The following is a 55,624-nucleotide window of genomic DNA, read 5'->3' as shown; positions in this document are numbered from 1 at the left end:
GCCGCGCTGGTCTCGATCGGCGGGTCGGGCACGCAAGGCCCTGACATCGCAACGATCCCGGCCGTGGCGTTGAAAAGCGTCGAAGTCCTGCGGGACGGCGCCGCCGCGCAATACGGCTCCGACGCCATCGCCGGCGTCATCAACTTCATCCTGAAGGATTCCGCCGACGGCGTCACCCTGACGGCGCAGTCCGGCAAATATTACGAAGGCGACGGCCTGCAATACATCTTCGCCGGCAATGCCGGCTTCGGGCTTGGCGCTGACGGCTTCGTCAACGTGTCGATGGAGTATTCCCATTCCAACCAGACCTTCCGCAATGAACAATATTGCGAATCCTGGTTTTGCGTGCCGACTTATGCGGCCGCCAATCCCGACTTCGCCGCGGGCGTGGAAGACGCCTCGCTTTCGGAAGGCAGCGTGGTGCAGCCCTGGGGCCGCCCGAACGCCGAAGCGTTCCGCTCCTTCGTCAATATGGGCTACACCTTCTCCGATTCGCTCGAGTTCTACGCTTTCGGCAACTATTCCGACAGCACCTCGGACGGCAACTTCTTCTATCGTTATCCCGGCAACGGCACGATCGAGGATATTCGTCTTGAAGACGGGTCGGTTTATAATTTCCTCGATATCTATCCCGGCGGTTTCACCCCGCAGTTCCACGGCGACGTGACCGACTGGTCGACCGCCGGCGGTTTCCGCGGCGATCTCGGCGGCGGTCTCAGCTATGATCTCTCCGGGCGTCATGGCGTCAGCAAGATCGAGTATTTCATCGAAAACACGGTCAACCCGTCGCTCGGTCCCGATACGCCGACCGAGTTCTATCCGGGCGATCTCATCAACACGGAGACCCAGTTCCAGGGCGACTTCGCTTATCTCGTTGACGCCGGCCTTGCGAGCGAGGTGACCGTCGGTTTCGGCGGCACCTATATGAAGGAAAGCTATGAGCTGGTGGAAGGCGATCCCGCATCCTATGCGGACGGTCCGTTTGCGCTTCCCGATCCGTTTGATCTTTGCGACGGCATGACGGGCCCGACTGCGGCCGGCGCCGGCATCGCCGATCTTGACTGTACGAACCCGGATGACCCGGTCTTTACGGTCATCGGCGTCGGCTCCAACGGCTTTCCCGGCTATTCGCCGGAGTTCTCCGGCAAATATAAGCGCGACAGCTACGCCTTTTATGTCGATGTCAGCGCCGACGTGACCGACAAATGGTTCCTGGAAGCGGCCGGGCGGTTTGAGAACTACTCAGACTTCGACAGCCAGCTCGTTTATAAAGTCGCCACGCGCTATGAGCTGATGGACGGCCTTGCGCTGCGCGGCTCTTACGGCACCGGCTTCCGGGCGCCGACGCCGGGCCAGCAGGGCACGACCAACGTGTCGACGCGCCTGCCCAACGGTTTCCCGGTCGCGACGGGTCTCTTCCCGGCCGGGGGCGTCGTGGCCCAGGCGCTTGGCGCCGAACCGCTCAAGCCGGAAACATCGAAAAACCTCGCTGCGGGCTTCACCGCGGCGTTTGGCGGCATCGACCTTTCCGTCGATTTCTACCGCATCGCGCTTGAAGACCGCGTCAACGCCATCTCGACCCAGGACGTGTCGACCGATCCGATGGCTGGCGCCGCCTATGACAATTATCTGGCGCTTGTCGGCGCCGGCGTCGTCGGCGCCGAATCGATCGGCGGCGTGTTCTACTTCGCCAACGCCTTCGACACGGTGACCAAGGGCGTCGATATCGTCGCCACCACCGATTTCGACCTGGGCTCGGCCGGCAGAACGTCGGTCTCCCTGGCGGCGAACTATAACGACACCAAGTTCGACGGCGATGTGAATAGCCTGTTCAACGCAGAAGAACAGTTCGATTTGCTGAACGGCGATCCGAAATGGCGCGGCGTCTTCACTGCAATCCATAGCGTCGGCGATTTCACGGGTCTCGCGCGGGTCAGCTATTATGGCTCCTATGAGAATTCCGATGGATCGCCGATCACGGCTATTCAGGAATTCGGGTCCGAGTTCCTCGTGGATATGGAAGTCGGCTACACCTTCCTCGATCATTACAAGATCGCCTTCGGCGCCCGGAATGTCTTCGACAACTATCCCGACCGGGGCATGATCGGCGAGACCTGCTGCGGGCGCATCTACCGCTCCGACTCGATCGTCGACTGGCAGGGCGGCTATTATTACGGCAAGCTCGAGGTCTCGTTCTAACCCTCGCCGCAAGCAAGAATGCAGGAAGAGGCGAAGCGGGAAACCGCTTCGCCTTTTTCATTGCCGGGCTGCGGTGAAACCCGCTGTGTTGCGCTGGAAGATGGCGTCCCCGACAGGATTCGAACCTGTGGCCCTCAGATTAGGAATCTGATGCTCTATCCTGCTGAGCTACGGGGACAGCGCGGGCAACCTAGCCAATTTCGCGCTGCGGCAAAACCTGAATTCCCGGTCCGGCGCTGCCTAAATTTCCCGAAAATGTCTCTGAATCGTTTTGCTTTAGTTGATTAACCGCCATAATTGCGGGCGAAAATCCGCTGATAGAGGCTGGCTTTACCAGCCGGGCGGGACGCTAGGCGGGAGACGATATGTTTGCGCGCAGACAGGGTGTGTTGATGGCGGGCGGCCTTCTGGCGGCCTTCGCTTTGGGGATATTGCTGGGCCGGACCATCGCGCCCGATTCGGGCTCGCGCGACGCGCCGAACGGCCAGCCCGTGGTCTCCGCCGAGACCAAGGGCCAGACCCCGCGCCGTCCGTTTCAGGAACGCCGGGACGAAGACGCCGAGCGGCCCGAAGAAGACATCATCAAGGAATTCGCCTATCGTCGGCTGCGCCTCGACACAGGAACCGAGACGCCGAAAGCCTGCCTTCAGTTCACGCGAGAGCTCGATGACGGGGGCGACGTCAATTACGGCGATTTCGTCCGCGTAAGCCCGGCGGACGGCGCCGCCATCGAGGTCGACGGAACCTCGCTCTGCCTCTCCGGTCTGCAATTCGACAAGGATTACACCGTGCGCCTGCGCGCCGGTCTGCCGAGCGCCAAGGGCGAGCGCCTTGAACGCGCGGCGGAAGTGACGGTCGCCTTTGGCGACAAGCCGTCCTATGCGGGCTTCGCTGGGGACGGGGTGATCCTGCCGCGCCTCGAAGCGGACGGGATCGGCATCGAGACCGTCAATGTGGAAAAGGTCGAGGTCACAGTCTATCGCGTTTCGGACCGCTCGCTGGCGCGCAAGAACATCGTTGCGGGCGAGGCGAGCGAAGAGGGGCGTTACTCTTATGTCTGGGATCAGGAAGACGGCCAGGATGTCGGCGTAAAAGTCTTTGCGGGCGAACTTGCGACGCCGGGCGAGCGTAATGAAACGACGACGACGGTCTTTTCGCTCGGCGCGGCGCTCGGCGAGCTCAAGCCCGGCGCCTATTTCATCCGGCTGAAGGACGTCTCGCCGGGCGCTGACGAGAATCGCGCGGCGTCGGCCTGGCGCTGGATCGTTTTCACCGACATGGCGCTGACGACTTATTCCGGCGCCGACGGCGTCGACGTTTTCGTGCGCTCGATTTCGACGGCGCGGGCCATGGCCGGCGTCGAGCTGACGCTGATCGCCGCCAATAACGACATTCTCGCCACCGCCATCACCAATGGGGACGGGCGCGCGCGTTTCGAGGAGGAAGCCGTCAATGGCGATTACCCCTTAACCCCGCGCATGCTCATGGCCTACGGCCCGCAGGAGGATTACGCCGCGCTCGATCTTGCGCGCGCGCCGCTCGATCTTTCCGACCGCGATGTGGGTGGGCGCGCCGCGCCGCCGAAAGTCGACGCCTTCGTTTATCTCGACCGCGGCATCTACCGGCCGGGCGAGACGGTTCATGTGACCGGGCTTTTGCGCGACGATGCGGGCCGCGCCATTGAAGAGCGTCCGCTGACCGTGACGGTGTTTCGGCCCAACGGCACCGAGGCCGACAAGCGCCGCATCACCGACCTTCAGGTCGGCGGCTTTTCCTTCGACTATAACGTTCCCGATTCGGCTGCGCGCGGCATGTGGCGCATCTCGGTCGAGGCGGACGGCATCGACAACGCCGTCGGCGGCGAAAGCTTTTCCGTCGAGGATTTCGTGCCGCAGCGCCTTGAGGTGAAACTCGAAGGCGATGAGGAAACCCCGATCCGCCCCGGCGAAACGCGCGAGCTTTCCGTCGACAGCCGGTTTCTTTACGGCGCGCCGGCGTCAGGCCTTGCGGTGGAGGCGGAGGCGCGGCTTCGCCTCGACCCCAATCCGTTTCCGGATTTTTCCGCTTATCGTTTCGGGCCGGTGAACGGGCGTTTCGATGAGCGCTTTTTGAAACTTCCCAACACGACCACGGACGCGGACGGCAAGGCGAGCATCGCCGTCAACGCCGATTCCGCGCCGAAAAACTACGGCGCCCCCATGCGCGCCGATGTGGTGGTCGGGGTCGTCGAACCCGGCGGGCGCGTGGTGCGCGAATCGGCGCGCATCCCCGTGCGCCCTGACGATGCGTATGTGGGCCTGAAGCTCGCCAATGATTCCGGCAGCTTCGGCCAGGACGAGGAGGTCGCGGTCGACGCGGTGCTGCTCGACTGGGAAGGCCAGCCGGCGGAGGGCGAGCTTGAATGGCGCCTCGTCGAAGAGGATTACTGGTTCGACTGGTATCGCCAGGGCGGCGAATGGCGCTGGCGCCGCTCTTATCGCGACGTGCTCGTCGCGGAAGGGCGCGGCAAGACAGGCGCGGAAAGTTTCGCCAAGCTCGTCAATCAGCGCGTCGATCCCGGGACCTATCGCCTGACCGTCAGCCAGGCCGGCGGCAAGGCGAAAAGCGACATCCGCTTTTATGTGGGCTGGCGCTCTTATGCGGCGGGCGCCGACTCGCCGGACCAGGCGGCGATCACGCTGCAGAACGACAAGGTGACGCCGGGCTCGCGCGCGCGGTTTTTCCTGAACCCGCCCTATGAAGGCGAGGCCACCGTGGTGATCGCCACGGACAAGGTGCATCTCGTCCAGCGCATGAAAGTCGGCGCGGATGGGCGCGAGATCATCGTCAACACGGACCCGAGTTGGGGCGCGGGCTTTTATGTCATGGCGACGGTGGTGACGCCGCGCGATCCCGGCGAGCGGCCGGTGCCGCGCCGCGCCATGGCGGTGACGCATGTGCCGTTCGACATGTCGGCGCGAAAACTCGGCGTCGACATCGAGGATCCGGAAGTGTTCCGCCCGCGCCAGCAGCTCGACCTGCCGGTGACGGTGTCGAACGCCGCGCCGGGATCGACCGTGATGATGACCGTTGCGGCGGTGGACGAGGGCATCCTGCGCCTCACCAAGTTTAAATCGCCCCATCCGGTGGACTATTATTACGGCAAGAAGCGTTTGGGCGTTGCGGTCCGCGACGATTACGGCCGCATCCTTCACGCCAATCTCGGCGCGCCGGCGCGTTTCGGCGGCGACCAGCTCGGCGGCGAAGGGCTCACCGTGGTGCCGACGAAATCCGTGGCGCTCTTTACAGGACCCATCAAACTCGACGGATCCGGCAAGGCGTCGGTCCCCATCGAGGTGCCGGACTTCAATGGCGAATTGCGCCTGATGGCCGTCGCCTGGTCGAAGGATAAGCTGGGCTCTGCATCCGACCCCCTGACCGTGCGCGACGCGGTTCCGGCGGAGCTCGCTTTGCCGCGCTTCCTCGCCCCCGGCGACACGGCGACCGCAACGCTCCTCATCGACAATGTGGACGGCGCGGCGGGCGACTATAAAGTCTCGCTGACGGGCGAGGGCCCGGTGACGCTGTCGACGGATCGGACCTTCACCCTCGCGCAAGGCGAAAAGCAGACGGAGACCTTCTCTTTCGAAACCGGCGAAGTCGGCATCGGCGCTGTCAATCTCAGCGTCGAGGGGCCGGGCGGTTTTTCCGTCTCGCGCTCTTATCCGATCCAGTCGAGGACGCCTTATTTCCCGGTGACGGAAGTGCGGACCGCCGCGCTCGACCCCGGCGAGACCTTCCAGCTCACCGATGCGGTGACCGAACCTTATGTGGACGGCTCGGCGGACGTCACGGTCGCGTTCTCGCGGCTCGACGGGATCGAGCCGGGACCGCTTCTCGACGCGCTTTACCGCTATCCTTACGGCTGCTCCGAACAGCTGACGAGTTCGGCCATGCCGCTGCTCTTCGTCGACGTCTTGGGCGGGGAGATCGGCAAGGGGCCGGAACGGTCCGTGCGCCCGCGCGTCCAGAAAGCGGTGAACGAGCTTCTCAATCGTCAGTCTCCCGACGGCGCCTTCGGGCTCTGGCGGGTCGGCGACCGCTGGGCTTCGCCCTGGCTCGGCGCCTATGTGACGGACTTCCTCTATCGCGCCAAGGCGGAAGGCTATGGCGTGCCGCAGGCGGCGCTCGACCGCGCTTATGCGTCGCTCGCCGACATCGCCCGCGTCGACCGCTGGTATCTTGCAAGCTACCAGACGACGGTTCCCGAATATGAAGGCAATAACGATACACGCGATTATCTGCGCCGGCGCTCGGCGGCCTATGCGCTTTACGTGCTGGCGCGCGCGGGAAGGGCGGACCTCTCCGACCTTCGTTACTTCCATGACGCGCTCCTCGACGAGACGCCGAGCCCCCTGGCCCGCGCGCAGATCGGCGCGGCGCTCGCGATGATGGGCGACCGCGCCCGCGCCGAAAGCGCCTTCGACAAGGCGATGGAGGCGACAGGCTGGACCAATCGCGGCGATTATTATCAGAGCGCCCTGCGTGATGTTGCGGGGCTCGTGGCGCTTGCGGTGGAGACCGGCGAGAACGACCGTACCGAAGACCTCGTTGCGCAGCTTGAAACCTATATGAAAGATCCGAAAGCCATGCACACGCAGGAGAAAGCGTTCACGCTTCTTGCGGCGCAGGCGCTCTTGCGCACCTCGGAGGCGGTGGCGCTGTCGGTGAACGGCGAAAGTCTTGAAGACCTGCCGCCGGCGCCGTCTTTCAGTCCCGCCCTTGCGGCGATCGAAGACGGCGTTTCCTACCGCAATGACGGAGAGGGACAGATCTTCCGCTCCCTGACGGTCACGGGCTCGCCGTCTTCCGCGCCGCCCGCCGCCGCGCAGGGCTTCACCCTGACCAAACGCATCGCGACCCGCGACGGCCGGCCGGCGGACCTTTCGGCGGCGCGCCAGAACGACCGCTTCGTCGTCGTCATCAGCGGCGCGGCGACCGATCAGCGCCTGCATCCTGCGGTGATCGCCGATCTCCTGCCTGCGGGGCTCGAGATCGAGACCATCCTCAACCCGGACGACGCGGGCGGGCGCAATCATAACGGTCCCTATAAATGGATTGGCGAGCTTTCCTATCCGAAAGTCGCCGAGGCCCGCGACGACCGCTTCGTCGCCGCTATCGACGTCAATGGCGGCAACCGCTTCACGCTCGCTTACATCGTGCGCGCCGTGACGCCGGGCGAGTTCGTGATGCCCGGCGCGGTGATCGAGGATATGTACCGGCCGGGCGATTTCGCGCGCACCGAGACCGGCTCGGTCTCCATCGCCGCGGCTGAATGATGGCGGATCGTGCTTTTCCTTTTACTTCTCCCCGATGGGGAGAGGTCGGATTTTCGATAGAAAATCCGGGTGAGGGGGAAAGGATGCAGCTTTGAAGACCGTTTTCTTCCCCCTCATCCGGCGCTTCGCGCCATCTTCTCCCCGACGGGGAGAAGGAAAACGCGTTCCACGCAAGCTATTGATTTCCAGTCTGGCCGCTGTCGCTATCATCGCCGCGCTCGATCTTCTTTTTCCGCCGCCCTTGTCGCGCGCGGAAAATCTCTCGCCGCTGGTGACCGACCGCAACGGCGAATGGCTGCACGCTTTCGCGACGCCGGAAGGGCGCTGGCGCTTCAGGGCCGATCTAGAAACCATCGATCCGTCTTTTGTCGAGCGCGTCATCGCGGTGGAGGACAAGCGGTTTTACGCCCATCCCGGCGTCGATCCGCTGGCGGTGCTGCGCGCCGGATTTTCTTCCCTCGCGTCGGGCGAGATCACGTCCGGCGCGTCGACTATCACCATGCAGACGGCGCGCCTCCTCGAGCCGCGCAAGCGCACCATCGGCGCCAAGCTCGTCGAGATGATCCGCGCGTTGCAGATCGAGCGGCGGTTATCCAAGAAAGAAATTCTCGAACTTTACCTGATGCTCGCACCCTATGGCGGCAACATAGAAGGAGTGCGCGCCGCCTCGCGGCTTTATTTCGATAAGGAGCCGACGCGGCTCACCGATGCGGAGCAGGCGCTGCTGATTGCACTCCCCCAGGCGCCCGAAGCGCGCCGCCCCGACCTCAGACCGGAAGCGGCGAAGGCCGCGCGCAAGGAGATTTTGCGGAAACTCGCCGAGGCGGGCGCGATTAAGGAAAACCGCGCGGTGGAGGCCGCCGACGCGCGCCTGCCGTCCGCGCGTCATCCCCTGCCGCGCATGGCCTATCATGCGGCGCGCCGTCTTGCGTTCAGCGACAAGCCGGGCGTCGTCGCCTCGAGCCTTGACGCTTCGCTCCAGGCCCGCGCGGAAAAAATGCTCGCCGATTATGTGGGCCAGTTCGATGACGGCGCGACCGCCGCGTTGATCGTCATCGACAACAAAACCCGCGCCGTGCGCGCCAGCGTCGGCTCCTCGGGGCTCGACGCGCAAGGCGGCTGGATCGACCTCACCGCCGCGACGCGCTCGCCCGGCTCGACGTTAAAGCCGTTCATTTACGGGCTCGCCTTTGAAGCCGGCTACGCCTCGGCGGACACGGTCATCGACGACATGCCGCGCGCCTTCGGCGATTATGCGCCGGAAAATTTCGACCATACATTTCGCGGCGAGGTTCATGTGCGCGAGGCGTTGCAACATTCGCTGAACGTGCCGGCGGTGCGCGCGCTCGACCGCGTCGGCGCCGTGCGCTTTGCATCCGTCTTGCGGGCGGCGGGGATCGACTTGAAAACCCCGGCCCGCGCCGACAAGGCGCCGGGCTTGGCGCTGGCGCTGGGCGGCGCCGGGGTGACGGCGCAGGAAATCGCGGCGCTTTACGCGGGACTCGGCTCCGACGGCGAGGTCGCGCCGCTGGTCTGGAAAGCGGCGCAAGAAAAAACGCCGGAGGACGCCTATCGTCTGTTTTCGACGAAGACCGCCGCGCGCATTTCCTCGATTCTCGCCGGCGCGCCGGCGCTCGAAGGCCGCGCGCCGGCGGATCTGTCGCGCAGGGCCGTGCGCGTCGCCTTCAAGACCGGCACCTCTTACGGCTATCGCGACGCCTGGGCCGCGGGCCATGGCGGCGGATACACGGCTGTTGTCTGGGTCGGCCGGGCGGACGGCGCGCCGCGCCCCGGCGCCACGGGCCGCAAAACCGCCGCGCCCTTGTTGTTCGACGTGTTCGACATGCTTGCCGAAGAAGGCGTGACGCAAGGCAATATTGAAGATTTAGAGGGCGAGGCGCCGGCCATCGCGCTCGCCCGGTTCGAGCGCGCCGAAGACGCCGCGCCGCCGCAGATCATTTTCCCGCGCAACGGCGTCGAGATTTATCTCGATGCGGAGCGGCGCGGCTTTTCGCTGGCGGCGCGGGGCGGCGAGGGCGCGCGGCGCTGGTATGTCAATGGCGAGCCGGTGACGCCGGAGGGAACAGGCGGGCGCGCCGTCTGGCGGCCCGATCATGCGGGCTTTTACGACGTCACCGTGGTCGACGAGGCGGGCCGCGCGTCTGAAGCCAAAGTGCGCGTCGTCGCCGGATGAGGCGCCGCCTCTTTCTCGCCGGCGCGGCGGCGATGTTCGCGCGGGCTGATGCGCAGACTTTTGTCTCCAACGCGAAAGCGCTCTCCGGCGCGCGTTTCATGAGCGGCGAGACGGAGTTTCTCCTCGCCGACATCATCGCGCCGCCGCTTTACACGCTTGAAAAAGAACGTCCGCCGCATTTCGAAGTCTCGCGCCGCGCCTTGCAGGATTTGCTGACCGGCGCGCTCGATGTCGAGGATGTGCTGGCGCCGACCCGCTGGGGCGTCCGGCGCGTGCTCGCGAAACGCACGGGCGAAAGTGAAACGCTTCAGGAGAGGCTTGTTGCGGCGGGCGCTGCGCGCGTCAGGCCGCAGACGGAAGATCATGATTTGATCCGCCGCCTTCTCGCGCTGGAAGACGCGGCGCGGGCCGGACGCCGCGGGCTCTGGGCTTTGCCGGATTATCGCGTCTTCGATGCCGGGAAGGCATGGGGCGCCGTCGGCGCCTTTCACCTGGTCGAGGGAACGGTGCGCGAGGCCGGACAACATGGCTCGCGCTTTTATATGAATTTCGGCGAGGACTATCGCACGGATTTCACCGCAAGCGCGGCGAGCCGGCTTTACCGGCGCTGGAAGAAAGCGGGAACCGATCTTGTCGCGCTTGCCGGCGTCCCAGTCCGCGTGCGCGGCCTGGTTGAGGCGATCAACGGGCCGTCGATCGACCTCACCCATTTCTTGCAGGTCGAGCGGCTGGATTAGAGCGTCGGGCGAAAAAGCGGAGACCGGTTTTTCGCAAAACCGGCGCGACCACTGAAATTTAGATCATTGGGCGGTTCAAATACGCCGCCCGATGATCTAACTGGCATTGGCCGCCGCCGCGGCTGCGGCGGTTTTCTTCCTGAGGACGCCTTCGAGCTCTTCGATCGCCTTGCCGAGATCGACTTTGCGCACGGCGGCGACTTCGCGGGCCATGCGGTCGAGCGCGGCTTCGAAAAGCTGGCGTTCGGAATAGCTCTGCTCCGGCTGGTCTTCGCCGCGGTAAAGATCGCGCACGACTTCCGCCACGAGCTTGATGTCGCCGGAATTGATCTTGGCGTCATATTCCTGGGCGCGCCGGCTCCACATGGTGCGCTTGATCCGCGGGCGGCCTTTCAGCGTGCCGATGGCGTCTTTCACCGTCTTGTCGTCGGAGAGGGGACGCATGCCGGCGGCTTTGGCTTTGCCCGTGGGCACGCGCAGCTTCATCTTCTCCTGGTCGAAGTCGATGACGAAAAGCTCGATCGCAATGCCGGCGACCTGCTGCTTTTCAAGATTGATGATCTTGCCGACGCCATGGGCCGGATAGACGATCTTGTCGTTGACCTTGAAATCCTGCTTCGCCGTGCTCGACGCCTGGGTGTTCTCAGAGGCTTTGGCGTCCGCCTGGGGCGCGTCCTTGGGCGGGGTGGTGCTCGGCGTCGGGATCGAGGCGGCGAGCGTCGTCTTGCGCGGCGCCTGGCCGACATTCGCCGGCTTCGCCTTCGCGGGCGCCGGGGCCTTCTCGGCGGCCTTGGCCTTGGATGCGGCTTTGGAAGCGGCCTTGGCCGGCGCCGCTTTTTTCGCCGCAGGTTTGGCGGTCTTTTTGTCGGCTTTCGGGGCCGCGGGCTTGGCGGCCTTCTTCGCCGTTTTCGGGGCCGCGGCGGCGCTCTTCGCGGTCGTTGTCTTTTTCTTCGGCGCTGCCGTCTTCGTGGTTTTCGCCGCCGCCTTTTTCACCGTTTTCCGGGCGGGCGCGGACTTGGCGGCGGACTTTTTCTTCGCAGCTTTTTTGGCCGGGGCTTTCTTCGCTGCAGCAGTTTTTTTCGCCGCCGTGGTTTTCGCCGTCGCCTTTTTCTTCACCGTTTTTTTCGCTTTCTTAGGGGCCGCAGCCTTTTTGGCCGCCGTTTTCTTCTTGGCCGCCGGTTTCTTCGCAGGGGCCTTCTTGGCCGCTGCTTTCTTCTTCGTTGTTTTTGTCACCATGACTGACCTTGTCCAAACTTGAAGCCGGCGGAGCGGCCGGCGGCTTGAAATCGGGGATTCGTCTTTGCCGGGCTTGAAAGGCCGGGTCATGCCCGTTTGCCTGAGATTACGCTCGTCCCAATATGAAGCTAACCGGTTCTTTATGAGGAAAAGATCGGAAAGCTTAATATTTACAAAGAATTAAGCGATTTTTTGAAGGCTCCGGCTCAGCGCTTTCGCTGCAAAACGATCCAAGATTCATCCAGAATATTAGCACAAAACTTCAAGCCGCGCTACGGGCTTGATAGGCTTTGGCAAAGCGGGATCCGGGGCGCCGGGCGCGAAAGCGTACAAGGCGCTTAAGAGCCCTGGCCGGGTTTCTGGCTGAAATATTTCTCGAACTTGCCTTCCTCCTCGACGCAGTCGTCGGCGCCGGGCAGGGGATCGATTTTCTGCGTGATGTTCGGCCATTCCGAGGCGTATTTGGTGTTGACCTCCAGCCATTTGTCGGCGCCGCCTTCGGTGTCCGGGATGATGGCCTCGGCCGGGCATTCCGGCTCGCAGACGCCGCAGTCGATGCACTCGTCCGGGTGGATCACCAGCATGTTCTCGCCCTCATAAAAGCAGTCGACAGGGCACACCTCCACGCAGTCGGTGTATTTGCACTTGATGCATGCTTCGGTCACCACATAGGTCATGGAAAGGGATCTCCTAGTTTTGCGACGTTTTTTCGCCCTTCATACCTGCTCGCGGCCCGGACGCAAGCGAGCTTTCCTGACAGGCGCCTCATTTTCCCTTGAGACTGGCCGCCCGCAGGGGCCCGGGGCCGGGCGTTTAGTCAGCAATCGTTAACGATATCCGACAATTTTCGGTTAAGTTCCAGATGCTTGAATAGGCTATAGAAGACTGCGGAAAGCCGGGGGCAAGCGTATGAACGCCGCGGTCAGGAGACTGGCGCCGCAAGAGGCGCCGGGAAGGCCGAATGTCCCCCTCTTACTGGAAAACCCGGTCCTTAAGATACTGGATCGCCCTCGGCATGATTGTGGCGCTGGTTCCTCTCGTCCTGTCCTCGATCGCCGGGTACTGGTTCTTAAATCACGGCGTCATCGACGCGTTCCACGATGTCTCCATGCGCGAACGCAAGCAGGTCGCCGTCTCGCAGAATTTGCGCATCCTGATCTGGGATACGCTGGTGCCGGTGGACGAATATGTCGAAGAAGGGGATCCGGCCCTTGCGTCGTCCTATCGGGATTTCAGCAGCCGAATCGAAACGGATTTCGCCGTCTTGCACGAAAATTTGGGGGCCGATGAAGAAGCGCTGACGATGGCCGAACGGGCGCGGGCCGACTGGACCGTCGCTGACCGTCTCGCCCGGGATTTGCTTGCCGGGCGTCCTGACGCCGATCCGCTGACGCAGGAAAAGTTCGAGCGTTTCCATGCCGCAATCCAGGCGTCGTCGGACCGTCTCGGCGCCCTTTATGCGCGTGTCGCGGCGGCGATTGAAGCCGATCACCGCAGCGCCATGATCTATCGCGAACGGGTGATGTGGCTTATGGGAATCGCCGGGCTTTTGTCGTTAATCGCGATGGTCGGCGGCGTTTTTATCATTGGGCGGGTGATGTCGAACAGTGTCGACAGGCTGGTCGAAGGCGCCCAGCATTTCGCCGAAGGCGACCGCAATCACCGGATCAGTGTGAAAGTGCCGCCCGAATTGCGACGGGTGGCGTTGGAATTCAATCGCATGATCTTCCGCATCGATGAAACCGAAACGGCGCTCGCCGAACTTGCGCGCCGGGACGGGCTAACGAAGCTTCTCAATCGCCGCGCTTTCGACGAAGCGCTGGAGGAGGTTTACGCCCGCGTTCGCCGCGGCGAGGACGGCGCGCTGATGATGCTCGACATCGACCATTTCAAGCAAGTCAACGATGTGTATGGACATGGCGCCGGCGACGACGTGCTGCGCGCCGTGGCGCGGATCATGACGTCGACCGTTCGGCCTTTCGACCATGTTTACCGTGTCGGCGGCGAGGAGTTTTCCATCCTTCTGCCGGGCGTTTCGATGGCGGCGGCGGTGGAGACGGCGGAAAGACTGCGCGCCTCGGTCGCCGAAGAGCCTGTTGACGCAAAAGACGGCGAAGAGAAGCTAAGCATCACAGTCAGCATCGGCGTTGCGGAAATCTCGGCCGGCTTGGCGCCTGCAGAAAGCGTCGAAGCGGCGGACGCTGCGCTTTATCACGCCAAGGCAAGAGGACGGAACCGCGTCGTCTCCATCGACTCGGGCGGCATGACGGCGCCGGGCGAAGACTGCGAAACCATATCCTTTGCTAAAGCCAGGGACGCGCGCCGCTAATCGCCGAGCCGGGCCGCGACCCGGGCCCGCGCCGCGCCCGAATCCTGGTCGTCCACATAGATGAGGCCGCAGATCTGGCGGATCAGCGTCTCCTCGTAAGGATCGCGGGCGCCATCCGAAAGGGCGATCTCCCAGAGCTCCTCGAGGAGGTCGATCTTCTCCTCCCGGGTCATCGCCTTGGCGATCTTGGTGAAGCGCTGGATGTCCGTGGCCCCGGCCTGTTCGGCTTCGGCGCGGGCGCGCATGGCGGAGGCGTCGGCGTCTGAAAGGCCGAAGCGTTTTTTCAGGGCGCCGTCGATGATCGCGCGCTCGTCATCGCTGTACTCCTCGTCGATGCGCGCCGCCTCCACGAGGAGGGCGGCGAAGGCGAGTTCAAGCCGCGTATCCGCGCTTTCCTCCGGCGCTTCGCTTTTGAACCGGTCGAACAGTTTGTCGAACATCGTCATTCCTTCAATCTTCAGACCGGAGCGCGGCAAGCGCGCGGCGGTCTTTCTTCGTGGGCCGGCCGGCGCCTTTGTCGCGGGTGAAAGGCGTCCTGTGTTATTCTTCCTTCGGCGGCGGCGGAGAGCGGTCTTCGTAAAGCGTTTGCGCCTCGCTCGCGGGCCCGCGCCGTTCGGCGCAGGCGAGGATGTGAATGATCCGCAAACGCTCGTTGCGTGTAAAGACGATCACGTCGCCGGGCCTTACGCTCGCGCTTGGCTTGTCGAGGCGCGCCGTCGCATCGCCGCGACTCACGCGCACATTGCCGTCGCTGACGAATTTCGCGGCGATGGTGCGGGTCTTGAAAAACCGCGCCTGCCACAGCCATTTATCCAGTCGCTGGCCTTTGTCGGCGCGTGACGGATCGCTGGCGGCGGTCGCTGCCGTCATTCAGCCTTCTCTGTGGCTTTCTGGGGTTCTTTCGCCTTGCTGCCTTTTTTCTCGTCGCCGGAAAGCTCGGCCTTGAGGCCTGCGAGCACCGCGAAAGGCGAATCCGGATCGGCCTTTTTCTCGCGCCGCGGCCCGGCGGTGTAGACCGCGCCCTTGCGGTTCTTGTCGCGGCCCTTATCGCGCCCCTTGTCGCGACGGGGGCCGCCCTTGCCCGGCTTGCCTTGTTTGCCGTCTTTGCGGTCGGGCCGGCCGCCTCCGCGCGCGTCGCCGGCTTTCGCATTGCGGTCGCCGTCGCGTTGCTGGCGGCCCTTGGCATGGGGCTGCGGCTTCGGCCGGCGCGGGGCGGGGCGCCACAGCGTCACTTCAATTTCTTCAGGTTCTGACTCGTCGGCTTGCGAAGCCGCCGGCGTGGCGTCGCCGCTTTCGGGCGCTGGCGTAGACGTTTCGGCATCGGCGGAAGCAGGCTGGGGCGCTGAAGCGTCCGCGGCGGAAGGCTCCGTTTCCACGGCCGATTCCGCCGGCGCGGTTTCGGCATTGGTCTCAGCCGCTTCAGCGGGGGGCGTTTCCACCGGAGCCGCATCGGCGGCCGGTTGTTCGGGAGCGGGGCTGGCCGCCCCAGCAGCGGGCGCCGTTTCGGGCGCGGGCAGGCCGGTCTCGTCGCCGGCATGGGGTTGCGGCGCGGAGGCGTCCGCCGCCGTGGCTGCGGTCTCTACGCCAGTCTCCGTAGAGGCGGGCGCGTCTTCTGCGGGCTTGGCTTCCGGCTTCGCTTCGGGTTTGCGCTTCACGACATTCTTGCGGAAGCCCAGCGATCTGAGGATCGCCTCGAAATCTTCGCCGGAACAGCCGACCAGCGACATCATCTGTGCATTGGCTTCAAAGCCTTCCTTGCCGCCTTCATTGCGCGCAGTGCGAATGAGTCCTGCCAGACGTTCGAGCATGTCGATCCTGACGGCGCGCACGCCCGACGGGCGATAGCCGCCGGCGTAATAATAGGCATGCGGAAGATTTTCGCTCATCACGACGGAAACGCGGCCCGCCGCCGGGGGCGGAACATCGGAAAGCTTGCGGCCGGTCCACAAAGCCCACAGCAAGGTGAGCAGCGCCGCCGGCGCCGGTTTCAACAGCGCAGGCATGAAAAGCGTGAACTCGCCGAAGCGCACGCCGATCTTTCGGAGCTTGGCGCGCTCTTCCTGATCGATCTGTTTCAAGTCGTCGCCGAATTGCGTGCGCGAAGTGGCGCCGAAATTCTCAACGAGGCGATAGGCGACGCCTTTCGTCAAACCTTTGAGGCCGTCTTCGCTTTCGGAGTTCGCCGCGTTTTGAAGCGCGACGAGCGGGCCGAGCAGGCCTTCGATTTTCGCGGCGACGAAATCTTTCAAGCGGTCTTCGACGCGGCCGCGCAAATTCGGCGTCACATCGGCGAGCCCCAGAATGGCGAGCGAGGGACGCAACGGCGCCGGGCCTTTTTCAAGACGCCCCACCGGCGCCGAGCGCCACCAGACGGTTCCGTCATCCTCGAGACGCAACTCGCCGGCATCGGCGTTGGCGAGCGCGGCGGCGCGCGCGGCGAGAACCGGTTTCAGCGCTTTTTCGCCGGCGGCGCGCAAGGACTTCGCTTCGGCGCCGCTTGCACGCGGATCGACGATGAATTCGAACCCTAAAAGACGGCCGATGAACTGGCCTTCCACAATCACTTCTCCGTCGTCGGTGACGCCCGCGAGGAGCGGTTCGTCATCTTTCAAGCGCTTCAGCAAGGTTGTCGTGCGCCGGTCAACAAATCGTTGCGTCAGCTTCTCGTGCAGCGCATCCGAGAGCTTGTCTTCTATCGCGCGGGCGCGCTCTTGCCAATAAGGGGCGCGGTCGATCCATGCGCCGCGATGAGACAGATAGGTCCATGTCCTGATATGGGCGATGCGCGCGGAAAGCGCGTCAATGTCGCCATCTGTGCGGTCGAGACGCTCGATGCGGGGGGCGAGCCAGTCGTCGGAAAGCCGCCCGTCGCGCATTAAAATTTCATAGATGTCGCCCAAAAGCCGCGCATGCTGGTCGCCGCCGACTTTCCTGAAATCGGGGATCTGGCAGATGTCCCATAGCGTGCCGAGCGCGGCGCCGCCTTTCGCGAGGTCGCGGATTTCCTCGCGCGCGGCGAGACGATTGAGGACATCTTCATCGTCTTCGCGGCGCGAGCGCATGAAGACGTCGCGCGGCGGCGGACGCTCGAGCGATTTCAAGAGCGCCGGCAGCGATGAAAAATCGATCTGTTCGGACCGCCAGATCAGCGCTTTGACCGGATCGAACTGATGATCCTCGATCGCCGTGACGATATCTTCATCGAAATCGCGGCAGTCGGCGGTGACGCCGAAACTGCCGTCGCGCACATGGCGCCCGGCGCGTCCGGCGATCTGCGCAAGCTCGGACGGGCTGAGATTGCGCGGACGGCGTCCGTCGAATTTGCGGCTCGCGGCGAAGGCCACATGGTCGATATCCATGTTGAGCCCCATGCCGATGGCGTCCGTCGCAATGAGAAAGTCGACTTCGCCCGATTGATAGAGTTCGGCCTGGGCGTTCCGCGTGCGCGGCGAAAGCGCGCCGAGAACGACCGCCGCGCCGCCCCTTTGCCGGCGGATAAGCTCGGCGGTGGCGTAGACCGTATCGGCGGAGAAAGCGACGATGGCCGAGCGCCGCGGCAGGCGCGTCACTTTCTTGGGCCCCGCGTAAGTAAGACGCGACAAACGCTCGCGCGCGACGAATTCGATGCCGGTGAAAAGCTGATTGAGGATGGGGCGCATGGTGTGCGAGCCGAGTAGCAGGGTCTCGGCTGTCCCCCGCGCATGGAGAAGGCGCGAGGTGAAGACGCGGCCCCGCTCCGGATCGGCGGCGAGCTGGATTTCGTCGATGGCGAGGAACTCGACCTCGCGTTCGAGCGGCATGGCCTCGACCGTCGCCACCCAGTAGCGCGGGTTCGGCGGGACGATTTTCTCCTCGCCGGTGACGAGGGCGACCTCGCGGGCCCCGCGGGCCGCGACGATCCGGTCATAGATCTCCCGGGCGAGGAGGCGGAGCGGCAGGCCGATCATCCCCGATTTGTGGGCCAGCATCCGCTCCAACGCGTAATGCGTCTTGCCGGTGTTGGTGGGGCCCAACACCGCGCACAGCCGCGAGCCGTCCGGCGGCGAAATCCTGTCGAGAGAGGGGGAGGAGGGCACGAAGCGCCGACCTTTCTTATGCTTGCCGCATCTTCGTTGCGGCCTGAGAAATCTGCTGACGCCTTTAAGCTTTTTCGGGCGCCAGCGTTTCCTCGACAATGTGAGGGTTTTTGCTCAGCATGGCGAGCAGGACAAGCGACGGGCCGCTCGGTTTGCGGTGGCCTTGCTCCCAGTTTTTCAGCGTCGCCGCGGAAACGCCGATACGCTGCGCGAATTTCGCCTGAGAGAGGTTCGACCGGGCGCGAATGGCGGCGACATCCACGTCTTCAGGAATGACGGGAAGGTGTTCGGCCAGATCGAGCTTTCCCGCCGCGTGATCGCGCGCTTCGCGGGCGGCGCTGAGGACGCGTTCGCTTAAGGGTTTTCGGCTCATCTTTTCCGTTCCTTCCAGTATCGTTTCGTTTCGGCGGCCAGCATCCGGAGTTCCGCTAACTCGGCCTTGGAAAAATTCGCCCGCTCGCCCTTGCTCAAAATGGCGAAAAGATAGGTGGGGCAGGTCTGGTTCAGATAAAGGACCAGAATCCGGTAGCCGCCGCTCTTGCCGCCGCCGCGTCCGGCGATGCGGACTTTCCTGAGGCCGCCTGAATTGGCGATCACGTCGCCGCCGTCGGGATTGAGGGAGACCTCGGTAATGATGCGCGTCACTTCTTCTTCGCTGATCTTCAGGTGGCGCGCGTCGGCCGCAAACTCTTCCGTTTCGACGACGGTGTGATGCCGGATCATGCTGTTATATACGTCTTTGACGTATATATGTCAATGACGTATATCCTATTTCCCTAAAACGCCGCTTGACGCCCCGCCGGGCCTCGGTTATGGACCGCGGCTCATTTTCAAGGTTTCCGGAAAAACGGGCGGACGCCGCCAGATATGGCGCGGGGCCCCTGAAATGCAAGGTTTGACCCATGGCGCGGCGGTGTGATTTGACGGGCGTTGGCCCCAAAGTTGGGCACAATGTCTCCCACGCGAACAACAAGACCAAGCGGCGCTTCCTGCCCAATCTGTGCAATGTGACGCTGCATTCGGACAAGCTCGGCCAGGGCTTCAAGTTCCGCATCGCGGCCTCGACCCTGAGGACGCTCGACCATGTGGGCGGCCTCGACGTTTTCCTCGCCAAGGCCGATGACGGCCAGCTTTCGCCGAATGCGCTGAAGCTGAAGCGCAAGCTGTCGAAAGCGTCCTAAGCCTTTCCTGAAAGATTTCGGTGTTGAGGGCGGCCCAGGCCGCCCTTTTTCATGTCTTGCGGGTTCATGTCTTGAGGGGCTTTAGTTTCCGGCATGGCGCTTGCGCGCTATCAAGGGAGGATGGAGCCAAGGGGCCCCTAGGCGCAGCGGCGATTCCCGCTAGATTGCGCAGCGCAAAAGGGCAGGCGGGCCAGAGAAGGCGAATGGACGGCGCGGTCGAAAAGCACAATCCCCGCGAAACGGCGATGGAGCGCCTGGCGCGCCATTCGGGCGACTTTGCGGCCTCGTTCCTGCGCATGATGGCGCTGGCGGCGATGCTGACGCCGCTGCTCCTCGCCGCGATCCTCACTGTCGACATCCCGCTGCACAGCTTTGACTGGCTTGCCGGCGATGCGGTGCGCTCGCGCCCCTCGAACTGGCTCACGGTCGGCGGCTTCCTGATGGGACTGGCGCCGCTCCTCGTCATCCTCTTTGCCCGCAAATATGGTGGCGACGAAGCCTCGCGCGCCGTGACCGCCTCCTGGGGCGTCGCGGCGGTGGCGGTGTTTGCCGAACTGTCGATCCTCGCGCCCTCGCTCGAGGCCGGCGATCTGCCGGGCGTTCGCTTCACGATCTTTTTCACCGCGAGCGCCATGGCCGCGCAATATATGGCGGCGAGCGTTTACGACATTTCCCGCGGCGGCGGGCGGTGGTGGCGCTCGCCCTTATATGCGGCGCTCTTCGCCTACGGGATTTACGCCTTTCTCTATTTCCCGGGCGTCTTTTCGGGTTCGCGCGTTCCGTGGATCAACTGGATGATCGGCGACTTCGCCATCAAGACTTTCATCGCGCTTTTGTTTTTGCCCGTATACGGATTTTTGCGGAAGCCGCTAAGGCCGAAAGGCGGGTATGGGGGGATTTAATGAGGTTCTGTCCATAAGATTTCTGAGCCTGCCGGACTCTTATTGGTGGGAGTATCCCAACGTAGTTTGATCGTATCCCAGCCGTCTCTTGATGGCTCAAAAAATAAGATTACACCTACGCTGACATTGCATTTCGCAAGAACGACATATCCATCATCGCTAGACAATTTTATATAGCGTGCATTCAGATATTTCAGGTCCTCAGGAATGGTTGGATTTGAATTATCAGTGAGTGTTGAGTAAGGGTATTCCTCACTCAGTTCCAAAATTCTCGTATTGAGAGAAACAAGTTGCTCTTGTGAAAGTGATCGCGCGAGAGCTACGGCTCGGCTGTTCTCAGTGCAATTTCCATCCCACATGAATGGCGCGGAAGCGATAGCGAAAATAATGGGAGCTGAAACGATAAGTAGTCCCAACAAGGCTGCCGCAATTATGATCTTTCCTAAAGGTGATTTCTTGGCGGCCATAGGCGTCCCCCTTACCAGTGGTCACCATATGTTTTGCGGCCGCGGCTATTTCAATAGCTTCCGCGCCGCTTCCGCCGCGAAATAGGTGATGATCCCGTCGGCGCCGGCGCGTTTGAAGGCCAGTAAAGACTCCATCATCGCCCGCTCGCCGTCGATCCAGCCGTTCGCGGCCGCGGCTTTGATCTGCGCATATTCGCCGGAGACCTGAAAGACGAAGGTCGGCGCGCCGAACTCGTCTTTCACGCGCCGCACGATGTCGAGATAGGGCAGGCCGGGTTTGACCATCACGCTGTCCGCGCCCTCGGCGAGATCGAGGGCGACTTCGCGCAGGGCTTCGTCGGAATTCGCCGGGTCCATCTGATAGGTGCGCTTGTCGCCTTTCAAGACCCCCGAAGACCCGATGGCGTCGCGATAGGGCCCGTAGAAAGCGGACGCATATTTCGCCGCATAGGCCATGATCATCACATGGCCAAAGCCCGCTTCATCGAGCCCGGCGCGGATGGCGCCGACGCGCCCGTCCATCATGTCCGACGGCGCAATGATGTCGAAGCCGGCCTGCGCTTGGACGACGGACTGTTTGACCAGCACCTCGACGGTCTCGTCATTGAGGATCTCGCCGTCGCGCATGATTCCGTCATGACCATGATCCGTATACGGATCGAGGGCGACGTCGGCCATCAGGCCGATCTCGGGAACCTCAGCCTTGATCACCCGCGCCGCGCGGCACATGAGATTGTCCGGATTGATCGCCTCTTCGCCGCCGGGCGTCCGCGCCGATGCGTCCGTGAAAGGAAAGAGCGCCAGCGCCGGAATGCCGAGATCGCGGGCCTCGAGCGCGGCGCTGACCGCCTCGTCCGGGGACAGGCGATGCACCCCCGGCATGGAAGCCACGGGCTCTCGCACATTCTTGCCGTCTTTTAAGATAATGGCCCAGAGAAAATCGTCCGGCGAAAGCCGCGCCTCGGCGTGGAGGCGGCGCGACCAGTCCGCCTGGCGCGGGCGGCGCAGCCGGAGGGCCGGAAATCGGGCGAAAGGGCTTTTGTTCATAATCCGTTATGGTTTTGGCGAGGCATATCAGGGGCCTATTACTGTCCTCAATAGAATTTGATTGCAAATTGAACATTCCGGCTTAACGCGGCTTTTAGACCTCCTTTGTATACCGGGACCAGCAGTTCAGTTTGAGTGAGAACCAATAATGACGGTCAACGGGGCAATGCGAGAAGTGATTGGCGAGAGCGCGAGCAAGGTCGGGAACGATCCTGAAGCGCTGGAGACCGGCTACCTCCAGCTTTTGCATCTGGTGGAGCGGTTGCACCGGCAGCTTCTCGACGTGATCAAGGACGAGCTGGAGCGGCTCGGCCAGACGGACATCAACTCCGTCCAGGCGCTGCTTCTTTACAATATCGGCGATGCGGAGCTGACCCCGGGCGAATTGCGCTCGCGCGGCCATTATCTCGGCTCCAACGTCTCCTACAATCTCAAGCAGCTGGTCGAGAAGGGCTATATCAAGGACGAGCGCTCCAATACGGACCGCCGTTCGAAGCGCGTTTCGCTGACCGATATGGGCCTCGAAATCCGTGACGCCATCACCCAGCTTTTCGAACGTCAGCTGACCTCGGTGGAGCAGGTGGGCGGCGTCGACATCCAGCTCATCGACGACACCAACAAAACCCTGCAGCGCCTGGAGCGCTTCTGGGCCGACCAGGTGCGCTATCGTCTGTAAGTTTCGTTATTGAGAATTATTCTCAATTGGTGCGGCAAGCGCGCTTCTTCCGGGAAGCGCGTTTTCTTTTCCCGCCCTGCATGAGCGCCGCCGACCCGATGGGCGCGATCAAGATATTCGATGCAAAAACAATGGCGGGCGCATTGTATTGTTAGCAAAAACATCTGATCTTCAGGGGCGTTGGAGCCTTTCGGGTCTCTATGCGAAGGGTCCGGCCATGCGGCGTTCGGTCCGGCGCTTTCCCGGGGCTTTGCTCTGGCCTTTAGGGGCGGTGCTCGATTATGTGTCTTTCTGTAGAAAAGCGGGGCGGCAAGCCCAACGGGTGTGATGGTCGATTATAACGAAGCATTCCGGGCGGCTGTGGATGCAGTCCGGGCAGAGGGCCGCTACCGGGTGTTCGCCGACCTCGAGCGCATGCGCGGGCGGTTTCCCACGGCGCTCTATTATGGCGGCCATAATGAGCGCGAACGCCAGCCGCGCGAGATCACTGTCTGGTGCTCCAACGATTATCTCGGCATGGGCCAGCATCCGGCGGTCATGGAGGCCATGCAGAACGCCCTCGACAAGGTCGGGGCCGGGGCGGGCGGCACGCGCAACATCGCCGGCACCACCCATTATCACATGAAGCTCGAAGCCGCGCTCGCCGATCTTCACGGCAAGGACGCCGCGCTTCTTTTCACCTCAGGCTATGTCTCGAACGAGGCGACCCTGTCGACGATTTCGCGCATCCTGCCCGATTGCGTCATTCTCTCCGACGAGCTCAATCACGCCTCGATGATCGAGGGCATTCGCGGCGGACGTTCGATCAAGCGCATCTGGCGCCATAACGATCTCGAACATCTCGAAGAGCTGCTCGCCGAATTGCCGGCCGAGCGCCCGAAAGTCATCGCGTTTGAATCCGTCTATTCCATGGACGGCGACATCGCGCCGATGGCGGAGATCTGCGACCTCGCCGAAAAGTACAACGCCTTCACCTATCTCGACGAAGTCCACGCGGTGGGGATGTACGGCAAGCGCGGCGGCGGCGTTTCCGAACGCGACGGCGTCGCGCACCGGATCGATATCATCGAAGGCACGCTCGGCAAGGCCTTCGGCATCATGGGCGGCTATATCGCGGCGAACGCTTCCATCGTCGACGCCATCCGCTCTTATGCGTCGGGTTTCATTTTTACGACCGCGCTGTCGCCGGTGCTGGTCGCCGGCGCGCTCGCCAGCGTCGAGACGCTGAAAGAATCGAACCATCTGCGCGAGCAGCATCAGGAGCGCGCGGCGCGGTTGAAAAAACTGCTCGCCGACGCCGGCCTGCCGGTGATGGAATCGGTGAGCCACATCGTCCCGGTGAAAGTCGGCGATCCGGTGCAGTGCAAGCGGGTTTCCGACTATCTCCTCGAAGAGCACAATATCTATGTGCAGCCGATCAACTATCCGACCGTGCCGAAAGGGACCGAGCGTCTGCGCTTTACGCCGACGCCGCTGCATACGGACGATCACATGGATAAGCTGATCAAGTCGCTCGACGATGTCTGGACGGCGCTGAAGCTGAAGCGCGCCGCCTGAAAGCGACAGCTTTAATCCCCACCCGCCATTGCGGTTCTTGAATAATACCCGCCTGAATAACGCAGATATTCCTTCGCGGCGCCGCTCTCGATCATCAGCGCCGCGGCGTCGCGCCCGTCCGGCCGGAAACACTGGGCGACAATGCGGCCATAGCGGTCGATGTCGACTTCCCGGCAGGAGAGATGGCGCCCATGGGCGATCTCGCGCAGCATCCGCGTTGCTCTGTACCCGCCCTTCTTGCCGCGCTCCGGCGCATCGAGGCCCCATAAGCGGATGCGGGTCTCGAGCCCCTTGATGTAAAGCGTGTCGCCGTCGACCACCCGGGTGACGACGCCCTCATGCACCGTCTGCGGCGGCGACAGGGCATGCTGCGCCGCGCCCGTCGAAAAGCAGGCGAGGGAGATGACGAGCAGCGCGGCGACATAAGCCGGTCTCAGCCGGCGTTCTTTATGCTGGCGCTTTCGCCCTGTTGCGGGGGTGCGGATGAAAGTCTTTCGGCCCATGACACGGGACTCGCCTGTCTAACCTTACCGTTATGAAAGGTTAGAGGCGGCCGGTTACGGCGTTGTTAAGCTTTTGGTTAGGAATCGAAGGAGCCGGCAAGCCAGGTCCGCCACGGCGGCCGGACGGGCGCCGTTCATGATAGCACGGAACTGAAAGCGGTGGATAAGTATCCACGGGCTTTCCGGCGGGGGTAATATGGCTCGATCGTCATCCCGGGTGCCGGGCGGCGGTATTGGCGTGCGGCTGTGCGCCCGGGATGAAGTGAAATTTTTCGAGGAAGCCCCGTGAAACAATTTTACGCAAATGGCGCCAAATTCGTCCGAAAGCCAGACAAGACGCCATTTGAAAAGAACGCGAGACAAATGATGACGACAAATGTTCCACGCGGGGGAGCCTCACTCCCAGGGCGTGGGGCCGGGTTTGCGCCCGCCCGGGATCCAGGGCGAGAGGTGAGCCAAGCCCATCAGAAGATACATAAGCCACATGCTGGCGAGAATGGGATTGTGAAGCAGGCCCGGGACAGCCGGCGCGGCGGCGCTCATGGTTTCAGCGCTCATGCCCGTGGCGTCCATCGGCGCGCCGCCATGGACGCCCGATCCGCCATGCCCGCCGCCGGCGCTTTCGATGAGATAATTGACGCCCGCAAGCAGGAAGAAGGCGGGAGCGGCTGCATAGCGAATAAAGCCCCGCAACGCCGAAAAAATGATCATGATGAAGCCGCTCCTGAAAACCGATGCTTTTCTTTATCGGCCGCGCGCCGGCGGGGATACGCGGCGAGACGCCGCCATTGGGACCGGCCGCCGGCGGCGCATGGGCCGGGGCTCCGGGGCGTTCCGTTCAGGGACTCGCATTCCGGCGGCGTCCTCCCTATGTTCCGCCCCCTATGACGGCCCTGAAAGACATATCGACCATCGACGCGCCCCGGATCGACCTCGGCGCGCCCGCCGGCGCGCGCGTCATCGTCGCCATGTCGGGCGGCGTCGATTCCTCGGTGACGGCGGCGCTCGCCAAGCTATCGGGCTACGATGTCGTCGGCGTCACCTTGCAGCTTTACGACCATGGCGTCGCCATTCAGAAAAAAGGCGCCTGCTGCGCCGGCCAGGATATTCAGGACGCGCGCCGGGTCGCCGAAGCCATGGGTTTTCCCCATTACGTGCTCGATTACGAGAACAAGTTCTCCGAAGCGGTGATGGAGGATTTCGCCGACACCTATCTCGCCGGGGCGACGCCGATCCCATGCGTGCGCTGTAATGAGCGGGTGAAGTTCCGCGACCTTCTGGAAACCGCGCGCGATCTCGGCGGCGCGGCCATGGCCACGGGCCATTACATCCGCCGGGTCGACGGCCCGCACGGGCCCGAACTGCGCCGCGCTTACGACGCGTCGAAAGACCAGAGCTATTTCCTGTTCTCGACCACGAAAGACCAGCTCGACTATCTGCGCTTTCCCCTGGGCGAAATGCCGAAATCGGAAGTGCGGCGCATTGCGGGCGAGCTCGGTCTTGCGGTCGCCGACAAACCCGACAGCCAGGACATCTGCTTCGTGCCCGAAGGCAAATATGCGAGCGTCGTGGAACGTCTGCGCCCCGGCGCGGCCGAGCCCGGCGAGATCGTCCATGTGGACGGGACCGTGCTCGCGCGCCATCAGGGCGTCATCCATTACACGGTGGGCCAGCGCCGCGGCCTCGGCGTCGCGGCGGGCGCCCCCCTTTATGTGGTGCGCCTCGATCCGGCGAAGCGGCAGGTGATCGTCGGCCCGCGCGAGGCGCTGATGGTCGCGCGCATCCGGTTGAAAGACGTCACCTGGCTCGGCGACGGGGAGGGCGAGGCCGCCGCTAAAGCGGGGACGCAAGTCGCCGTCAAAGTCCGCTCCACGCGCCCGCCCGCGCCCGCGAGCCTCGTCTGGGATGAAGGATGGGCGGTCGATCTCGCCGAGCCCGAAGAGGGCGTCGCGCCGGGACAGGCCTGCGTCTTCTATTCGCCGGACGAGGACCATGCCCGCGTCCTCGGCGGCGGCTGGATCGCCGCGACGAAAGCCGCCGCATGACCGTCATTCGCCCCATCGCCGCAAGTGACGAAGCCGCCTGGCGCGCGCTGTGGCGGGCCTATCTCGATTTCTACGGGAAGACGGACCTGCCGCCCGCGCATACGGACCGGCTGTTTGCCGGACTGATGAAGGGCGAGCCTTATTTCGCCTTCGTTGCGGAAAAGGACGGCGCTGTGATCGGCTTCGTGCACGGCCTGCCGCATCCGTCCACATGGTCCGAGACCGGCTATTGCTATCTTGAAGATCTTTATGTGGATAAGGCCGCGCGCGGAAGCGGCGCCGGGCGCGCGCTCATCAACGCCGTCTATGACGAAGCCAAGCGCCGCAATCTTTCACGCGTCTACTGGCATACCGATCATGGCAACGAAACGGCGCGTAAACTCTATGATAAGGTTGCAACATTAAGCGACTTCGTTCACTACCGGATGGACTAAAGTATGTTGCGCGGGGCGTGAAATGGCCAAAAAACTCTACGATTGTCTGAAATGCACAGCCTATTGCTGTTCCTACACCCATATTCCGGTGACGAATGCGGACCTTAAGCGTCTCGCAAAGCATCACGGCATCTCGCCGGAAAAGGCCGAAAAGAAATTCACCAAGAAGGGCGACAAGGAAAACCCGCGGGTCATTCGCCATACGGATGACGAGCATTACGTCACCTCCTGCATGTTCCTCGACAAAGAGACGCGCAATTGCACCATCTATGAAGGCCGCATGAAAATCTGCCGCGAATTTCCGACGCAAAAGCGCTGCGGCTATTACGAGTTCCTGATGTGGGAGCGCGAAGTGCAGGACGATCCGGACTGGGTCGCCACCACGGACTAGGCGCTTATGGCCGAAACCGTTGACGTTGTCGTCATCGGGGCGGGCGTCATCGGCCTCGCGGTCGGGCGCGCGCTTGCAAAGGCCGGGCGCGAGGTTTTCATCCTCGAAAAGAACGCCGCCTTCGGCGAGGAGACCTCCTCGCGCAATTCCGAAGTCATTCACGCCGGGATCCAGTACAAGCCCGGCGGCGTCAGAGCCTCGCTCGCGGTCAAGGGCCGCGACATGCTTTACGCTTTCTGTGAGGCGCACAATGTCAACCACGCCCGCTGCGGCAAGCTGCTGGTCGCCACAAACGCCGACGACGCGCACAAACTCGCCCTTTTAAAAGCGAAAGCCGAAAAGAACGGCGTCGACGATCTGAACATTATCGGGGCGAAAGAAGCGAAGGCGCTGGAGCCGGGGATCGCCTGTTATGGCGCGATCCTGTCGCCGTCATCCGGCATTGTCGACAGTCACGGGCTGATGCTGGCGCTTCTCGGCGACGTCGAGGATTCCGGCGGCGCGCTGACGTTGTCCTCGCCGGCGACGGGCGGACGCGTTCTGGGCGATGGGATCGAACTCGATGTCGGCGGCGCCGATCCCGTGACCTTGAAAGCGAGAACCGTCGTCAATTGCGCGGGGCTGTGGTCCGATCGGGTCGCGCGCTCGATTAAGGGCGTGCCGGATGAAACGGTCCCGCATCTGAAATACGGCAAGGGCCAGTATTTCACCTATGCCGGCAAGGCGCCCTTCGAGCGGCTGATCTACCCCTTGCCGCAGCCCGACAGCCAGGGCGTTCATTATACCCGCGATCTCGGCGGGCAGGGCAAGCTCGGCCCCGACATTTCGTTTATTGATACGAATACGGACTATTCGGTGGACGAAAGCCGCCGCGACGCTTTCGCTGCGGCGGCGCGCAAGTTCTGGCCGGATATCGAGGCGGAAAAACTCCAGCCCGGATACGCCGGCATCCGCCCGAAGCTGAAAGGACCGGGAGAGGAGGGGGATTTCCTGTTTTCCGACCCGGCCATTCACGGCGTTCCTTTCTATCTCGGCCTTTACGGTTTCGAATCGCCGGGTCTGACGACCGCGCTCGCCGTCGCCGAGCGCGCCGCGGCGATGATTTCCGGGATGGGGCGTTAACCGGCAATTTGGCCTTGCGGGGCCCCGCCGGCCCCGCTATAGACCTCCGCTCCCGGCGGACGGCAAGCCGCTCCGGCCGGCGCCCATGGGGCGGGGTAGCTCAGTTGGTGAGAGCGCAGGATTCATAACCCTGAGGTCGCGAGTTCAAGTCTCGCCCCCGCTACCATTTCCCCGAAGACCGACGGAAAATCGAAGCAATGCTCCGGCCGAACCCGGCGTGCAAATTTGGTTTTTGGTATTTTTCAGTAATAACAATAGCTTACAGACGCCTTCGAGATTTGGCGGCCGCCGCATGTTTCGTTCTTCTAAATAATCATTATAACCCTTGCGTCACCATCATCCGGGCCCGAGCGAGCTGCGTCAGGGCGCTTACGAAGCGTCTTCGCCTTCTTGCGCCCGAGCGCAGGCGCCCCTATCGCGCCGGCGCCAACCTCCGAGGGGATTTTCCGTGAGCAAGGATTTAACCGGCGCATTGATGATCGCCGAGGGCATGACTTTATTGACGGAGCGCCGCGCGTGAGCAACGAAGAAGAAGAGCTGCTTCCCGAAAACCTCGCGCCGGCGGAGTCTGTCTACGACACGGATTATGAGACCGGGCAGGACAATATCGAGGTCATGGGGCTCGATATTCACAACCCCGTTTTCTTTATCAGCGCGGCGCTGATTCTCAGTTTCGCCGGCGGCGTATTGATCTTTCCCGACAGCGCCGGCGGGATTCTCACCGGCGCGCGCGACTGGACGCTTCAGCATTTCGACTGGTTCTTTGTCGTTTCGACAAACATCTTCTTTCTGTTCTGCGTGTTTCTCGGCTTTTCCAAGGTCGGCAATATCCGTCTTGGCGGGCCGGACGCCAAGCCGGAATTCGGCACGCTGTCATGGCTGTCCATGTTGTTTTCCGCCGGCGTCGGCATTGGCCTTGTGTTCTATGGCTCCGCAGAGCCGACGGCTTACTACACCGCCTGGTCCGGCACGCCGCTCGGCGTAGCGCCCATGACGCCGGAAGCCGAACGGCTCGCTTTCAGCGCCACCATTTTCCACTGGGGCGTGACGCCTTGGGCGGTCTATTCGGTGATCGGGCTGGCGCTCGCCTTTTTCACCTTTAACAAGGGGCTGCCGCTCACCATTCGCTCCACCTTTTATCCGCTTTTGGGCGAGCGCGTCTGGGGCTGGCCGGGCCACATCATCGATCTTATGGCGGTGGTCGCGACGCTGTTCGGGCTCGCCACATCGCTGGGGCTCGGCGCCAAACAGGCGGCGAGCGGCCTGCATTTTCTCTTTGGAATCGATAATGGTCTGGGCACGCAGGTCGTTTTGATCATGGGCATCACATCGCTGGCGGTCTTTTCGGTTGTGCGCGGCCTTGACGGCGGCGTGCGCTTTCTCAGCAACATCAATATCGTGCTGGCGATCTTGTTGCTGTTGTTTGTGATCATCGCGGGGCCGACGCTCCACATACTGAAAGGCTTCGGGATCCACACCATCACCTATCCCCTCGACAGTCTGCGGCTCAGCAATTGGATCGGGCGCGAGGACACGGACTGGTTCCACGGCTGGACGATCTTTTATTGGGCGTGGTGGATATCCTGGTCGCCCTTTGTCGGCATGTTCATCGCGCGCGTTTCGCGCGGACGGACCATCCGCGAATTCCTGATCGCCGTCATGGTGGTTCCCGTGATCGTCGCGGTGGTCTGGTTCACAGCCTTCGGCACAAGCGCCATCGATCAGGTGAAAGAGGGCGTCGGCGTGTTGCCGGACGGGATTAGCGATGTCTCGCTCGTTCTGTTCCAGATGCTGGAAAATCTGCCCCTGCATCAGATTTCGTCTTTCGTCGCCATCGTTTTGTTGATCGTGTTTTTCGTGACGTCTTCGGATTCAGGCTCGCTCGTCATCGACAGCATCACCGCCGGCGGCAAGCTGCACGCGCCGGTGCCCCAGCGCATCTTCTGGGCGACCATGGAGGGGCTGATCGCCATCGTTCTTCTGGTGGGCGGCGGCTCGGCGGCGCTGTCCTCCCTGCAAGCGGGGGCGATTACCACAGGCCTGCCTTTCACGCTCGTTCTTCTGGCGTGTTGCGTGAGCCTTTATCGCGGCTTAAGGGAGGAACTCGCTGGCCAGTCTTGAGCGCCGGCTGTAGCCCTTTGAGCCTGGGCGCTTCTGAGATTTGACCCATGACGAGTCGGTTGGACCAAGCCCTGATCTCCTTGCGGCAGATCCTGCGCGCGACGGAAATCAGTTCGCGCGCCTTGGCCAAACAATGCGGCCTGACGCCGTCGCAATTAATCCTGATGGAAATTCTCGCGAAATCCGGCGCCGCCGCGCCGAGCGCGCTGGCGAAAGACGTCTCGCTCAGTCAGGCGACCGTGACGGCGCTGATCGACAAGCTCGAAAACCGCAATCTCGTGGAACGCAAATCCGATGAGAAGGACCGGCGCCGGGTCAGCGTCGTTCTGACGTCAAAAGGCGCGGCGACGCTTGAAAACGCGCCGAGCCTTTTGCAGCAGCGCTTCGAACGCGGCTTCGGCAAGCTCGAAGACTGGGAGCAGGCTTTCCTGGTTGCAGCCCTCGAACGCACTGTTGCGCTTCTCGATGCGGAAGAACTCGATGCGGCGCCGGTCCTCGATGTCGGCGCGATCAACGATCCCGCCAAGTAAGGCGCGTTTGTCTAAACGCGTTCAAGAAGCAGCGACGCCGCCGCCGTGTTACTGATCGGAATATGATAGTTCCGGCTTTTCTCGACGACGCGCCCGCCGACGGCGCCGCGCGCGGCGATCCAGTTGAGGATCTCAATCCCCTGACTGCCCGCCTTCTCGATAATGTCGAGCGAGGTGTCCTTGATTAGCGCTTCGGGCGAAGGGCCGAGACTGTCGAGACAGAACTTGTCGTAGTCCTTGTTCAAAAAGCCGGCGCGTTCGCCGTCGAGCTGGTGGGAGAGGCCGCCCGTGCCAACGACGACGACGCGCTCGTCGCCTTCCCATTCTTCGATGGCGTCATGGACGGCGTGTCCCAGCGCCAGACAGCGGCTCGGGCTGGGCAGGGGATGCTGCACCGTGTTGATCGCAATCGGCACGACCCGCACCGGCCATTCTTTCGCGTCAGGCCAGAGCAACTGGAACGGCACCATGACCGCGTGGTCGACGAGCATTTTCTGGCAGGTGGTGATGTCGAAATCGGCGCCGACGAGATGTTCGATCAAATGCCATGAAAATTCCGGCGCGCCTTTCAGGGAATGGCAAACCGGCAGGCCCCAGCCTTCATCGGCGTTATCATATTGCGGCGCCGCGCCGACGGCGAAGGTCGGCATCTTGTCGAGAAAGAAATTGAGGCCGTGATCGTTGTAAAAAACGACTGCGATGTCGGGCTTTTTCTCCGACAGCCATTCGCTGATGGCCGGAAAGCCGTCGAAGAAGGGACGCCAATAATCGTCCTTTTGAAGGCCTTTGGCGATCGCGCCGCCGATTGCCGGAACGTGGCTCGTGAAAACGCCGCCGAGAATCTCCGCCATTTTATGCCTCCATGCCTTCCGCGAGCAGCTTCGCCTTGAAGTCGTCCACGCTCATGCCCGTCTGCTGGGCGCCGAGATCCTGCACCGACAGGCCGAAAATGCCGGCGAGTTTAGCGAGATAATAAATGTTTCCCCCTGCTGCGATCATGGCGAGCACGTCGCGCGCGGCGACCGCGCGGCGCTGTTCCTCGGTGAGATTGAATTTGTCGCAGTAGGCGTCTTCGTCCTCCAGAAACGCTTTGCGATTTTCCGCGTCATTGAACGAATAGCACATGGCGTTGAGTTCATAACCGCGCCGGGCCATGTCGCCGTCAAATGGCGTCGTCCCGGGAATTGCATGTTTTTCAGCGTGCATGATCGTGTCTCCCGTCCTTTTTCGCCTTCAAGGCTATGTCTCCCGGTCCTTCAGAATTTGACTCTGATCAAACGCTGCGCTCCCGGTGGGATTTGCCTGCATGAAGCCCGCAACCGATAAAGCCGCAAGCCTCACGCAGGCTGGGGGAGGAACCTTAAAAGCGCATCCCTATGCCGACGCCGGCGACAATCGGGTCGAGGTCCACATCGACCGTATTGATGGCGCCGCCTGTGTTCAGCGTCGCAGTGGTGTCGATCTGGATGTATTTCACATCGAAGTTCACGAACCACCTGTCATTGAGGGCATAGTCGAGGCCAACCTGATAGGCGACGCCAACGCTGTCATCGAGCGACAGGTTTGTCGGTCCGATGGCGTTGACGAGCGAGTCGCTTGCGTCTTCGGAATAGAAGATCGTCCAGTTGACGCCGACGCCGGCATAGGGACGGATTTTGCCTTCCGGGTTGAAGTGATATTGCAGGGTGAGGGTCGGCGGCAGCGCCATCACGTCGCCGACCTTGCCGAGGCCGGAAAGCGTTCCCGTGCCTTGCAGGTCATGCGGGCTCGTCGCGAGGATCAACTCGGCGCCGATATTGTTCGTGAGAAAATAAGTGAAGTCGAGCTCCGGAACGACAGCGTTTTCAACGTTGACGGATCCGCCCGGAAACCCCGGCATGACATCCGAAGTGTTCTCGGTCGGCGCGACGACGATGCCGCGCAAACGGACCAGCAAGTCTCCCTGCTCGGCTTGCGCCGGAGCGGCGGCGAGAAGACTGGCGGCGATGGCGGCGGCGGAGCAAAAACGAAGCATGACGCTTCCCCTTTCGTGTTTGATCTGATGACCATGCGCCTACGCCTGTTGCGGCTGCGAAATTTGATCCAGGTCATGGGAACGGACGGGAAAGAGACTTTTTGAGAAAAAAACACCCACCTTCGCGACCGCGCTTTTGATTTAAGTCAGAATCCGGCGCTGCGGCTCAGGCAGATTGCGCCTTATGAAACCTGAATGGCGAAAATACCTGGCCGCTCGCGCCCCCCGTTATACGAGTTATCCGTCTGCGCTGCATTTCGACAGTTCTGTGTCGCGCGAGGATTACGCCGACCGGCTTTCGGCGGTCGAGCTTTACGAACCATTGTCGCTTTATGTGCATGTGCCGTTCTGCAAAAAGCTATGCTGGTATTGCGGCTGCAATATGCGTGTGGAGAACGATTATAGCCGCGCGCTTCGCTATGTAAGCGCGCTCGCCAAGGAGATCAGCCTTGTCGGCGGCCGGCTCGCCGGGGCGGGGCGCCCGCGCAGCGTGCATTTCGGCGGCGGCACGCCGAACTATCTTCTGGTCGATGAAATCGCTGACATCCTGCAGGCGATCGAGCTGGAATTCGGGCTGACGGACGATGCGCGCCTCGCCATTGAGCTCGACCCGCGCCTGATCCGGGACGACGACATCAATCGCCTGGCCGATCTCGGTTTCGAACGCATGAGCCTCGGCGTTCAGGATTTCGATCACGAGGTTCAACTCGCCATTAATCGCGTCCAGAGCTTCGACATGATCGAAAGCGCGGTGGGCGAGATGCGCCGGGCAGGGGTTAACGATATTTCTTTCGACCTTTTATACGGCCTGCCGAAACAAACGCTTGGCGCGTTTAAAGAAAGCCTTGAAAAAACGCTCGCACTGGCGCCGGACCGGGTGGCGGTCTTCGGCTATGCGCATCTGCCTTCGGCGCTGCCGCGCCAACGGCTGATCGATTCGGAAAGCTTGCCCGGCGCCGATCTGCGCGTCGATCTTGCAGAGCTCGCCGATGAAATGCTGATCGCGGCCGGGTATCGCCGGATCGGTTTCGACCATTACGCCAAACCCGACAATCCGCTCGCCGTGGCCGACCGGGAAGGGCGCCTGCGCCGGAATTTTCAAGGGTTCACCGACGACCTTGCCGTAACGACGCTGGGCTTTGGCGCCTCGGCGATTTCCAGCGTCAACGGTCTCCACGTTCAGAACGAAAAGAGCCTTACCGGCTATTATGACGATATCGCTGCGGGCCGCCTGCCGGTCGCCCGCGGGATCGAGCTGACCGCGACGGAGATCGCCATTGCGGGGGTTATACAGGATCTCCTGTGCAAGGGCTCAGCGAATATCGCCCCGGTTCTGGCGGCGGTGGCGCCCGGCGAGGCGGTCGAAATCTGCGCGCGTCTGGATATGCTGGAGGCGGACGGGCTGATCTCCTGGGGCGGCAATATCGTCCTCATTGAGGCGGAGGCGCGCCCGCTGTCCCGCTGCGTCGCCATGGCGCTTGATCCTTATGAATTTCCTCATAAATCGAAGCCTTCAGTAAGCCTTGCGCGCGCCATTTAGGGCGTGCGAAGGCTGGTCAGGGCGGGCTCTTGCCATTACACTTCAGGCGAGAGCGAGCGAGGCGATTCGAAATGGCGGAAAAAGCGTGCACAGCGCCGACGCGGCCCCAATCCTGCGATCTGTGCGCCGTGCGCGAACATTCCATTTGCGCCGATCTCGGCCCCCGCGAATTCGCTCAGGTCGAAAAGACCATGGCCCGCCGTCATGTGGACCGGGGAAAGGCGATCATGGCCGAAGGCGAGCCCAATGATTCGCTTTACGTGGTCGTGGACGGCAGCTTCCGGCTTTCGAAAATTCTGGAGGACGGGCGCCGGCAGGTGACCGGTTTTCTGTTTCCAGGCGATTTCGCCGGCGTGCGCGCCACCGGATCGAACGCCTATACGGCCGAAGCGCTGGAACAGAGCACGGTCTGTTTCTTTCCGCACAAATTTCTCGAAGACGTCGCGGCGGACGCGCCGGGCGTGAAAGACCGGCTGATCGCGCGCGGCCAGACCGAATATCACAAGGCCCAGGACCACATTGTGCTGCTTGGCAAGAAGACGGCGGAAGAGCGGGTGATCAGCTTCATCTATCTCGTCGACAGGGCGGTCGGCGCCGACGCCGGGCCGGGCAAGCGCCGCGTGCCCCTGCCCATGCCGCGCCAGGACATCGCCGACTATCTCGGGCTTCGCCTCGAGACCTTGAGCCGCACGCTGACGGCGCTGAAGCGGGACGGACGGCTTTACGATCTGACCCGCCATGAAGTCATCATCGCCGCCGGGCCCGACCGCATCTGATCAGGCTTTTTCTGATGGGTGCGAATAAGGCGCGGGCGCTCGCCGAGACGGACGGCGTGGCAGGCGGCGGCGGGGCGATCAGCGGGCTCTTCTTCTTCTCCGCCCGGAAACGCCATGAGAATCACTGTCCCAAAAGCACACACCGGATAAAGCGTCTGCGCCTCCCGGGGCGCGGCGTATGGCGCCGCCGGGGCGAGGGCGACAGCCGCGCCCGCGCCTATGAATAAGAGCCGAATTGCGATATGGGACGTCACGCCAGTTAAGTTCAGTTTCGCCTGCGACAAACACGTCATTGCATCTCTTTGTGGCCTGGTATTGATCCACATCAAGCAACATTGACCGGGCTTCGCCAAAAGCGAGCAATGATTGAAACGAGAGGCCAGCCATGACTTCAGTCACGCCCCGCACTGCGACCGCCACGACAGGCGGCGGGGATATTCCGTTCATTGCCGCAGCATTGGGCGTCGGGCTTTTGCTCGCGCTCTTCGTTGCGGCGCGCGCCGCCGATCCGTTGATGAGCGCGCACGCCTTCATCTTCGCCGCCGCTTTTGTGGGGGGCGGGTTCGCGCTTGTGCACCATGTCTCTTCCGGCGCGAAGGCGGATCCGACCGCTTATGAGTTCGGCGTCGTCAAGGCGGGCGTGTTCGCTTCCGTCTTCTGGGGGCTGGCCGGTTTTCTTGTCGGCGTCGTCATCGCCGCGCAGCTCGCCTTTCCGAATATTTTCTATTTCCCCGAACTCGGCTGGACGAATTTCGGGCGCCTGCGCCCCTTGCACACCTCGGCGGTGATCTTCGCCTTCGGCGGCAACGTGCTGATCGCCACGTCTTTCTATGTGGTGCAGCGCACCTCCCGCGCGAAGCTCTGGGGCGGGCTGGCGCCGTGGTTCGTTTTCTGGGGCTATCAGCTTTTCATCGTCATCGCGGCCACCGGCTATCTCATGGGCGTCACCCAGTCGCGCGAATACGCCGAGCCGGAATGGTACGCCGATCTCTGGCTGACCCTTGTCTGGGTGGTTTACCTCCTCGTTTTTCTCGGCACGATCCTGAAGCGCAAGGAACCCCATATCTATGTGGCGAACTGGTTCTATCTCGCTTTCATCGTCACCATTGCGATGCTGCACATCGTCAACAACCTTGCGATCCCGGTGTCGCTGACCGGGGTTAAGAGTTACTCGCTGTTCGCGGGCGTGCAGGACGCGCTGACCCAATGGTGGTACGGGCACAATGCGGTGGGCTTCTTCCTCACCGCCGGCTTTCTCGCCATCATGTATTATTTCATCCCGAAACAGGCGGACCGGCCGGTCTATTCCTATCGGCTGTCGATCATCCACTTCTGGGCGCTGATCTTCATCTATATCTGGGCCGGGCCGCACCATCTGCACTACACGGCGCTGCCCGAATGGGCCCAGACTCTCGGCATGACCTTCTCGATCATGCTGTGGATGCCGTCCTGGGGCGGCATGATCAACGGCCTCATGACCCTGTCGGGCGCCTGGGATAAGCTCAGGACCGATCCGGTGCTCCGCATGATGGTCGTTTCCGTCGCCTTCTACGGCATGTCGACCTTCGAAGGGCCGTTGATGTCCGTGCGCGCCGTGAACTCGCTGTCGCACTATACTGACTGGACCATCGGCCACGTTCACTCCGGCGCGCTCGGCTGGGTCGGCTATATCTCCTTCGGCGCGCTCTACTGCCTCACGCCATGGCTGTGGAAGCGCAAGAGCCTTTATTCAAATCAGCTTGTCGAGTGGCATTTCTGGATCTCGACCATCGGCATTCTCCTTTACATCACGTCGATGTGGGTCTCGGGGATCATGCAAGGCTTGATGTGGCGCGCTTATGATGCGTTCGGCTTCCTCGAATATTCCTTCGTGGAAACCGTCGAGGCGATGCATCCCTATTACATCATCCGCATGAGCGGCGGCCTGTTGTTCCTCACCGGCGCCCTGATCATGGCCTACAATCTCTGGCGGACGGCGAAAGGCGATGTGCGCGAAAAAGAATTCGCCGCGTCCCCGGCGCTCGCCCCTGCGGAATAGGAAGAGAAACGATGCTTGACCGTCACGAATTTCTTGAAAAGCGCGGCCTCGTTCTCACCGTCGCCATTCTCATCGTCGTCGCCATTGGCGGCATCGTGGAGATCGCGCCGCTATTCTATCTCGAATCGACGATCGAGAAGGTGAAGGGCGTCAGGCCCTACACGCCGCTCGAACTCGCCGGGCGCAACATCTATGTGCGTGAAGGCTGTTATGTCTGCCATAGCCAGATGGTGCGGCCGCTGCGAGACGAGGTGGAGCGTTACGGCCATTACTCCCTCGCCGCCGAAAGCATGTACGATCACCCGTTCCAGTGGGGCTCCAAACGGTCCGGCCCCGATCTTGCGCGGGTGGGCGGCAAATATTCCGACGCCTGGCACAAGCAGCATCTGATCGATCCGCGCAGCGTCGTGCCGGAATCGATCATGCCGCCTTACGCCTTCCTCGAAGGCAAGGTGATGGAGGCGGAAGACGCGGAAGGCTGGCTCAAGGCCAACCGCGCGGTGGGCGTTCCCTATACCGATGAGATGATCGAAAACGCGGCGAGCGATTTTAGCACGCAGACCGATCCCTTCGCGGATGATTATGACGGCTTCGTCGCGCGGTATCCGAATGCGGTCGTGCGCGATTTCGACGGCGACCCGCGCCATGTCACCGAGATGGACGCGCTCATCGCCTATCTTCAAGTGCTCGGCACCATGGTCGATTTCGAGACCTATGAGCCCGAAGAGAATTACAGATAGAGACGATGTACGAAACGCTCGCAAAATTCGCGCAGACTTGGGGGCTTTTGCTCTTCGTGCTCGCTTTTGTGCTGGTGCTGATCTACGCGCTCAACCCGCGCAACAAAAAGAAGTTCGACGAAGCCAAACGCATCCCGCTCGAGGATGAGGAAGACGGAAATGGCGGAAAAAGAGATTGACCAGCCGACCGGCGTTGAAACCACCGGTCATGAATGGGACGGCATCAAGGAACTGAACAACCCGTTGCCGCGCTGGTGGGTGATTGTGTTCTACATCTCCATCATCTGGTCGGTGATCTACTGGGTGTTCATGCCGTCCTGGCCGGGCATTAACGGCTATCTGAAGGGTGTGCGCAATCACACCGAGCGCGCGAATGTCGAGGCGTCCATGGCCGAGCTTGCCGCCGCGCGCAGCGATCAGATGAGCCGTCTTCTCGCCGTCGACAATCTCGGCGAGATCGAGAACGATCCCGAGTTGCTGCAATACACGCTGAAAGCAGGGGAATCGATTTTCGGCGACAACTGCGCCACCTGTCACGGCGCGGGCGGACAGGGGTTTAAAGGCTATCCGGCGCTTGTCGACGACGCCTGGCTCTGGGGCGGGTCTTTGGAGGATATCCAACAGACCATCCGTTACGGCATCCGCTCGGGCCATCCCGACGCGCGGCTCAATACGATGCAGGCTTTTGGCCGGGACGGGATTTTGTCGTCCTCGCAGATCAGCGATCTCGTCGAATATGTGACGTCGCTCTCCGGCCGTGAGGCGGACGAGGCGGCGGCGGCGCGCGGCGCGCAGACCTTTGCGCAGACTTGCGCGACCTGCCATGGCCCGGAAGGGCGCGGCGATCCGGCGCAGGGCGCCCCGAACCTCACCGACCATATATGGCTCTATGGCGGCGATAAAATAACCCTACAGGAAACGCTTTATCAGGGCCGCGGCGGGGTCATGCCCGCATGGTCGGACCGTTTGTCGGAAGAGCAGATTGCGGCATTGGCGGTCTATGTTCACTCCCTCGGGGGCGGCGAATAATCGCCGCCCGCTGGTTCCGGAAGGTCTAAGCGAGAGTCTGGCTCCGGCGCCGGCGAAAGGCGTAAGCAGTGTCGACGACGACGATAGAAAAACCGGCAAAAGCGGCGAGCGGCGTAGAGCAGCACGATGTCGCCGCCGTTAACAGTGCGGCCGGGCGCACGCTTTATAAAAAGCGCGAGCCGATTTACCCGAAGCTTGTCCACGGCAAGTTCCGGGCGCTGAAGTGGTTCGTTCTTTGCGCCACGCTCGGCGTTTATTATCTCCTGCCGTGGGTGCGCTGGCCGCGCGGGCCGGGCGAGCCGGATCAGGCGGTGCTGGTCGATTTCGCCGGGCGTCGCTTCTACTTCTTCTTTATCGAGATCTGGCCGGACGAGCTTTACTTTCTGACCGGCCTTCTCATTCTGGCGGCGCTGGGGCTGTTTCTCGCAACGGCGCTTTTCGGCCGGATCTGGTGCGGTTACGCCTGTCCACAAACCGTGTGGACGGATCTTTATATCGCTGTGGAGCGCATGATCGAAGGCGACCGCAATAAGCGGATGCGGCTCGATAAGGCGCCGTGGAGCGCTGAAAAGATTGGGAAGAAGGTTTCGAAGCACGCGCTCTGGCTGGTTATCGCCGCGCTCACCGGCGGCGCCTGGATATTCTATTTCCATGATGCGCCGACAGTCCTGCCGGAGATCTTCCGCGGCGAGGCGCCGCCCTCGGCTTACCTCTTTATCGGCGTTCTGACGTTCACGACCTATATGCTCGCCGGCTCCATGCGCGAGCAGGTCTGCACTTACATGTGCCCCTGGCCGCGCATCCAGGCGGCGCTCACCGATAATGAAACGCTTGAGGTCACCTATAAATACGACCGCGGCGAGCCGCGCGGCGCCCATAAGAAAAACGAAAGCTGGGAAGGGCGGGGCGATTGCATCGACTGCAAGGCCTGCGTCGCCGCCTGCCCCATGGGCATCGACATACGCGAAGGGGCGCAGCTTGAATGCATCAACTGCGCGCTTTGCATCGACGCCTGCGACGACATCATGAAAAAGGTGGGCCGTCCCACCGGTCTCATCGGCTACGACACGGACAAGAACATCGAACGCCGCGTCGCCGGCAAGAAGCCGAGCATTTCGCTCGTCCGGGCGCGCACCATCCTTTACGCCGCCTTGATCGTGGTGGTCGGGGGCATGATCGCCTTCGGTCTGTCGAGCCGCGCGACCCTGGAAGTGAACGTCTTGCGCGACCGCACGCCGCCTTATGTGATGCTGTCCGACGGGTCCGTGCGCAACGCCTATACGGTGAAGCTCGTCAACAAGAACACGCTGGCGCGCGATTTCCGCATCACGGTGGACGGGCCCGAAGGGCTGGAAGTTTCGGCGGTGGGCGAGGAGGCCGCCGGCAATTCGGTGACGGTCACGGCTGAGGGCGACGCCGTGCGGTCGGTGCGGCTCTTCGTGACCCTGTCGCCGTCCGAGCTGATGGGCGCTGAAGAACAACTGATGATCACCGTCGAAGATGTCGAAGGCGGCGAGACGGCGAAAAATCCCACGGGCTTCATGACGGGGGCGCGCTGATGAGCGGATTCCGGGTCACGGGACGGTTCGTTTTGTTTTCGCTCATCGGCTTTTTTCTGGCCGTCTTTATTGCAAACGGGATTTTCATCACGCTCGCCTTGGAAAGCTTCCCCGGCGAACAGGAGAAAAAATCTTACGTCCAGGGCCTCGCCTATAACGATACGCTCGAGGCGCGCGCCGAACAGGAGGCGCTCGGCTGGACGGCGGAGCTGACGGCGCTTGAGCTTGAAGGCGAAAAGGCGGCGATTGAGCTGACTTTCAAATCCGCATCCGGCGCGCCCATTTCCACGCTGGCGGTCGATGGTCTGCTCGCCCGCCCGGTGGACGCAGATCATGACCGCGCCGTAGACTTCGAGCCGACGGGAAGCGGGCGCTATCTGGCCGAGGTTGACGGCGTTGCGGCAGGCGTCTGGCGGCTTGAGGCGACGGCCAAAGGGCAAACGGGCGAGCGTTTTTTTCTGGAGAAAAGACTGACTATCAAATGACAACGGCGACGGCAGAGACGGAGATCGGATGCCCGAGCGGGCTGGAGCCGCCCGCGGACGGCGTCTCCATCGATCCTGCGCCCTTTGTCCGCCGTTCGAACGGGCTTGCGCGGCTCGACCTCGCGGTTTTCGGCGCCAAATGCGCCGGCTGCATCCGCAAAATCGAAAGCGCTATGAACGCCCTGCCGGAAATGCAGTCCGCGCGGCTCAATCTGTCGACGGGTCGGCTGTCGCTGGTCTGGAAGGACGGCGCCTTTGCGCCGAGAGAAATCGCCGAACGCCTCGACGCCATCGGCTATCGCGCCGCGCCTTTCGATCCCGAAAAAGTCGAACAGGAGAGCGACCGCGAAGGCCGGAAGCTCTTGCGCTCGCTCGCGGTCGCCGGTTTCGCCACGGCCAATGTCATGCTGCTTTCCATCTCGGTCTGGGCCGGGGGCGGGGAGATGGGCCCCGCAACGCGCGAGCTCATGCACTGGGTCTCGGCGATGATCGCCGTGCCCGCGGCGCTTTATGCGGGACGGCCTTTCTTTTCCTCCGCTTTGCGGGCGCTGAAATCCGGCCACGCCAATATGGATGTGCCGATTTCGCTGGCGGTGCTGCTGGCGCTGTCCTTGAGCATTTTCGAATTCTTCAAGGGCGGGCCGCACACCTATTTCGACGCGGCTGTGATGCTGCTCTTCTTCCTGTTGATCGGACGTTATCTCGATCATCGCCTGCGTCTGAGAGCCCGCGCGGCGGCGCGCGATCTGCTGGCGCTCCAGGCCGCGACATCGAGCAGGCTGAACGAAGATGGCACACTGACATCGGTCGCGGCGCGCGACATTGTTCCCGGCGATCGGCTCTTGCTGGCGCCCGGCGACCGCGCGCCGGTCGATTGCGTCATCGAGGAAGGGGATTCCAATCTCGACATGTCGCTCGTTTCCGGCGAAAGCGCGCCGGTTCATGCGCAGGAAGGAACGTCTCTCTATTCCGGCGTTCTGAACCTGACCTCAAAGCTTACGGTGCGCGCGACGAAAAGCGCCGACGCCTCGCTGGTCGCCGACTTAACGCGTCTCATCGAAGCGGGCGAGCAGTCGAAAAGCCGCTACATCAAGCTCGCCGACAAAGCGGCGTCGCTTTACGTGCCTGTTGTGCATACGCTGGCGCTCGCGACCTTTCTCGGCTGGATGTTCATCGGCGAGGCGGGGCTGCGCGTTTCCGTAATGAACGCCGTCGCTGTTCTCATCATCACTTGTCCTTGCGCGCTTGGCCTCGCCGCGCCGGCGGTGCAGGTGGTGGCGACGGGCCGTCTTTTCCGTTCCGGCGTGCTCGTCAAATCCGGCGACGCTCTCGAGCGGCTGGCGGAAATCGACGCCGTCGTCTTCGACAAGACCGGCACGCTCACCTATGGCAAGCCGCGCCTCGCTAACCGCGAGGAGATTTCCGATGAAACCTTGAGGGCCGCCGCGTCGCTGGCGCGGGTAAGCCGTCATCCCCTGGCGCGCGCCATCGTCGCCGAAGCGGGGCCTGGCAAACCGGCGCCGGATGCGGTGGAAACCGCCGGCGCCGGGATCGAAGGAACGATTGACGGCGAACGCGCGCGCCTTGGCCGGGCCGCATGGGTCGGCGCAGAAAGCGCCGCGGATGACGACGCTCAGGAAAGCTGGTTTCGCCTTGGCGACGCGCCGCCGGTGCGCTTCCGTTTCGAAGATCGCCTGCGCGAGGATGCGTGCGAGAGCATCGCCGATCTCGAAAAGCTCGGCCTTGAAGTGGAAATGCTTTCCGGCGACCGGCAGGCCGCGGCGGCGTCCATTGCCGAACGTCTCGGCGTGAAGGCGTGGCGCGCGGAACTTCAGCCCCAGCAAAAGATTGAACGGCTTGAGGAACTGAAAGCAAAGGGCGTCAAAGTCGCCATGGTCGGCGACGGGCTTAACGATGCGCCCTCGCTCGCCTGCGCTCATGCGTCGTTCTCGCCGGGCTCGGCGGCGGACGCCAGTCAGGCCGCAGCCGACTACGTCTATCAGGGAGACAATCTCGCGCCGATTGCTGAAACTGTTGTGGTTGCCCGCGCGGCGCGCCGGCGCATGCTCGAAAATTTCGGTTTCGCCGCCCTCTATAACGCCTGCGCGGTGCCGCTGGCGGCGCTGGGGCATGTGACGCCGCTCATCGCCGCCATCGCCATGTCGGGCTCTTCGATCATCGTGACCTTGAACGCCCTGCGCCTTTCCATGGGCAAGCGCCGCAAATCATGACGGCGATCCTCTTCCTCCTGCCGATTGCGCTTCTTTTGGGCGGGCTCGGGCTCGGCGCGTTTTTATGGGCGCTGAAATCGGGCCAGTTCGAAGACCCGGACGGCGCCGCAGCGCGCATCCTGCTCGATGACGATCTCGAAGAGGACGGGGACGAAGAGCCTAAACCTTAGGTCTTAAATCCCGATAAGCGTGCCAGGTGGCGTGGCCGAGAAGCGGGAAGACAAGAGCGAGCCCGAGAAAGAACGTGGCCACGCCCGCCGCCGTTAAAACCGCAATCAGCCAGGCCCAGAGCAGCATAGCGCCCGGCGAGGTGCGAATGGCGTTGATGCATGATGCAATCGCGGTAAACGCATCCGTGCGCTCATGCATCAGCATAGGGATCGAAATCACGGTGAAGGTATAAATCGCAAACGCAATGGCGCCGCCGACAGCTGTGCCGATGGCCAGCATGAAAATGCCGGCCGGGGTGGAAACGACGAAGCGCGCAAACTCCGACATCGGAACGTAATTCGCCGACGAAAACAGCGCATAGAGCATGATCGCGACGCGCAGCCAGACCAGCGCGGCGAAAAGCAGAAAGAAACCGATATAGGCGACCTGAATCGGCGAGCGGGGCCCCGCGAATTTGATCGGCAAGAGCGCCGGGGGTTCTCCGGCTTCGAGCCGGCGGCTCAATTCGTAAAGACAGAGCGCCAGCAGTGGGCCGATGATCGCAAAAACGCCGAGCGCGACCGGAATGAGTGAGGACAGGTTCAGCCGCCAGAGCGCCGTCACGATGATCAGACCGCCGCCGACGACGCAGATGCCGTAGCCAAGCGATTGCACCGGCGCCGCCCACATGTCGCGCCAGCCCGCGCCGAGCCAGCGCCAGGGCGCATCGACCGCCACCCGGTTAACCGCAAAACCGCTATTTTCCGCATTCATCGCAGTGCTTCTCATCCCTAAAGCCCATCATTTTTCGGATTCTGGATCTTGATTCTTATCAAATTCATGACGGCCTGTCCCTTTTAGAAAGCCGAAAAGAAGAGGAGTGGCAGGCGTAAAAATTCGCTGCACTGCGGTATAAAACTGGCTGGCGAAGCCATATCCCGGGTTCACGGGGGCCGCGCATTTTTGTACTCAAGCTGTTTGACGGCGAAATCCGCTTTCCACCTGAAGGGCAGAGATGAGCGCTAATTCCGAAAACTTCGAAAACTGGATTCGGTCAGGCTTCGTTGAGATGAATACGGAGCTTGAAAACCTCTATTTCGCGCAGGAGCGCCGGGAGAATGTCGACGGCGTTGGCGACAAGCTCAAAGCCCAGATTCGCGACGAAGGCCACGATTTCGTCGTGCGGCTGCAGGCCGAAGGCAACACCGACGAAGGCTTCGACAACGCCTTCGACCTGCTCGGCGATCTCGGGCTTTATCTCGCCGCGCTGCGCCGGCACGAACTCACCAATCCGGCGCGCGAAGAAAAGTCGCCCTTTCCCGAGGCGTCCGCGCTTGGGCTCCACATCGCCGCCTCCATCGGCATGGCGCCGCGTTTCGCGACGGCGCATCTGGCGACGCGCAATGCGGCGAAGGACGGGTTGCAGAAAAGCTTCACCACGCTGAAAGACGAATTTCTCTTTCTCGATTACAACACCCGCTCGATTTTTTCCTTCATGCGGGCGGCGGACGCCCTGACGCGCATTCTTCCTTTGGGTGTTTCTCATCCGGTGGCGCATACGCTGCTTGAAGACGCGGCGAATGCGCTCAAAGACGTCATCAAATATAACGAGATGCTTTACGATTATCTCGATACGGACCGGTTCTTTTATTCCGTGCGGCCTTATTACAAGCCTTATCGCGTCGGACGGCATGAATATCGCGGCGCCAATGCCGGCGATTTCTCCGGCATCAACGAGATCGATCTTCTTTTAGGATTGTGTCAGGCGAACGATCCTTATTATGCGCAGCTTCTGGTCGACAAGATGCTGTTCATGACGCCGGAGGACCAGGCGTCCTTACGCGATTGCATGCGCCGCCGCAGCCTCCTGGCGCAGTTTCTCGATATCGCGCCGGGCTCGTCCCATGAGCCTTGGTTCAAGCGCAACGCGGCGGCTTTTCTGGAGGTCTGCCGCCTCCATGGTCAAACGGCCTCGCAGCATCATGACCGGCTGGTGACGACCTTTATTGAAGAACCCTCAACGGCGCTCGGCGGAGACAAGCTGGCGCAGGTGACGGCGAGCGGCCCGCCCTTGCAAGTCCTGATGCGCGCGCTCGAGACCCTGCGGGACATGCGCCTTGCGGCGAACCGCACGGATATCAAAACGAGTTACAAGGACATCGAAGCGCTGAAAGCTTTTGTCGAAGACTAAGTTTCGTCGATGCCGTCGACGCGGATTTTCGAGGCGAGGGCGGCTTTGATCTTTTCTCTTTGCGCCTGCGTGCGCGCGGTCGCCTCCTGACGCCGGGCTTCGAGCTGTTTCTCTTTTCTTGATAGCGTATCTAGAAAGGAATAAGCGTTCATCAGCGCCTCGGCGCTCGTTTCACGGCCTTCGGTAAGATCGCGCATTTGCTTGCGGAGCCCCTGACGCTCATTTTCGAGCCGCGCCGTCTCGTCGCGCATGGCCGCAAGCTGGTGGCGCTCCTTGTCGACGCGGATCTTGGCGATCTTTTTCAGCTCTTCGATCTGTTTAGCTTTGCTCTTGGCCATAGCTGCCCGCTTTCTTTCTCATGGCGTCCGCAAAGTGGATGGCGGCGGCGACCGCGGCGTACTGGTCGCGCTGGATTTCGTCGCCGATTTCGACGCTGGCGTGAATGGCGCGCGCCGTCGGCGGATCGGAGCGGATCGGCACGCCGGAAACGGCTGCGACTTCCCGGATCTTGAGCGCAAGCTCGTCGACGCCCTTGGCGACGCAGACCGGCGCGCCGCCGCCTTTGCGGTCCCATTTCAGGGCCACGGCGTAGTGGGTCGGGTTGACGATGACCACGTCGGCTTCCGGCACGTCTTGCATCATCTGGTTGCGGGCGATGGCCTGGCCGCGCTCGCGCCGGTTCTGCTTCATTGCCGGGTCGCCTTCCTGCTCCTTGGTCTCCTTTTTCAGCTCTTCGAGCGTCATTTTGAGCTTCTGGTTGTGGCGGTGGCGCGACCACGGCACGTCGACAAGCGCGATGGCGGTGGAAAACAGCACAATCATGCCGGCGAAAATCACGCCTTCGCGCAGGATCGCCTGCGGCACGCCCTGCGCCGGAAACCGCGCATCGAGCGGCAGGGTTGTGAAGCGGTGCGCGTAAAACGCCCCGAACATGATGCAGATGGCGATCAATTTCGCCGCGCTTTTGGCGAACTCGCTTAACCCGTCGGGTCCGTATTTTTTCTTCGCATTGGAGACGAGCGACAGGCGCGAGAATTTCGGCTGGATCTTCGACGGCGCGAAAGCGATCGCCTGCTGCGCAAATAAAGAGGCGAGAACGCCGAGCGCCGGCAGGATGAGAAAAGGCGCGACCGCTTCCAGCGCAACGCCTGAAAGCTTGGCGATGAAGGCCGAGCCATCCCCGGAAAAAGCCTGTTTGGCGAAAGCTTCCGGACGGTCGAAAAGCTGCGACAAATGAAAGGCGAGGGCCGCGGCGGCGCCGCTCGAGGCGGCGGCGAGGGCGAGGTAAAACCCCACATAGGAGGCGGCGGCGTTCGCCTCTTTCGACTGCGCGACATCGCCTTCCCGCCGCGCCTTGTCGATGCGCGACTGGGTCGGTTCGTGACTTTTCTCCTGGCCGCTGTCTTCAGGTTTCTCGCTCATAAGCTCCCCGAGAAGATGTCAAAGAGAATGCGCTGAAACGAAGCGAGCCATTCGAAGAGAATGATCGGCGCGGCGGCGGCGAAAAGCCCGAGGCCGGCCAGCGTCACGGCGGGCGCGCCCACGAAAGCGGCCATCAATTGCGGCATGGCGCGGCTCGCCGCCGCAAGCGCCAGCGAATAGAGAAAGCCGAGAATGACGAAAGGCGAGGCGAGCGCGAGCGATTTCATCAGCGCCGCGCCGGTGCGCGTCGCCGCCCATTCTCCGGTTTCCGCCGCGCCGGGGAACTGGCCGAAAGGCAGGGTTTCGTAAAGATCGGCGAGCGCGCTGACGATATGAATATGAAGCCCTGAGGCGGCGGCGATGGCGACGCCCGCCATGACGAGGATCGCCGCGAATGGCGATTCCGAATCGAAACCGACTGTGGGTCCGAAAAGCTGGGACAGGGAGACGCTTTGGGCGATGATGGCGCCGGCGATCTGCAGGATGAAAATCATCATCCGGAAGGCGAAACCGATAATTGCGCCGCTCATGAATTCGGCGGCGTAAAGTGCGACGACGCCCGCAATCGAATCGGGCGGCCGCATGTCAGGCGTTATAACCATGGGCGTTAGCACCATGGCGATGGCGATCGCCGCGGCGAGGCGCGCGCGCGCCGGAACCGCCCGTTCGCCCAGTCCCGGCAACAGAAAAGCGACCGCGGAAATGCGGGTGAACACCGCGCCGATGAGGATGACCATCGGCGCGCCGGCGTCGACGAGCGGCGACAGGGACGCCAGCGCATCCATGACTTAAGCTGTCCCGACCAGCACCGGCTTCGCGCTGGTGTCGATCTCTTCATAAGAGAGGACGGGATTGCGGATCTTTTTGGCGTGCAGGACGGCGCGGATGAACCGCCGCCGTTTGGCCGAGGTGACGATCGCCGGGTAAAGCTGGCGCGCCGTCGACTGGTTGATCTGTTCGACTACGGCCTGGGCGAGCCGGTTGAAATCCGCCGGCGGCAGGGCGACATCCGTGCCGCCGCCCGGGCTTTGCGTTTCGTGCTCGGCGAAAGTCGATTCCCAGTCGAGGCCGATCTGGATAAGCGGCAGAGAGCCGTCCTCGGTCTGCAGCGCCGTGACGAAATTGCGTGAAATCCGCTGACGAACGAATTCCGTGACCTCTTCGGCGGAGTTGTACATGTTCCGGCCTTCAGCGATGGTCTCGAGCATGACCGGCAGGTTGCGGATCGGCACGCGCTCGTCGAGCAAGAGGCGGAAAACGGACTGAACGAATTCGATCGGCGCCTTGTCCGGCACGAAATCGTCGAGCAGGCGGCGGTTGGAGGCGGCGCGGTCCGTATCGGAGTTTTTCACGAACTCGTCGAAAATCCGCTGCACCGAACGGCGCGTGACGAGGCGCGAGAAATTCTGCTTGATGGTTTCGAGCAGGTGGGTCGAGACCACTTCCGCCGGCTCCACGACCGCATGGCCGAGCGCCATGGCGTCCTCGCGGGCCTTGCGGTCGACCCAGCGCGCGGGCGCGCCATAGACCGGCTCCTCGCAATCCTCGCCGGGGATCGGCAGATTGGCGAGATCGTCCACGATGACCAGCACCTTGTCCTGATAAAGTTTTCCGCGTGCGGCGGCGACGCCCTGAATCTTGACCACATATTCATTGGCTTTGAGATCGAGATTGTCGGTGAGGCGGATCGGCGGGATGATGAAGCCGAACTCCGCCGCGATGTAATGGCGGATTTTGACGATGCGCGGTTCAAGCCCGTTGACATTGTCGAGCGCCAGCGGAATGAGGTCGCCGGAAAACTCGACGTGAATTTCGTCGACATCGAGCACGTCGCCGAGCTGTTTTTGAGTTTCTTTGGGTTTGGGCGGCGGCGCTTCCTGCGCCGCCTGTTTTTTCTCTTCCTGATCCTTGTAGATGAGATAAGAGGCCGTGGCGAAGCCGCCCGCGCCGATGAAAAACGGCAGGAAGGGAAGGCCGGGCATCAGCGCGAAGACGGCCATGATGACCGCAACGGTGCCGAGCGCCAGCGGATTCGTGCCGAGCTGCGCGAGCATCGCCTTGTCGGCGGAGCCGGCGACGCCGCCTTTTGAGAGAAGGAGCGCCGCGGCGATGGAAATGATCACCGCCGGGATCTGGCTTACGAGGCCGTCGCCGACAGTCAGAATCGAATAGGTGGAAGCAGCGTCGCCGGCCGTCATGCCATGGGCCCCGATGCCCATGCCGAGACCGACCACAAGGTTCAAGAGCGTGATCAGAAGGCCGGCGATGGCGTCGCCTTTGACGAATTTCGACGCGCCGTCGAGGGAGCCGAAAAAGGTCGTCTCGTCCTGTTCGATGCGGCGGCGTTCTTTGGCTTCTTCATGGCTGATGGCGCCGGAGGCCACGTCGCTGTCGATGGCGAGCTGTTTGCCCGGCATGCCGTCCAGGGCGAAACGCGCGCCGACTTCCGCCATGCGCCCCGCGCCCTTGGTGATCACCATGAAATTGACGATGAGGAGAACGCCGAACACCACAAGGCCGAGAAAAACATTTCCGCCCATGATGAACATGGCGAAGCCTTCGATCACTTTGCCGGCGGCGTCGGGGCCCGTATGGCCTTCGCCGATGATCAGCTTGGTGGAGGAGACGTTGAGCGACAGGCGCAGCATCAGCGAGGCGAGCAGCACCGTCGGGAAAGCGGAAAATTCCAGCGGTCTTTCGATGAACAGGGTCATCGTAAAGATCAGGATCGCCAGGGCGAAGGAAAGAGTAAGCCCGATATCGAGAACGAAGGAAGGCACCGGCAGAACCATCATGACGATGATCGCCATCAGGCCGATGGCGAGAAGCACCGTCGTCTGGCCGGGCAGGTTGAGTTTGAGCGCGCTGTCCATGAAGTGACTCTTTTTTACTGTTTATCGGGCTCGGCGCTTATGTTCCGGCGATTGCGGGCAAAACCAGATTGTCGAAGAGGTTGGCGAGAAGCTGCGCCATATGACCGGCGGTGAGCCAGAAGACGAGCAGCATGAAAAGAAGCTTCGGCGCGAAGGTGAGGGTGAGCTCCTGAATGGAGGTGAGCGCCTGGAAAAGACCGACGACGATGCCGACGACAAGCGCGGCGCCGATCATCGGCGCGCCCATCCACACAGCGGTCCACATGAACTGGCGGAAAATGTCTGCGATTTCGGTTTCCGTCACGGTGCGCCCCTTTAGATCGGCATCCGGATGAGTTCCTGATAGGCTTCGACGACCTTGTCGCGCACGGTAACGGCGGTCTGCACGGCAAGCTCGGCCTTTGCGAGCGCCTCGACCACCGAATGCGGGTCCGCCGAGCCGGTCATGTAATTCATGGCCGCCTTTTCGCCTTCGGCGACGCTCGAGGCGACTTCGTGCACGGCCTTGAAGGCCGGGTTTTCTTCGAGGCCCTTGACGCTTGGGCTCGCATCGCCGGCTTTTCCGGGCGAACCTTCGGTTTTGAGTGCGCTCTTGGCGAGATTATAGCTCTGGGCGGCGTGGAAAGCGGGCAGTTTCATGAAAAGCCTCCCTTTTAAGATTTCAGAATGTCGAGGAGCGACGTGTACATGTCGCGGGCCTGGCGAAAGACTTCGAGTCCGGCGTCGTAGGAGCGTGTCGCCTCGCGCGAATCGGCGAATTCCGTCATCATGTTGACATTGGACATCACCACATAGCCCTCTTCATTGGCGAAGGGATGTTCCGGGTCGAACACTTTCTCGCCCGGGCTCTGGTCGAGCATCATGCGCCCGACCTCGACGCGATTGACGCCCGAGGCGCGGTCGTAAATATTTTCAAAGCTGATCTGTTTGCGCTGATAGCCGTGGGTGTCGACATTGGCGATGTTCTCGCTGACGACTTCGAGGCGCTGGGCCTGCGCGCGCATGCCGGACGTGGCGGCTGCGGTGATTTTTTCAAAAGGATTCATGATTTCCCTCCCTAACCGCGGCCGCCGAGCGTGGCGCGCAGCATGGAAAGCGTTTTGCTGTAAATGGTGATCGCCGTGTCATGGTCGCGCGTGGCGGCGGTTGAACGCGTCATCTGGTCTTCCAGCGATACTGTGTTGCCGTTGGGCGAGGCGACGCCCGCGATATCGATGCGTTCGGCGCGGAAAGCCGTTTGCGCAAAGTTCGACCCTTGCGTTTGCATCGCCGTTTGGCGTTCGGCTTTCGCATAGGCCTCGGAAAAGGGTTCAAGATCCTTCGCCTTGAAGCCGGGCGTATCGGCGTTGGCGATATTTTCCGCAATCTGCGCATGGCGCTCGACCGAGTGGCGCGCCAGTGCAGCAGCCGTGTGCAGCATTTTCAGATCGCTAAACATTTATACCTCGCCTTAACCAGCGGTAAGGGATAAATGCACCGATATGTTGAATGAAGAATTAACCACGTTTGAGCGCGCGTCTTTCTTATGAACCATCCTCTGGCCCCGCCAAAAGTTGAACAACTGCTTAAGACGGCAGGGCCGCGCCGCTATGGCGTCGTAACGGCGACCGATGGCCTGTCCATAAAGATCTCCGGTCTCGCCGGACATGCTTCGCTCGACGATACGGTGCTGATCTCGACCGAAAGACGCACGGCAAACAAACGCGCGGGCGGCGGCGGCCGGGAAGTCCGCGCCAAAATTGTCGCCATGGACGGGGAGCTGGTTACGGCCTTCGCCTATGGCTCGCTCGCCGGGGCCGCGCTTGGGAGCATGGCTGTCCTCGATCGCGGCGGCGGGTATGCGCTTCCTTCTGAAGCCTGGATCGGCCGCATCATCGACCCCTTCGGCGCGCCCATGGACGACGGCGTCCTAAAGCCCGGCGAGATTTCCGCGCCGCTGGAGCGCGCCGCGCCCAATGCGGCGAAACGCAAAATGCTGGGGAGCCGTCTGTCCACCGGTCTTTGCGTCACGGACACGCTCCTGCCGATCTGCCGCGGCCAGCGTATCGGCCTTTTCGCGGGGTCCGGCGTCGGCAAATCCTCGCTCCTCGGCGACATTGCTTGCGGCGTTGAATGCGATGTCGCGGTGATCGCCATGATCGGCGAGCGGGGGCGGGAAGTGCGTGCCTTTATCGAAGACACGCTGAGCCCTGAAGGCCGGGAGAAATCCGTGGTGATCGCCTCCACGGCGGATCAGTCGCCGCTCGCCAAGAAGCGCGGCGCGCATCTCGCCATGGCGACGGCGGAATATTTCCGCGATCAGGGCAAGCAGGTCCTGCTGCTGTTCGATTCGCTCACCCGTTACGCAGAAGCCCATCGCGAAATTGCGCTCTCCGCCGGCGAGGCGCCCTCGCTGCACGCTTTTCCGCCCTCGACTTTCCGCACCATCGCATCGCTGGTGGAGCGCTCGGGACCGGGCGAGGAAGGCCAGGGCGACATCACCTCGGTCTTTTCGGTGCTCGTCGCGGGCTCAGACCATGATGAGCCAGTCGCGGACATGATCCGCGGCATCCTCGACGGTCATATCGTGCTTGAGCGGCAGATCGCCGAGCGCGGGCGCTTTCCGGCGATTGACGTTTCACGCAGCGTGTCGCGCTCTTTGCCAAAGGCGGCGAGCGAGGAAGAAAACGTCCTGCTGCGTGAGGCGCGGGCGATCCTGCGCGCCTATGAGGATTCCGAAACGATCGTGCGCGCCGGGCTATACGCTCACGGCGCCGATCCGCAGATCGACCGGGCGCTCGAAATCTGGCCGAAGCTCGACCAGTTCATTGCCGACAAGACCGAAATGGGCGTCGAGGACAGCTTCCAGCGCCTGCAGGCGATTGTTCACGGCGGTAAGAAACAGCATTCGACTTCCGCAAGCGCGAATGCGCTGAGCGCCTAGGCTGCATTCATCGGGCGCTAGCCGAAATTGGAAATCAGGAGGTTTGCGATGCCGGCGCCGGAGAGGCCGCCATTGGCGTTGCCGCCGCCATTGCCGAGCACTGTCAGCGCGGCAAAGCCGGGCGTTGACGCGCTGGGGCCGTTGGCGATTTCCGATTGCAGGAAGAAACGGCGCAGCGCGTCCTCCACTTTCACCGGATCCTTGAAGATCGCTGCCGACTTGCCGCCGAAAAACTGATCGGCCTTGCGTTCGAAGAGTTCTTTTTGCTTGTCGATATCCGCCGAACCGATCGAGGAGGGCAGGCCGAGTGCGCCTTCCATAACCGCGCGCAAGGGCTCCTGGCCCATGATCTGGAACCAGCCGACATCGTCGACATTTGCGCCTTCGGCGATGCGGGAAATTTCCCGGCGGAAATTCATGGCGAGGCGCATATTGGTGTTAACCTCGCCGACGCTGACCTCGAAAGCGCGTTCGAGATAATCATTGGCGACTTGCTCGCGGAAGGACTCAATGCCGACGCGCGAGCCCGTAAAGTTGCCGTAGCCGAACGCATTGGCGAAATCGCGCCAGCGCGGGTCGGAGAGCCTGTTGGCGAATGAGTCGTTGAAATCCGTGCCTTCTTCGAGGATTTTCTGAATGAAGGCTTTCTTGTCGAGTTCGTCCTGCAGGCCGAAGGCGCCGAGCGCGACCGTTAAAAGCTTGCGGTCTTTGACGAGTTTTTCAGCCGTCGTCGCTTCCTCGATGTGCTCCCGGAAATACTCCATATTGCGGACGATTTCCGGCGACTTCTGGAAGATTTCAAATTGTTTGTCCGCGTTTTTCTGGAAAACGCGCCAGCCGATATAACCGTCAAGCGGTATGGCCGGATTGAAGGTCATGAGGCCAGCGCCTCGGCCATGGCGGGAGAGCGTTGAAGCAACGCTTCCTCGAATTCGAAATGGCGTTTCAGGGCGCGCATGACGACGAAAAATTTCTTTTCCTGCGCGGCTTTAAGGGCGCGCAGGACATCCTCGCCGGCTTCGCCCGGAAAAACGCCTTTCAGCGCATTGAGGCCCTGAAGCAGTTCGTGCACCGCCTGATCGGAATCGGCCTCGCCGGCGAGCGCGAGTTGGGCAATGTAATAGACGCGCTTTAGCGGCGTATTGGCTTCTTCTTTCGGGATGGCGTCGCGGGCGCGCAGGATCGACACATCGCTGGAGCGCACGCGAATGCGCGCGGCGCGATCCCCGTTCTGGAGGAGCACGCCGTTGACGAGCACTTTCTCGTTAGGCTTCAGCTTTATGACGAGACCGGTCATGCAGGTTTCGCATCCTCCGCTCCTTGCAGGCCGCGAATGATGTTCTGGTTGATGTCGATCAGCGGCTCGGCGTCGAGCGAATGGTCCTCATCGGCCAAGAGCTTGCGCGTGTAATGCTGCGTAAACTCAAAAAGATAGAAAAGCTGAGAGCGCAATTCGGCCGGAAGCTGATTGCTCTCGCTCGCGACATCGACCGCGACAACGTTCCAGAATTCGAGATTCTTGCCAAGCGCGCGAGCGAATGCTGCGGGATCGTCTTCGCGGTTCTTCTGGGCGACAACGACGGCCGTGGTCAGTTTGGAAAGCAGTTGACGTTCTACTGCACGCGGCGACGCCGTTGATCGTGCGGATTCATGATAAGCGTTCCGAGCAAGCGCCGACGTACTCATATCCCTAAAAGCCCCTTCCGTGGTTCTTCGCCACGTTATTTTATAGTCTTAAAAATCCTGTAAAGGCCTGAAGGCCTGAACAGGGGGATAGTCTATTATTGGAACAGGCCGAGGATCGCGTTCGGCGACGAGTTCGCGATCGAGAGCGCCTGAATGCCCAGCTGCTGCTGGACCTGCAGGGACTGCAGGCGGGCCGAAGCCGCTTCCAGGTCAGCGTCGGTCAGGGCGCCGATGCCGGTTTTCAGCGAGTCCGTCAGGTTCGAGACGAACTCGTTCTGAATTTCGATCCGCTTTTGGGCGGAACCGAATTCAGCCGAAGCGTCGACCGATTCCTGAATGAGGCCCTCGATTTTGACGAGCGCATCGGCGGCGCCAGCGGAGGTCGAAACGTCAAGAGTGTTCAGGTTGGCAAGCCCGCCGCCGGTGCCGTCCGTCACATTGACTTCGTAGGCGACGGTGCCGCCGGTGTCGTTGGTGATATCGAGCTGAACGTCGGCTGAACCGGCGGTGCCGGCCGTAAGAGTGGTGGTGTAGCCCGCGTCGGTCAGCAGGTTGTTCAGCCCCGTGCCCACATCGTTAAGGTCGTCGCCGACCTGGGCGGTGTAGGTGAATTTGCGGCCGTCAATGCGGACTTCCCAGACATCGCCGCCCGCGGAAGGGTCATAGTTCTGGTCGATGTCGAGAGCGAAGTCGTTGCCGTTGGCGACGAGCTGAGCGGCGCTGTTCTGGTTGCCGTTCACGCCGGACGCGCCGGCGCCGAGGCTGGAATCAACGGCCGTTCCAGCCGTCGTTTCGAGGCTGAAGGAATCGACCGTGATGGCGCTCGCCGTCACGTTGCCGCTGGAATCGCGGTCAAGCGAGGCCAGGAAGTCGGTCGAATCCGTGCCTTTGAGGAAGTTCAG

At 62.2% G+C, this 55,624-nt stretch carries 56 protein-coding genes and 2 tRNA genes (1 of these 58 cut by a window edge); 30 read left to right on the top strand and 28 right to left on the bottom strand.

Annotated elements, in window-relative coordinates; translation table 11 throughout:
* Positions 1–2,199 carry the 3' portion of a TonB-dependent receptor plug domain-containing protein gene (locus tag CW354_RS02840; RefSeq protein ID WP_104828547.1) on the top strand. Its footprint begins 369 nt before the window's first position, so 2,199 of the gene's 2,568 nt are visible here — the last part of the coding sequence; the start codon falls outside the window, past its left edge; it ends in the stop codon at positions 2,197–2,199.
* A 101-nt stretch (positions 2,200–2,300) separates the two neighbouring features.
* Here the strand turns inward: CW354_RS02840 and CW354_RS02835 are convergent.
* Positions 2,301–2,377, bottom strand: a tRNA-Arg gene (locus CW354_RS02835).
* Positions 2,378–2,564: 187 nt separating this feature from the next.
* On the opposite strand from CW354_RS02835, the gene CW354_RS02830 reads away from it, so the two are divergent.
* The 3 genes from CW354_RS02830 (at position 2,565) to CW354_RS02820 (ending at position 10,448) form a co-directional block, all read left to right on the top strand.
* On the top strand, positions 2,565–7,517 hold the full coding sequence (locus CW354_RS02830) for an alpha-2-macroglobulin family protein (protein ID WP_104828546.1): 4,953 nt from the start codon (positions 2,565–2,567) through the stop codon (positions 7,515–7,517).
* Positions 7,518–7,695: 178 nt separating this feature from the next.
* Complete coding sequence (gene pbpC, locus CW354_RS02825) at positions 7,696–9,711, top strand: penicillin-binding protein 1C (protein WP_207764637.1); 2,016 nt, start codon at positions 7,696–7,698, stop codon at positions 9,709–9,711.
* Positions 9,708–10,448, top strand: coding sequence for a thermonuclease family protein (locus CW354_RS02820; RefSeq protein WP_104828545.1), 741 nt, complete (start codon positions 9,708–9,710; stop codon positions 10,446–10,448). Before pbpC ends, CW354_RS02820 begins: the two co-directional genes overlap by 4 nt.
* Before the next feature lie 96 nt (positions 10,449–10,544).
* Here the strand turns inward: CW354_RS02820 and CW354_RS02815 are convergent, their stop codons facing one another.
* The gene (locus CW354_RS02815) at positions 10,545–11,441 is read right to left on the bottom strand and encodes a CarD family transcriptional regulator (RefSeq protein WP_207764636.1); all 897 of its coding nucleotides are present in this window, start codon (positions 11,439–11,441) and stop codon (positions 10,545–10,547) included.
* Positions 11,442–11,463: 22 nt separating this feature from the next.
* On the opposite strand from CW354_RS02815, the gene CW354_RS23630 reads away from it, so the two are divergent.
* The gene (locus tag CW354_RS23630; RefSeq protein ID WP_207764635.1) at positions 11,464–11,706 is read left to right on the top strand and encodes a hypothetical protein; all 243 of its coding nucleotides are present in this window, start codon (positions 11,464–11,466) and stop codon (positions 11,704–11,706) included.
* Between the two features lie 316 nt (positions 11,707–12,022).
* Here CW354_RS23630 and fdxA read toward each other — a convergent pair whose 3' ends face one another.
* Positions 12,023–12,361 (bottom strand): ferredoxin FdxA, encoded by a 339-nt coding sequence (fdxA, locus tag CW354_RS02810; RefSeq protein WP_104828544.1) that lies wholly within the window; start codon positions 12,359–12,361, stop codon positions 12,023–12,025.
* A 284-nt stretch (positions 12,362–12,645) separates the two neighbouring features.
* Between fdxA and CW354_RS02805 the strand changes: the two genes are divergently transcribed.
* Positions 12,646–14,013: a GGDEF domain-containing protein gene (locus tag CW354_RS02805; RefSeq protein ID WP_104828543.1), complete on the top strand. Its 1,368-nt coding sequence runs from the start codon at positions 12,646–12,648 to the stop codon at positions 14,011–14,013.
* On the opposite strand, the gene CW354_RS02800 is transcribed toward CW354_RS02805, so the two are convergent.
* The 5 genes from CW354_RS02800 to CW354_RS02780 all read right to left on the bottom strand — a co-directional run bounded on the left by CW354_RS02800 (position 14,010) and on the right by CW354_RS02780 (position 18,812).
* Positions 14,010–14,453 (bottom strand): tellurite resistance TerB family protein, encoded by a 444-nt coding sequence (locus tag CW354_RS02800; protein ID WP_165793488.1) that lies wholly within the window; start codon positions 14,451–14,453, stop codon positions 14,010–14,012. The two genes, CW354_RS02805 and CW354_RS02800, sit on opposite strands and share 4 nt — an antisense overlap.
* A gap of 100 nt (positions 14,454–14,553) precedes the next feature.
* A complete protein-coding gene (locus CW354_RS02795) occupies positions 14,554–14,883 on the bottom strand; it encodes an RNA-binding S4 domain-containing protein (protein WP_104828541.1) in 330 nt (109 codons plus the stop codon).
* Positions 14,880–18,089, bottom strand: a complete 3,210-nt coding sequence (locus CW354_RS02790) for a helicase-related protein (RefSeq protein WP_207764634.1) — start codon at positions 18,087–18,089, stop codon at positions 14,880–14,882. Before CW354_RS02790 ends, CW354_RS02795 begins: the two co-directional genes overlap by 4 nt.
* A gap of 64 nt (positions 18,090–18,153) precedes the next feature.
* Positions 18,154–18,462, bottom strand: coding sequence for a helix-turn-helix domain-containing protein (locus CW354_RS02785; protein WP_104828539.1), 309 nt, complete (start codon positions 18,460–18,462; stop codon positions 18,154–18,156).
* A complete protein-coding gene (locus CW354_RS02780; protein ID WP_104828538.1) occupies positions 18,459–18,812 on the bottom strand; it encodes a type II toxin-antitoxin system RelE/ParE family toxin in 354 nt (117 codons plus the stop codon). Before CW354_RS02780 ends, CW354_RS02785 begins: the two co-directional genes overlap by 4 nt.
* A 179-nt stretch (positions 18,813–18,991) precedes the next feature.
* On the opposite strand from CW354_RS02780, the gene rpmB reads away from it, so the two are divergent.
* Positions 18,992–19,270, top strand: a complete 279-nt coding sequence (gene rpmB / locus CW354_RS02775; RefSeq protein ID WP_104828537.1) for a 50S ribosomal protein L28 — start codon at positions 18,992–18,994, stop codon at positions 19,268–19,270.
* A 203-nt stretch (positions 19,271–19,473) separates the two neighbouring features.
* The gene (locus CW354_RS02770) at positions 19,474–20,172 is read left to right on the top strand and encodes a VUT family protein (protein WP_104828536.1); all 699 of its coding nucleotides are present in this window, start codon (positions 19,474–19,476) and stop codon (positions 20,170–20,172) included.
* Here CW354_RS02770 and CW354_RS22910 read toward each other — a convergent pair.
* Complete coding sequence (locus tag CW354_RS22910) at positions 20,169–20,639, bottom strand: hypothetical protein (protein ID WP_133162141.1); 471 nt, start codon at positions 20,637–20,639, stop codon at positions 20,169–20,171. The genes CW354_RS02770 and CW354_RS22910 overlap by 4 nt on opposite strands.
* Before the next feature lie 45 nt (positions 20,640–20,684).
* Entirely contained in the window at positions 20,685–21,686 is a 1,002-nt protein-coding gene (hemB, locus tag CW354_RS02765; protein ID WP_104828535.1) for a porphobilinogen synthase, read from the bottom strand.
* A 166-nt stretch (positions 21,687–21,852) separates the two neighbouring features.
* On the opposite strand from hemB, the gene CW354_RS02760 reads away from it, so the two are divergent.
* Positions 21,853–22,362 carry a MarR family winged helix-turn-helix transcriptional regulator gene (locus CW354_RS02760; protein ID WP_104828897.1) on the top strand — a complete coding sequence of 170 codons (510 nt, stop codon included), beginning with the start codon at positions 21,853–21,855 and terminating at the stop codon, positions 22,360–22,362.
* 327 nt (positions 22,363–22,689) lie between these two features.
* Entirely contained in the window at positions 22,690–23,919 is a 1,230-nt protein-coding gene (hemA, locus tag CW354_RS02755) for a 5-aminolevulinate synthase (RefSeq protein WP_104828534.1), read from the top strand.
* An 11-nt stretch (positions 23,920–23,930) separates the two neighbouring features.
* Here hemA and CW354_RS02750 read toward each other — a convergent pair whose 3' ends face one another.
* Complete coding sequence (locus CW354_RS02750; RefSeq protein WP_104828533.1) at positions 23,931–24,422, bottom strand: thermonuclease family protein; 492 nt, start codon at positions 24,420–24,422, stop codon at positions 23,931–23,933.
* A gap of 396 nt (positions 24,423–24,818) precedes the next feature.
* A complete protein-coding gene (locus tag CW354_RS02745; RefSeq protein ID WP_104828532.1) occupies positions 24,819–25,133 on the bottom strand; it encodes a hypothetical protein in 315 nt (104 codons plus the stop codon).
* Between the two features lie 173 nt (positions 25,134–25,306).
* Here CW354_RS02745 and mnmA point away from each other — a divergent pair, with 173 nt between their 5' ends.
* The 7 genes from mnmA (at position 25,307) to CW354_RS02710 (ending at position 31,065) form a co-directional block, all read left to right on the top strand.
* Positions 25,307–26,467, top strand: coding sequence for a tRNA 2-thiouridine(34) synthase MnmA (mnmA, locus tag CW354_RS02740; RefSeq protein ID WP_104828896.1), 1,161 nt, complete (start codon positions 25,307–25,309; stop codon positions 26,465–26,467).
* Positions 26,464–26,901, top strand: coding sequence for a GNAT family N-acetyltransferase (locus tag CW354_RS02735; protein WP_104828531.1), 438 nt, complete (start codon positions 26,464–26,466; stop codon positions 26,899–26,901). The genes mnmA and CW354_RS02735 overlap by 4 nt, the downstream gene beginning before the upstream one ends.
* A 22-nt stretch (positions 26,902–26,923) precedes the next feature.
* Entirely contained in the window at positions 26,924–27,292 is a 369-nt protein-coding gene (locus tag CW354_RS02730) for a YkgJ family cysteine cluster protein (RefSeq protein ID WP_104828530.1), read from the top strand.
* Between the two features lie 6 nt (positions 27,293–27,298).
* Positions 27,299–28,414 (top strand): NAD(P)/FAD-dependent oxidoreductase, encoded by a 1,116-nt coding sequence (locus CW354_RS02725; protein ID WP_104828529.1) that lies wholly within the window; start codon positions 27,299–27,301, stop codon positions 28,412–28,414.
* An 89-nt stretch (positions 28,415–28,503) separates the two neighbouring features.
* A tRNA-Met gene (locus CW354_RS02720) sits at positions 28,504–28,580 on the top strand.
* A 449-nt stretch (positions 28,581–29,029) separates the two neighbouring features.
* Positions 29,030–30,535 carry a BCCT family transporter gene (locus tag CW354_RS02715; protein WP_104828895.1) on the top strand — a complete coding sequence of 502 codons (1,506 nt, stop codon included), beginning with the start codon at positions 29,030–29,032 and terminating at the stop codon, positions 30,533–30,535.
* Between the two features lie 47 nt (positions 30,536–30,582).
* Positions 30,583–31,065, top strand: coding sequence for a MarR family winged helix-turn-helix transcriptional regulator (locus CW354_RS02710; RefSeq protein ID WP_104828528.1), 483 nt, complete (start codon positions 30,583–30,585; stop codon positions 31,063–31,065).
* 11 nt (positions 31,066–31,076) lie between these two features.
* Here CW354_RS02710 and CW354_RS02705 read toward each other — a convergent pair whose 3' ends face one another.
* From CW354_RS02705 to CW354_RS02695, 3 genes are all read right to left on the bottom strand, one after another.
* Positions 31,077–31,916, bottom strand: coding sequence for a class III extradiol dioxygenase family protein (locus CW354_RS02705; RefSeq protein WP_104828527.1), 840 nt, complete (start codon positions 31,914–31,916; stop codon positions 31,077–31,079).
* A 1-nt stretch (position 31,917) separates the two neighbouring features.
* Positions 31,918–32,271 (bottom strand): protocatechuate 4,5-dioxygenase subunit alpha, encoded by a 354-nt coding sequence (locus CW354_RS02700; protein ID WP_104828526.1) that lies wholly within the window; start codon positions 32,269–32,271, stop codon positions 31,918–31,920.
* A gap of 154 nt (positions 32,272–32,425) precedes the next feature.
* Entirely contained in the window at positions 32,426–33,079 is a 654-nt protein-coding gene (locus CW354_RS02695; protein WP_104828525.1) for an OmpW/AlkL family protein, read from the bottom strand.
* 184 nt (positions 33,080–33,263) lie between these two features.
* Between CW354_RS02695 and hemN the strand changes: the two genes are divergently transcribed.
* The 11 genes from hemN (at position 33,264) to ccoS (ending at position 43,647) form a co-directional block, all read left to right on the top strand.
* Positions 33,264–34,619, top strand: a complete 1,356-nt coding sequence (hemN, locus tag CW354_RS02690; protein ID WP_104828524.1) for an oxygen-independent coproporphyrinogen III oxidase — start codon at positions 33,264–33,266, stop codon at positions 34,617–34,619.
* 71 nt (positions 34,620–34,690) lie between these two features.
* The gene (locus tag CW354_RS02685) at positions 34,691–35,395 is read left to right on the top strand and encodes a Crp/Fnr family transcriptional regulator (RefSeq protein ID WP_104828523.1); all 705 of its coding nucleotides are present in this window, start codon (positions 34,691–34,693) and stop codon (positions 35,393–35,395) included.
* A 14-nt stretch (positions 35,396–35,409) separates the two neighbouring features.
* On the top strand, positions 35,410–35,622 hold the full coding sequence (locus CW354_RS02680) for a hypothetical protein (protein WP_104828522.1): 213 nt from the start codon (positions 35,410–35,412) through the stop codon (positions 35,620–35,622).
* A 158-nt stretch (positions 35,623–35,780) separates the two neighbouring features.
* Positions 35,781–37,433, top strand: a complete 1,653-nt coding sequence (ccoN, locus tag CW354_RS02675) for a cytochrome-c oxidase, cbb3-type subunit I (protein ID WP_104828521.1) — start codon at positions 35,781–35,783, stop codon at positions 37,431–37,433.
* Positions 37,434–37,444: 11 nt separating this feature from the next.
* Positions 37,445–38,173, top strand: coding sequence for a cytochrome-c oxidase, cbb3-type subunit II (gene ccoO / locus CW354_RS02670; RefSeq protein WP_104828520.1), 729 nt, complete (start codon positions 37,445–37,447; stop codon positions 38,171–38,173).
* 5 nt (positions 38,174–38,178) lie between these two features.
* Positions 38,179–38,352 (top strand): cbb3-type cytochrome c oxidase subunit 3, encoded by a 174-nt coding sequence (locus tag CW354_RS02665; protein ID WP_104828519.1) that lies wholly within the window; start codon positions 38,179–38,181, stop codon positions 38,350–38,352.
* Complete coding sequence (ccoP, locus tag CW354_RS02660) at positions 38,333–39,202, top strand: cytochrome-c oxidase, cbb3-type subunit III (RefSeq protein WP_104828518.1); 870 nt, start codon at positions 38,333–38,335, stop codon at positions 39,200–39,202. The genes CW354_RS02665 and ccoP overlap by 20 nt, the downstream gene beginning before the upstream one ends.
* A 68-nt stretch (positions 39,203–39,270) precedes the next feature.
* Positions 39,271–40,761: a cytochrome c oxidase accessory protein CcoG gene (gene ccoG / locus CW354_RS02655; protein ID WP_104828517.1), complete on the top strand. Its 1,491-nt coding sequence runs from the start codon at positions 39,271–39,273 to the stop codon at positions 40,759–40,761.
* On the top strand, positions 40,761–41,246 hold the full coding sequence (locus CW354_RS02650; RefSeq protein ID WP_104828516.1) for a FixH family protein: 486 nt from the start codon (positions 40,761–40,763) through the stop codon (positions 41,244–41,246). The genes ccoG and CW354_RS02650 overlap by 1 nt, the downstream gene beginning before the upstream one ends.
* Positions 41,243–43,477, top strand: coding sequence for a heavy metal translocating P-type ATPase (locus CW354_RS02645; RefSeq protein WP_104828515.1), 2,235 nt, complete (start codon positions 41,243–41,245; stop codon positions 43,475–43,477). Before CW354_RS02650 ends, CW354_RS02645 begins: the two co-directional genes overlap by 4 nt.
* On the top strand, positions 43,474–43,647 hold the full coding sequence (gene ccoS, locus CW354_RS02640) for a cbb3-type cytochrome oxidase assembly protein CcoS (RefSeq protein WP_104828514.1): 174 nt from the start codon (positions 43,474–43,476) through the stop codon (positions 43,645–43,647). The genes CW354_RS02645 and ccoS overlap by 4 nt, the downstream gene beginning before the upstream one ends.
* On the opposite strand, the gene CW354_RS02635 is transcribed toward ccoS, so the two are convergent.
* Entirely contained in the window at positions 43,637–44,416 is a 780-nt protein-coding gene (locus CW354_RS02635) for a DUF2189 domain-containing protein (protein ID WP_104828513.1), read from the bottom strand. The genes ccoS and CW354_RS02635 overlap by 11 nt on opposite strands.
* A gap of 226 nt (positions 44,417–44,642) precedes the next feature.
* On the opposite strand from CW354_RS02635, the gene CW354_RS02630 reads away from it, so the two are divergent.
* The gene (locus CW354_RS02630) at positions 44,643–45,818 is read left to right on the top strand and encodes a PrnB family protein (protein WP_104828512.1); all 1,176 of its coding nucleotides are present in this window, start codon (positions 44,643–44,645) and stop codon (positions 45,816–45,818) included.
* On the opposite strand, the gene CW354_RS02625 is transcribed toward CW354_RS02630, so the two are convergent.
* Genes CW354_RS02625 through CW354_RS02590 form a run of 8 tightly spaced genes read right to left on the bottom strand, consistent with a single transcriptional unit; the run spans position 45,815 to position 51,551 of the window.
* The gene (locus CW354_RS02625) at positions 45,815–46,156 is read right to left on the bottom strand and encodes a hypothetical protein (RefSeq protein ID WP_104828511.1); all 342 of its coding nucleotides are present in this window, start codon (positions 46,154–46,156) and stop codon (positions 45,815–45,817) included. The genes CW354_RS02630 and CW354_RS02625 overlap by 4 nt on opposite strands.
* The gene (gene flhB / locus CW354_RS02620) at positions 46,137–47,240 is read right to left on the bottom strand and encodes a flagellar type III secretion system protein FlhB (RefSeq protein WP_104828510.1); all 1,104 of its coding nucleotides are present in this window, start codon (positions 47,238–47,240) and stop codon (positions 46,137–46,139) included. The genes CW354_RS02625 and flhB overlap by 20 nt, the downstream gene beginning before the upstream one ends.
* Entirely contained in the window at positions 47,237–48,025 is a 789-nt protein-coding gene (locus CW354_RS02615) for a flagellar biosynthetic protein FliR (protein WP_104828509.1), read from the bottom strand. The genes flhB and CW354_RS02615 overlap by 4 nt, the downstream gene beginning before the upstream one ends.
* Positions 48,026–48,028: 3 nt before the next feature.
* A complete protein-coding gene (flhA, locus tag CW354_RS02610) occupies positions 48,029–50,113 on the bottom strand; it encodes a flagellar biosynthesis protein FlhA (RefSeq protein ID WP_104828508.1) in 2,085 nt (694 codons plus the stop codon).
* A gap of 37 nt (positions 50,114–50,150) precedes the next feature.
* Positions 50,151–50,417, bottom strand: a complete 267-nt coding sequence (locus tag CW354_RS02605; RefSeq protein WP_104828507.1) for a flagellar biosynthetic protein FliQ — start codon at positions 50,415–50,417, stop codon at positions 50,151–50,153.
* 11 nt (positions 50,418–50,428) lie between these two features.
* Positions 50,429–50,752: a flagellar hook-basal body complex protein FliE gene (gene fliE, locus CW354_RS02600; protein WP_104828506.1), complete on the bottom strand. Its 324-nt coding sequence runs from the start codon at positions 50,750–50,752 to the stop codon at positions 50,429–50,431.
* A gap of 14 nt (positions 50,753–50,766) precedes the next feature.
* Complete coding sequence (flgC, locus tag CW354_RS02595; protein WP_104828505.1) at positions 50,767–51,159, bottom strand: flagellar basal body rod protein FlgC; 393 nt, start codon at positions 51,157–51,159, stop codon at positions 50,767–50,769.
* A gap of 11 nt (positions 51,160–51,170) precedes the next feature.
* Positions 51,171–51,551 (bottom strand): FlgB family protein, encoded by a 381-nt coding sequence (locus CW354_RS02590; protein ID WP_104828504.1) that lies wholly within the window; start codon positions 51,549–51,551, stop codon positions 51,171–51,173.
* 87 nt (positions 51,552–51,638) lie between these two features.
* Here CW354_RS02590 and CW354_RS02585 point away from each other — a divergent pair, with 87 nt between their 5' ends.
* Positions 51,639–53,036 carry a FliI/YscN family ATPase gene (locus CW354_RS02585; RefSeq protein ID WP_104828503.1) on the top strand — a complete coding sequence of 466 codons (1,398 nt, stop codon included), beginning with the start codon at positions 51,639–51,641 and terminating at the stop codon, positions 53,034–53,036.
* 17 nt (positions 53,037–53,053) lie between these two features.
* Here CW354_RS02585 and CW354_RS02580 read toward each other — a convergent pair whose 3' ends face one another.
* From CW354_RS02580 to CW354_RS02565, 4 genes are all read right to left on the bottom strand, one after another.
* Positions 53,054–53,914, bottom strand: a complete 861-nt coding sequence (locus CW354_RS02580; protein ID WP_104828502.1) for a DUF1217 domain-containing protein — start codon at positions 53,912–53,914, stop codon at positions 53,054–53,056.
* Positions 53,911–54,333, bottom strand: coding sequence for a flagellar biosynthesis repressor FlbT (locus tag CW354_RS02575; protein ID WP_104828501.1), 423 nt, complete (start codon positions 54,331–54,333; stop codon positions 53,911–53,913). The genes CW354_RS02580 and CW354_RS02575 overlap by 4 nt, the downstream gene beginning before the upstream one ends.
* Positions 54,330–54,722, bottom strand: coding sequence for a flagellar biosynthesis regulator FlaF (gene flaF / locus CW354_RS02570; protein ID WP_104828500.1), 393 nt, complete (start codon positions 54,720–54,722; stop codon positions 54,330–54,332). Before flaF ends, CW354_RS02575 begins: the two co-directional genes overlap by 4 nt.
* Before the next feature lie 95 nt (positions 54,723–54,817).
* A partial coding sequence (locus CW354_RS02565; RefSeq protein ID WP_165793487.1) for a flagellin occupies positions 54,818–55,624 on the bottom strand: 807 nt, incomplete at its 5' end.

This window comes from Hyphococcus luteus (genome assembly GCF_002943565.1).
GTDB lineage: Bacteria > Pseudomonadota > Alphaproteobacteria > Caulobacterales > Parvularculaceae > Hyphococcus > Hyphococcus luteus.
The sequence above is the reverse complement of the archived record's forward strand: the minus strand, read 5'-3'. Positions and strand labels throughout refer to the sequence as shown.

Coding starts and splice junctions, on each gene's coding strand:
- CW354_RS02615 (WP_104828509.1), bottom strand. CDS start 48,025: ATGGATGCGCTGGCGTCCCTGTCGCCGCTCGTCGACGCCGGCGCGCCG.
- CW354_RS02770 (WP_104828536.1), top strand. CDS start 19,474: ATGGACGGCGCGGTCGAAAAGCACAATCCCCGCGAAACGGCGATGGAG.
- CW354_RS02645 (WP_104828515.1), top strand. CDS start 41,243: ATGACAACGGCGACGGCAGAGACGGAGATCGGATGCCCGAGCGGGCTG.
- flhA (WP_104828508.1), bottom strand. CDS start 50,113: ATGGACAGCGCGCTCAAACTCAACCTGCCCGGCCAGACGACGGTGCTT.
- rpmB (WP_104828537.1), top strand. CDS start 18,992: ATGGCGCGGCGGTGTGATTTGACGGGCGTTGGCCCCAAAGTTGGGCAC.
- CW354_RS02580 (WP_104828502.1), bottom strand. CDS start 53,914: ATGACCTTCAATCCGGCCATACCGCTTGACGGTTATATCGGCTGGCGC.
- CW354_RS02750 (WP_104828533.1), bottom strand. CDS start 24,422: ATGGGCCGAAAGACTTTCATCCGCACCCCCGCAACAGGGCGAAAGCGC.
- CW354_RS02665 (WP_104828519.1), top strand. CDS start 38,179: ATGTACGAAACGCTCGCAAAATTCGCGCAGACTTGGGGGCTTTTGCTC.
- CW354_RS02710 (WP_104828528.1), top strand. CDS start 30,583: ATGACGAGTCGGTTGGACCAAGCCCTGATCTCCTTGCGGCAGATCCTG.
- CW354_RS02590 (WP_104828504.1), bottom strand. CDS start 51,551: ATGTTTAGCGATCTGAAAATGCTGCACACGGCTGCTGCACTGGCGCGC.
- mnmA (WP_104828896.1), top strand. CDS start 25,307: ATGACGGCCCTGAAAGACATATCGACCATCGACGCGCCCCGGATCGAC.
- CW354_RS02635 (WP_104828513.1), bottom strand. CDS start 44,416: ATGAGAAGCACTGCGATGAATGCGGAAAATAGCGGTTTTGCGGTTAAC.
- CW354_RS02780 (WP_104828538.1), bottom strand. CDS start 18,812: ATGATCCGGCATCACACCGTCGTCGAAACGGAAGAGTTTGCGGCCGAC.
- CW354_RS02705 (WP_104828527.1), bottom strand. CDS start 31,916: ATGGCGGAGATTCTCGGCGGCGTTTTCACGAGCCACGTTCCGGCAATC.
- CW354_RS02715 (WP_104828895.1), top strand. CDS start 29,030: ATGGGGCTCGATATTCACAACCCCGTTTTCTTTATCAGCGCGGCGCTG.
- CW354_RS02805 (WP_104828543.1), top strand. CDS start 12,646: ATGTCCCCCTCTTACTGGAAAACCCGGTCCTTAAGATACTGGATCGCC.
- CW354_RS02575 (WP_104828501.1), bottom strand. CDS start 54,333: ATGACCGGTCTCGTCATAAAGCTGAAGCCTAACGAGAAAGTGCTCGTC.
- CW354_RS22910 (WP_133162141.1), bottom strand. CDS start 20,639: ATGGCCGCCAAGAAATCACCTTTAGGAAAGATCATAATTGCGGCAGCC.
- ccoP (WP_104828518.1), top strand. CDS start 38,333: ATGGCGGAAAAAGAGATTGACCAGCCGACCGGCGTTGAAACCACCGGT.
- flhB (WP_104828510.1), bottom strand. CDS start 47,240: ATGAGCGAGAAACCTGAAGACAGCGGCCAGGAGAAAAGTCACGAACCG.
- CW354_RS02820 (WP_104828545.1), top strand. CDS start 9,708: ATGAGGCGCCGCCTCTTTCTCGCCGGCGCGGCGGCGATGTTCGCGCGG.
- CW354_RS02685 (WP_104828523.1), top strand. CDS start 34,691: ATGGCGGAAAAAGCGTGCACAGCGCCGACGCGGCCCCAATCCTGCGAT.
- CW354_RS02630 (WP_104828512.1), top strand. CDS start 44,643: ATGAGCGCTAATTCCGAAAACTTCGAAAACTGGATTCGGTCAGGCTTC.
- hemB (WP_104828535.1), bottom strand. CDS start 21,686: ATGAACAAAAGCCCTTTCGCCCGATTTCCGGCCCTCCGGCTGCGCCGC.
- ccoN (WP_104828521.1), top strand. CDS start 35,781: ATGACTTCAGTCACGCCCCGCACTGCGACCGCCACGACAGGCGGCGGG.
- CW354_RS02725 (WP_104828529.1), top strand. CDS start 27,299: ATGGCCGAAACCGTTGACGTTGTCGTCATCGGGGCGGGCGTCATCGGC.
- CW354_RS02760 (WP_104828897.1), top strand. CDS start 21,853: ATGCGAGAAGTGATTGGCGAGAGCGCGAGCAAGGTCGGGAACGATCCT.
- CW354_RS02830 (WP_104828546.1), top strand. CDS start 2,565: ATGTTTGCGCGCAGACAGGGTGTGTTGATGGCGGGCGGCCTTCTGGCG.
- ccoO (WP_104828520.1), top strand. CDS start 37,445: ATGCTTGACCGTCACGAATTTCTTGAAAAGCGCGGCCTCGTTCTCACC.
- CW354_RS02800 (WP_165793488.1), bottom strand. CDS start 14,453: ATGTTCGACAAACTGTTCGACCGGTTCAAAAGCGAAGCGCCGGAGGAA.
- fdxA (WP_104828544.1), bottom strand. CDS start 12,361: ATGACCTATGTGGTGACCGAAGCATGCATCAAGTGCAAATACACCGAC.
- CW354_RS02745 (WP_104828532.1), bottom strand. CDS start 25,133: ATGATCATTTTTTCGGCGTTGCGGGGCTTTATTCGCTATGCAGCCGCT.
- CW354_RS02680 (WP_104828522.1), top strand. CDS start 35,410: ATGGGTGCGAATAAGGCGCGGGCGCTCGCCGAGACGGACGGCGTGGCA.
- CW354_RS02625 (WP_104828511.1), bottom strand. CDS start 46,156: ATGGCCAAGAGCAAAGCTAAACAGATCGAAGAGCTGAAAAAGATCGCC.
- hemN (WP_104828524.1), top strand. CDS start 33,264: ATGAAACCTGAATGGCGAAAATACCTGGCCGCTCGCGCCCCCCGTTAT.
- flaF (WP_104828500.1), bottom strand. CDS start 54,722: ATGAGTACGTCGGCGCTTGCTCGGAACGCTTATCATGAATCCGCACGA.
- flgC (WP_104828505.1), bottom strand. CDS start 51,159: ATGAATCCTTTTGAAAAAATCACCGCAGCCGCCACGTCCGGCATGCGC.
- CW354_RS02735 (WP_104828531.1), top strand. CDS start 26,464: ATGACCGTCATTCGCCCCATCGCCGCAAGTGACGAAGCCGCCTGGCGC.
- CW354_RS02650 (WP_104828516.1), top strand. CDS start 40,761: ATGAGCGGATTCCGGGTCACGGGACGGTTCGTTTTGTTTTCGCTCATC.
- CW354_RS02785 (WP_104828539.1), bottom strand. CDS start 18,462: ATGAGCCGAAAACCCTTAAGCGAACGCGTCCTCAGCGCCGCCCGCGAA.
- CW354_RS02700 (WP_104828526.1), bottom strand. CDS start 32,271: ATGCACGCTGAAAAACATGCAATTCCCGGGACGACGCCATTTGACGGC.
- ccoS (WP_104828514.1), top strand. CDS start 43,474: ATGACGGCGATCCTCTTCCTCCTGCCGATTGCGCTTCTTTTGGGCGGG.
- CW354_RS02585 (WP_104828503.1), top strand. CDS start 51,639: ATGAACCATCCTCTGGCCCCGCCAAAAGTTGAACAACTGCTTAAGACG.
- hemA (WP_104828534.1), top strand. CDS start 22,690: ATGGTCGATTATAACGAAGCATTCCGGGCGGCTGTGGATGCAGTCCGG.
- fliE (WP_104828506.1), bottom strand. CDS start 50,752: ATGAAACTGCCCGCTTTCCACGCCGCCCAGAGCTATAATCTCGCCAAG.
- CW354_RS02695 (WP_104828525.1), bottom strand. CDS start 33,079: ATGCTTCGTTTTTGCTCCGCCGCCGCCATCGCCGCCAGTCTTCTCGCC.
- CW354_RS02730 (WP_104828530.1), top strand. CDS start 26,924: ATGGCCAAAAAACTCTACGATTGTCTGAAATGCACAGCCTATTGCTGT.
- CW354_RS02795 (WP_104828541.1), bottom strand. CDS start 14,883: ATGACGGCAGCGACCGCCGCCAGCGATCCGTCACGCGCCGACAAAGGC.